This is a genomic window from Bradyrhizobium sp. AUGA SZCCT0158 (genome assembly GCF_018130065.1).
Lineage (GTDB): Bacteria > Pseudomonadota > Alphaproteobacteria > Rhizobiales > Xanthobacteraceae > Bradyrhizobium.
On record NZ_JAFCME010000012.1, the window covers coordinates 1 to 57,671 of the forward strand.

Annotated in this window: 45 protein-coding genes (1 of these 45 running past the window's edge); 23 read left to right on the top strand and 22 right to left on the bottom strand. The window is 62.4% G+C overall.

What is annotated here, in order from left to right; genetic code table 11:
* Positions 1-431 precede the first annotated feature (431 nt).
* From JQ574_RS18460 to JQ574_RS18470, 3 genes are all read left to right on the top strand, one after another.
* Positions 432-1,202 (top strand): SDR family NAD(P)-dependent oxidoreductase, encoded by a 771-nt coding sequence (locus JQ574_RS18460; protein WP_212205273.1) that lies wholly within the window; start codon positions 432-434, stop codon positions 1,200-1,202.
* Positions 1,203-1,578: 376 nt separating this feature from the next.
* Complete coding sequence (locus tag JQ574_RS18465) at positions 1,579-3,108, top strand: ABC-F family ATP-binding cassette domain-containing protein (RefSeq protein ID WP_212383764.1); 1,530 nt, start codon at positions 1,579-1,581, stop codon at positions 3,106-3,108.
* Positions 3,109-3,218: 110 nt separating this feature from the next.
* Entirely contained in the window at positions 3,219-3,401 is a 183-nt protein-coding gene (locus tag JQ574_RS18470) for a hypothetical protein (protein ID WP_212205263.1), read from the top strand.
* A 259-nt stretch (positions 3,402-3,660) separates the two neighbouring features.
* On the opposite strand, the gene JQ574_RS35720 is transcribed toward JQ574_RS18470, so the two are convergent.
* The 4 genes from JQ574_RS35720 to JQ574_RS18490 all read right to left on the bottom strand — a co-directional run bounded on the left by JQ574_RS35720 (position 3,661) and on the right by JQ574_RS18490 (position 10,909).
* The gene (locus JQ574_RS35720) at positions 3,661-4,665 is read right to left on the bottom strand and encodes a helix-turn-helix transcriptional regulator (protein ID WP_212383765.1); all 1,005 of its coding nucleotides are present in this window, start codon (positions 4,663-4,665) and stop codon (positions 3,661-3,663) included.
* Between the two features lie 352 nt (positions 4,666-5,017).
* A complete protein-coding gene (locus tag JQ574_RS18480; protein WP_212205259.1) occupies positions 5,018-8,473 on the bottom strand; it encodes an error-prone DNA polymerase in 3,456 nt (1,151 codons plus the stop codon).
* Positions 8,470-10,224 carry a Y-family DNA polymerase gene (locus tag JQ574_RS18485; protein ID WP_409363371.1) on the bottom strand — a complete coding sequence of 585 codons (1,755 nt, stop codon included), beginning with the start codon at positions 10,222-10,224 and terminating at the stop codon, positions 8,470-8,472. The genes JQ574_RS18480 and JQ574_RS18485 overlap by 4 nt, the downstream gene beginning before the upstream one ends.
* The gene (locus JQ574_RS18490; protein ID WP_212205255.1) at positions 10,115-10,909 is read right to left on the bottom strand and encodes an ImuA family protein; all 795 of its coding nucleotides are present in this window, start codon (positions 10,907-10,909) and stop codon (positions 10,115-10,117) included. The genes JQ574_RS18485 and JQ574_RS18490 overlap by 110 nt, the downstream gene beginning before the upstream one ends.
* Positions 10,910-11,072: 163 nt before the next feature.
* On the opposite strand from JQ574_RS18490, the gene JQ574_RS18495 reads away from it, so the two are divergent.
* The 4 genes from JQ574_RS18495 to JQ574_RS18510 all read left to right on the top strand — a co-directional run bounded on the left by JQ574_RS18495 (position 11,073) and on the right by JQ574_RS18510 (position 16,503).
* Complete coding sequence (locus JQ574_RS18495) at positions 11,073-12,323, top strand: putative DNA modification/repair radical SAM protein (protein WP_212205910.1); 1,251 nt, start codon at positions 11,073-11,075, stop codon at positions 12,321-12,323.
* 115 nt (positions 12,324-12,438) lie between these two features.
* On the top strand, positions 12,439-13,875 hold the full coding sequence (locus JQ574_RS18500) for a UdgX family uracil-DNA binding protein (RefSeq protein WP_212295171.1): 1,437 nt from the start codon (positions 12,439-12,441) through the stop codon (positions 13,873-13,875).
* 244 nt (positions 13,876-14,119) lie between these two features.
* A complete protein-coding gene (locus JQ574_RS18505; protein ID WP_212205251.1) occupies positions 14,120-14,761 on the top strand; it encodes a GNAT family N-acetyltransferase in 642 nt (213 codons plus the stop codon).
* Between the two features lie 119 nt (positions 14,762-14,880).
* The gene (locus JQ574_RS18510) at positions 14,881-16,503 is read left to right on the top strand and encodes an inorganic phosphate transporter (RefSeq protein WP_212383766.1); all 1,623 of its coding nucleotides are present in this window, start codon (positions 14,881-14,883) and stop codon (positions 16,501-16,503) included.
* A gap of 734 nt (positions 16,504-17,237) precedes the next feature.
* Here JQ574_RS18510 and JQ574_RS18515 read toward each other — a convergent pair.
* Together JQ574_RS18515 and JQ574_RS18520 are read right to left on the bottom strand one after the other, a co-directional pair.
* Positions 17,238-18,410, bottom strand: coding sequence for a M20 aminoacylase family protein (locus JQ574_RS18515; RefSeq protein WP_212205249.1), 1,173 nt, complete (start codon positions 18,408-18,410; stop codon positions 17,238-17,240).
* A 224-nt stretch (positions 18,411-18,634) separates the two neighbouring features.
* Positions 18,635-19,807: a M20 aminoacylase family protein gene (locus JQ574_RS18520; protein ID WP_212205247.1), complete on the bottom strand. Its 1,173-nt coding sequence runs from the start codon at positions 19,805-19,807 to the stop codon at positions 18,635-18,637.
* Positions 19,808-20,034: 227 nt separating this feature from the next.
* Here JQ574_RS18520 and JQ574_RS18525 point away from each other — a divergent pair, with 227 nt between their 5' ends.
* The 10 genes from JQ574_RS18525 to JQ574_RS18570 all read left to right on the top strand — a co-directional run bounded on the left by JQ574_RS18525 (position 20,035) and on the right by JQ574_RS18570 (position 31,420).
* Positions 20,035-21,183, top strand: a complete 1,149-nt coding sequence (locus JQ574_RS18525; RefSeq protein ID WP_212205245.1) for a transporter substrate-binding domain-containing protein — start codon at positions 20,035-20,037, stop codon at positions 21,181-21,183.
* Positions 21,184-21,195: 12 nt separating this feature from the next.
* Positions 21,196-21,804 carry an ANTAR domain-containing protein gene (locus tag JQ574_RS18530; RefSeq protein ID WP_212273603.1) on the top strand — a complete coding sequence of 203 codons (609 nt, stop codon included), beginning with the start codon at positions 21,196-21,198 and terminating at the stop codon, positions 21,802-21,804.
* Positions 21,805-22,078: 274 nt separating this feature from the next.
* Entirely contained in the window at positions 22,079-23,326 is a 1,248-nt protein-coding gene (locus JQ574_RS18535; protein ID WP_212205235.1) for a transporter substrate-binding domain-containing protein, read from the top strand.
* 112 nt (positions 23,327-23,438) lie between these two features.
* Positions 23,439-24,332 carry an urea ABC transporter permease subunit UrtB gene (gene urtB / locus JQ574_RS18540; RefSeq protein ID WP_212205233.1) on the top strand — a complete coding sequence of 298 codons (894 nt, stop codon included), beginning with the start codon at positions 23,439-23,441 and terminating at the stop codon, positions 24,330-24,332.
* 4 nt (positions 24,333-24,336) lie between these two features.
* Positions 24,337-25,494, top strand: coding sequence for an urea ABC transporter permease subunit UrtC (urtC, locus tag JQ574_RS18545; protein ID WP_212205231.1), 1,158 nt, complete (start codon positions 24,337-24,339; stop codon positions 25,492-25,494).
* A gap of 5 nt (positions 25,495-25,499) precedes the next feature.
* Positions 25,500-26,249, top strand: a complete 750-nt coding sequence (urtD, locus tag JQ574_RS18550; protein WP_212273604.1) for an urea ABC transporter ATP-binding protein UrtD — start codon at positions 25,500-25,502, stop codon at positions 26,247-26,249.
* Positions 26,249-26,944 carry an urea ABC transporter ATP-binding subunit UrtE gene (urtE, locus tag JQ574_RS18555; RefSeq protein ID WP_212205227.1) on the top strand — a complete coding sequence of 232 codons (696 nt, stop codon included), beginning with the start codon at positions 26,249-26,251 and terminating at the stop codon, positions 26,942-26,944. The genes urtD and urtE overlap by 1 nt, the downstream gene beginning before the upstream one ends.
* A gap of 49 nt (positions 26,945-26,993) precedes the next feature.
* Positions 26,994-28,733 (top strand): nitrilase-related carbon-nitrogen hydrolase, encoded by a 1,740-nt coding sequence (locus tag JQ574_RS18560; RefSeq protein ID WP_212273605.1) that lies wholly within the window; start codon positions 26,994-26,996, stop codon positions 28,731-28,733.
* A 165-nt stretch (positions 28,734-28,898) separates the two neighbouring features.
* Entirely contained in the window at positions 28,899-30,521 is a 1,623-nt protein-coding gene (locus JQ574_RS18565; protein WP_212205217.1) for a GMC family oxidoreductase, read from the top strand.
* Positions 30,518-31,420 (top strand): alpha/beta fold hydrolase, encoded by a 903-nt coding sequence (locus tag JQ574_RS18570; protein ID WP_212205215.1) that lies wholly within the window; start codon positions 30,518-30,520, stop codon positions 31,418-31,420. Before JQ574_RS18565 ends, JQ574_RS18570 begins: the two co-directional genes overlap by 4 nt.
* 31 nt (positions 31,421-31,451) lie before the next feature.
* On the opposite strand, the gene JQ574_RS18575 is transcribed toward JQ574_RS18570, so the two are convergent.
* Positions 31,452-31,856 (bottom strand): GFA family protein, encoded by a 405-nt coding sequence (locus JQ574_RS18575; protein WP_212205213.1) that lies wholly within the window; start codon positions 31,854-31,856, stop codon positions 31,452-31,454.
* Between the two features lie 144 nt (positions 31,857-32,000).
* A complete protein-coding gene (gene hpnO, locus JQ574_RS18580) occupies positions 32,001-33,392 on the bottom strand; it encodes an aspartate aminotransferase family protein (RefSeq protein WP_212205211.1) in 1,392 nt (463 codons plus the stop codon).
* Between the two features lie 100 nt (positions 33,393-33,492).
* Here hpnO and JQ574_RS18585 point away from each other — a divergent pair, with 100 nt between their 5' ends.
* The gene (locus JQ574_RS18585; protein WP_212205203.1) at positions 33,493-34,188 is read left to right on the top strand and encodes a DUF2147 domain-containing protein; all 696 of its coding nucleotides are present in this window, start codon (positions 33,493-33,495) and stop codon (positions 34,186-34,188) included.
* Here JQ574_RS18585 and JQ574_RS18590 read toward each other — a convergent pair.
* Positions 34,156-36,744, bottom strand: coding sequence for an MMPL family transporter (locus tag JQ574_RS18590; protein ID WP_212205201.1), 2,589 nt, complete (start codon positions 36,742-36,744; stop codon positions 34,156-34,158). The genes JQ574_RS18585 and JQ574_RS18590 overlap by 33 nt on opposite strands.
* A 436-nt stretch (positions 36,745-37,180) precedes the next feature.
* Here JQ574_RS18590 and ispH point away from each other — a divergent pair, with 436 nt between their 5' ends.
* Positions 37,181-38,107 carry a 4-hydroxy-3-methylbut-2-enyl diphosphate reductase gene (gene ispH, locus JQ574_RS18595; RefSeq protein ID WP_212033344.1) on the top strand — a complete coding sequence of 309 codons (927 nt, stop codon included), beginning with the start codon at positions 37,181-37,183 and terminating at the stop codon, positions 38,105-38,107.
* Between the two features lie 46 nt (positions 38,108-38,153).
* Positions 38,154-39,314, top strand: a complete 1,161-nt coding sequence (hpnH, locus tag JQ574_RS18600; protein ID WP_192737364.1) for an adenosyl-hopene transferase HpnH — start codon at positions 38,154-38,156, stop codon at positions 39,312-39,314.
* Between the two features lie 125 nt (positions 39,315-39,439).
* On the opposite strand, the gene JQ574_RS18605 is transcribed toward hpnH, so the two are convergent.
* The 6 genes from JQ574_RS18605 to JQ574_RS18630 form a co-directional block, all read right to left on the bottom strand.
* Complete coding sequence (locus tag JQ574_RS18605) at positions 39,440-40,132, bottom strand: phosphorylase (protein ID WP_312015929.1); 693 nt, start codon at positions 40,130-40,132, stop codon at positions 39,440-39,442.
* A gap of 68 nt (positions 40,133-40,200) precedes the next feature.
* Positions 40,201-42,198, bottom strand: coding sequence for a squalene--hopene cyclase (shc, locus tag JQ574_RS18610; protein WP_212205190.1), 1,998 nt, complete (start codon positions 42,196-42,198; stop codon positions 40,201-40,203).
* A 69-nt stretch (positions 42,199-42,267) separates the two neighbouring features.
* A complete protein-coding gene (gene hpnE, locus JQ574_RS18615) occupies positions 42,268-43,515 on the bottom strand; it encodes a hydroxysqualene dehydroxylase HpnE (RefSeq protein WP_212205188.1) in 1,248 nt (415 codons plus the stop codon).
* Positions 43,515-44,354, bottom strand: coding sequence for a presqualene diphosphate synthase HpnD (hpnD, locus tag JQ574_RS18620; protein ID WP_212205185.1), 840 nt, complete (start codon positions 44,352-44,354; stop codon positions 43,515-43,517). Before hpnD ends, hpnE begins: the two co-directional genes overlap by 1 nt.
* On the bottom strand, positions 44,351-45,229 hold the full coding sequence (gene hpnC / locus JQ574_RS18625) for a squalene synthase HpnC (protein WP_212205174.1): 879 nt from the start codon (positions 45,227-45,229) through the stop codon (positions 44,351-44,353). The genes hpnD and hpnC overlap by 4 nt, the downstream gene beginning before the upstream one ends.
* A 190-nt stretch (positions 45,230-45,419) precedes the next feature.
* Entirely contained in the window at positions 45,420-45,656 is a 237-nt protein-coding gene (locus tag JQ574_RS18630; protein ID WP_212205172.1) for a hypothetical protein, read from the bottom strand.
* 419 nt (positions 45,657-46,075) lie between these two features.
* Here JQ574_RS18630 and JQ574_RS18635 point away from each other — a divergent pair, with 419 nt between their 5' ends.
* Positions 46,076-46,579 (top strand): hypothetical protein, encoded by a 504-nt coding sequence (locus JQ574_RS18635; protein WP_192737358.1) that lies wholly within the window; start codon positions 46,076-46,078, stop codon positions 46,577-46,579.
* Between the two features lie 93 nt (positions 46,580-46,672).
* On the opposite strand, the gene JQ574_RS18640 is transcribed toward JQ574_RS18635, so the two are convergent.
* From JQ574_RS18640 to JQ574_RS18660, 5 genes are all read right to left on the bottom strand, one after another.
* The gene (locus tag JQ574_RS18640) at positions 46,673-49,054 is read right to left on the bottom strand and encodes an RND family transporter (RefSeq protein ID WP_212205170.1); all 2,382 of its coding nucleotides are present in this window, start codon (positions 49,052-49,054) and stop codon (positions 46,673-46,675) included.
* Positions 49,055-49,262: 208 nt separating this feature from the next.
* Positions 49,263-50,063 (bottom strand): ethanolamine ammonia-lyase subunit EutC, encoded by an 801-nt coding sequence (gene eutC, locus JQ574_RS18645; protein ID WP_212383767.1) that lies wholly within the window; start codon positions 50,061-50,063, stop codon positions 49,263-49,265.
* Between the two features lie 7 nt (positions 50,064-50,070).
* Positions 50,071-51,660, bottom strand: coding sequence for a B12-binding domain-containing radical SAM protein (locus tag JQ574_RS18650; RefSeq protein ID WP_212205159.1), 1,590 nt, complete (start codon positions 51,658-51,660; stop codon positions 50,071-50,073).
* Between the two features lie 148 nt (positions 51,661-51,808).
* Positions 51,809-53,191 carry an ethanolamine ammonia-lyase subunit EutB gene (locus JQ574_RS18655; protein ID WP_212205157.1) on the bottom strand — a complete coding sequence of 461 codons (1,383 nt, stop codon included), beginning with the start codon at positions 53,189-53,191 and terminating at the stop codon, positions 51,809-51,811.
* Between the two features lie 52 nt (positions 53,192-53,243).
* A complete protein-coding gene (locus tag JQ574_RS18660; RefSeq protein WP_312014674.1) occupies positions 53,244-53,789 on the bottom strand; it encodes a hypothetical protein in 546 nt (181 codons plus the stop codon).
* A 561-nt stretch (positions 53,790-54,350) separates the two neighbouring features.
* On the opposite strand from JQ574_RS18660, the gene JQ574_RS18665 reads away from it, so the two are divergent.
* Complete coding sequence (locus JQ574_RS18665; protein ID WP_212205155.1) at positions 54,351-56,096, top strand: methyl-accepting chemotaxis protein; 1,746 nt, start codon at positions 54,351-54,353, stop codon at positions 56,094-56,096.
* A 185-nt stretch (positions 56,097-56,281) separates the two neighbouring features.
* Entirely contained in the window at positions 56,282-56,797 is a 516-nt protein-coding gene (locus JQ574_RS18670) for a hypothetical protein (RefSeq protein WP_212205154.1), read from the top strand.
* 76 nt (positions 56,798-56,873) lie between these two features.
* Here JQ574_RS18670 and JQ574_RS18675 read toward each other — a convergent pair whose 3' ends face one another.
* Both JQ574_RS18675 and JQ574_RS35905 read right to left on the bottom strand, forming a co-directional pair.
* Complete coding sequence (locus tag JQ574_RS18675; RefSeq protein WP_212205152.1) at positions 56,874-57,320, bottom strand: VOC family protein; 447 nt, start codon at positions 57,318-57,320, stop codon at positions 56,874-56,876.
* A gap of 248 nt (positions 57,321-57,568) precedes the next feature.
* Positions 57,569-57,671: the end of a DUF2185 domain-containing protein gene (locus tag JQ574_RS35905; protein ID WP_409363370.1), read on the bottom strand. The gene runs 149 nt beyond the window's last position; the window shows 103 of its 252 coding nt (coding positions 150-252); its start codon lies off the right edge, out of view; it ends in the stop codon at positions 57,569-57,571.

The window sequence follows — 57,671 nt, forward strand, 5'->3', positions numbered from 1 at the left end:
ATCCACGCCGTCGTCTCGGCGCAAACCAGCGTCCACCGCAACCCGCCCAACGTCCGTGACGACGGCCGACGCCCTTCTGAGTAGGACGGGATGGGCAAACATATGCACCTGATTTTCCTTCTGGTAAACAGAAATATCTTTTATTTTGGGGCTTGACATGGATTCTGGAAACCGGAAGTGATTTGCCCGTCGGGTCGTTTTGCCGCACTTAACCGTCATTGCGAGCGCAGCGAAGCAATCCATTCCTCGGCTGGGCGCGCCATGGATTGCTTCGCTACGCTCGCAATGACGAGGAGAGAACGACATCCAAATCAAGCTTCGACGACCCCGGGAAGACCTGGACGCTGTGAGACATTGCGTCTTGCGCGAGGATCGCGTTGCCTGCACGGAGGTTCTGCTACAGTGTCGATCGCCAACAAAGGAAAAACAAAATGGATCTGGGCTTGAAGGGACGAAACGCCGTCATCCTCGGCGGCACGCGCGGCATTGGGCGGGCGATCGCCGATACGTTGGCGGGCGAAGGCGGCAATGTCGCGGTTTGCGCGCGTAACGCCGATCAGGTCGCAAGCGCCGTCGCGGAACTGAAAGCGCGGGGCGTCAAGGCCACCGGCGCTTCCGTCGATATCACCGACGCGGCGGCGCTGAAATCATGGATCGGCGGCGCAGCTTCCGAACTCGGCGGCATCGACATGCTGTTCTCCAACGCCGGCGCCATGGCGCAAGGCGGCGATGTCGCATCCTGGGAGCAGAATTTCCGGCTCGACGTGCTGGGCGCCGTCAATGCGTTCGAAGCCGCGCGGCCGTTCCTCGAAGCGAGTGGCGAGAAGAGCGGCGACGCCGCCTTTGTGATCATTTCGTCGGTCTCGGCGGCACAGGCCGACAACGCCAGCTCCTACGGTCCGATCAAGGCGGCGCTGGTGCACATGGCCAAGGGCCTGGCGCGGCAATACGCGTCGAAGAAAATCCGCGTCAACGTGGTGTCGCCCGGCACGGTCTATTTCAAGGGCGGCGTCTGGAACATGATCGAGCAGAACATGCCGAAGCGCTATCAGGACGCGCTGACGCGCAACCCGACCGGCCGCATGGCGACGCCGCAGGAAATCGCCAATGCCGCCGTGTTCCTGGCGAGCCCGGCGTCGTCATTCACGACGGGGTCGAACCTCCTCGTCGATGGCGCGATCTCGAACCGGGTGAATTTCTGATACGTTACCGATCGCCAGTTGCCGGGATTGACTCGACAACTGACTCGGCGAGACTTTGGCTTGCTCTACTTTAGCTTGCTCTCCTGTGCGGAGCGCGTTATTTTGACGTCACTCAACCCTGAAAGGAGGGCCGCGCGATGATGACGTTCTTCCGGCACTATCGCCAGCGTGGCCCGGTCAACGCCCTGCAAATGCGTTTGCAGGGCTGACCAGAGACTTCTGAACTTCTTCCTGGTCTGCCCTTCGTGGCCATGCGGCGTTGCGCGTTCCTGACGCTCGCGCCTGCATTCTCATTCATCGCCGCGCTTTGACACCGACATCCGACGATGGCTGCGTGCCCGGATATCGTGATCGCCGGCAGGACCAGAGAACGATCATGACGCTTATTACCATCCGCAATCTCGGCGTGACGCTGAGCGCGCCGCTGTTTTCCCGGCTGAACCTCGTCGTCAATCCCGGCGACCGGATCGGGCTTGTCGCCGCCAACGGTCGCGGAAAATCCACCCTGCTGCGCTGTATGGCAGGCACCATGGAAGCGAGCGAGGGCGAGATCACCCGGTCGCGCGGGCTGACGGTCGGCTGTGTCGAGCAGTACGTGCCGGAAGCCCTGATGGAGACGCCCCTCTATGCCGCCGTGCTCGAGGCGCTCTCCGCCGAACAACGGCTCAGCGAACGCTGGCGGGTCGACGTTGCCCTGGAATCGCTCGACGTGCCCGAGGCGCTGCGGCAGAGGCCACTGAAACAGTTGAGCGGCGGCTGGCAGCGGCTTGCCATGCTCGCGCGCGTGCTGATGACGGAGGCCGACGTGCTGCTGCTCGACGAGCCGACCAACCATCTCGACCTCACCCGGATCAGTCAGCTTGAAAACTGGCTGAACGCGCTGCCGCGCGAGATGCCCGTCGTCATATCCAGCCACGACCGCGCCTTTCTCGATGCGACCACGAACCGGACGCTGTTCCTGCGGCCGGAGCAGTCGCAGCTGTTTTCATTGCCCTATACGCGGGCACGCGCCGCACTCCGTGAAGTGGACGCTTCCGACGAGCGGCGCTATCAGCATGACCTCAAGACCGCCCAACAGCTGCGCCAGCAAGCTGCGAAGCTGAGCAACATCGGCATCAATTCCGGCAGCGACCTGCTGTTGTCGAAAACCAGACAGCTGAAGCAGCGGGCCGGGAAACTGGAAGATGCCGCAAAGCCCGGGCATCTCGAACGATCCGCCGGCACCATCAGGCTTGCCAATCGCGGAACCCACGCCAAGGTGATGGTGACGCTGGACGACGCCACGGTCGAGACGCCGGATGGCAGGCTGCTGTTTCGGACCGGCAAGCAGTTCATCTGCAAGGGAGACCGGATCGTGCTGCTCGGGTTGAACGGGGCAGGCAAGACCCGGTTCGTCGCCATGCTGCGCGCGGCAATCGAAAATCGAGACGCGGTGCACGCCGGCATCAAGGCCACGCAATCGCTGGTTCTCGGCTATTGCGATCAGGCGCTTGCCGGTCTTGCTGATGCCGACACTCCGGCACACACGATCATCCGCCGCTTCGATGTCGGCGATCAGCGCGCGCGCACCTTGCTCGCGGGTGCCGGCCTCTCGATCGAGATGCAGGGCCGTCCGATCGGCCAGCTTTCCGGCGGACAGAAGGCGCGGCTGGGCATCCTGTTGCTGCGGCTTGCCCAGCCAAACTTCTATCTGCTCGATGAACCCACCAATCATCTTGACATCGAGGGGCAGGAAGCACTGGAGGCTGAACTGATGGTTCATCAGGCAAGCTGCCTGCTGGTGTCACATGACCGCAACTTCGTGCGGACGGTGGGCAATCGTTTCTGGCTGATCGACAAGAAGAAGCTGGTCGAACTGGAGGAACCGGAGGGGCTGTTTGCAAGCGGTCAGTTAGCGCCGCCATGACAGCCCGTTTGCTGTGTGACACGTGTCACGGTGGCGGCCCGGCAGGCGTCGTATCCCTGTCATCAGGGACGGCGGGAATGGTCTCGCTGCAGGGAAAACGGGAGACGGCAATGACCAAGTTCAGGAATTCGGATCGCAACGACCAGTTGGCCCTGATCGACGACGCGCAGCTCGAGATCGTGGTGGGCGGCGCGATGGACTCGAGGCTAGCGAAGATGCTTGCGGAGCGCGCCGTTGGCGGATGGATCATGCAGGACATCTGGAGCCGGCCGACGCTCGGCACCTATCACTAGCACTTCTCAATTTGCGCACGATTTTGGTCCTGGCGGCGACGAGCCGCCATGTTCCACCGGTCACGAATGAGGCCGCCTCGCCTAGCGGCCTTTTTCACGCGCGCTTCCGGCACAGGCCCTCGAACTTGTCCGCCTTGTCGCCGAGTTCGCGAAGCGGGACCTGCTGGCGCGAAGGCCCCACCACCCTCACCAGCGACTTCGCCTGCCGCAGCGCCGGGAACAGCGGATCGCTGCCCGCGGGCGGCGTCTGGTCAACGCCTTATCGCAGGCGGCTGACCAGCGCAATCAACTCGCCTTGCCGGTGGGTATCGGTCTTGCGGAAGATTGCCTTCAGATGTGAGCGCGCGGTTTCATGCGCTACTCCCATTTCCTGCGCGACTTCTTCCAGCGACTTGCCGCCGGCCAGACACAGGGTGATGCGCGCTTCCGATGGCGTCAGGCGGAAGGCCTGGCGCAGCATCGTCAACTGTTCGGCCTCGCCTTCGTCGAAGCCGGAGAGGATGAGAATGGCGCGGGCCCCGAGAAACGGACTGCGCGCCGCGCCATCGACCGGCAGCACACGGACGACGATCGGCGGCTTGCCGGCGCGGCGGACCACGATGGGCGCGACGCCGAGCGCATCGACGTCGGAGGCCGTTCGCAGCCGGTCGAGGAAATTATTGAACGCCGCCTGCGCCCGCCTGTCGCCGAGAACGAGGCGCTGCCCGATGATCCTGATATCGCCACCAAGCGCGGCTTCTGCCGGCGGATTGATGTCGACGACCGATCCGAACCGGTCGAGCGCGATCGCGGCGCGCTTGATGAAGGCCAGTGCATTGGTGATGCCGGACAGCACGCCCCTTCCGACAGCAGTGGAAAGCGTGGCGGTCTCCGTCAATCGTTGGGACAGGCCGGCAAGCGCCGCCTTTTCGGATTCGTCAAAAGCGCCCTCGCCGATCGTGCGTTGGATGGAAAAACCCCACAATGCGGAGCCTGCAAAAAATCCGATAACCGCAAACCAGCGCAGCCCGAAATTGTTCGCATGCGCATACAGGGGATCGCGAAGCATTTCCGGTTCAGAGCTGAAGATGTCCTGGTCGCTGACGATCTGACGGCCCGCGAGCAACAACGGCACGTCGGGCGTCCTGACGTCGCTTTGAAGCAGGCATGCCGCCGCTGAGTTGCTGGCGCTGCAGATGTCCTGCATCAAGGCCGGCCACATCGCAGGATCGATCACTGCATCGCCGAGCCGGTTGCTGATCGACTGCAGCCGGCCAACGTCCACCTTCGTCCTCAGCCTATGCCACTTCAGCCACGCGCTTCGAAACCGGCGTGCAAGACGAGTTCATGACAACGATTCTGCGCTGCAGGTTCCGACAAGGAACCCTCCAACGCCACCCCCATTTGGGTGAGACCGGCAGGTAACGTTACCAGCGCTTTCGCAGCAGGCCGGCCAATTTTGACTCGAAGCATCGCATCGCGTCGGCTAAATTAAAGGTCACCGGGGGCTAGAGGATTCTTAAACAATCAATTTTGTTCTTCCCGGGCGGCCGCTGGATTCACATCCAGCGGCCATTTCATTTTTGCGGCATGCCGTTTTAAGGCGTGCCGTTTTAAGCGTGTCATGGCTCCGCACCTCAATGAAAATCCCGAGACGGCGGCAGGATGCGGACGTTGCGCGGATGGCGGATCTTTTGCGCCGGTGTATCGGGGTGGTCGCGGCGGTCGTCGTTGAGCGGTTCGATCAGCGCAGGGCCCGCCGGCACCGGATGCTTGCGGCTGAGCGCATCGTTGGCCAGACCAATCAGATCGTGTGAGCGGTCGAACAGCCGCTGCGCGACCAGATGCGTCACGTGTTCCGGACTGCTCTGGATGTAGCCCTCGACCAGGATCAGGCGCGCGCCCATCACTTCCTTGCGGTACTTTTCCATCACCGCCGGCCACACCACGATGTTGGCGATCCCGGTTTCATCCTCCAGCGTCATGAAGACGACGCCCTTGGCGCTGCCCGGACGCTGCCGCACCAGCACCACGCCGGCGCAGCGGGCATGACGCCGGTCGTTGCGATGCGCGATATGTTCGCAAGGCACGATGCGCTCCTTTGAAAACTTTGCGCGCAAGAATTCCATCGGATGGCCCTTCAGCGACAGCCGGATGGTCTGATAGTCGGCAACCACCTGCTCCGGCAGCAGCATGTCAGGCAGCGGTTTGGCGTTTTCGTCCGGCTGCTCGCGCGCCACTGCGGCCTCGAACAGCGGCAGCGGCACGTCGTCCGGCAGCCGGCGCACCGCCCACAACGCGGCGCGGCGATCGAGCCCGAGCGAACGGAACGCATCGGCATCTGCCAGCAGGATCAGCGCGCGTTTTGGAAGTGCGGTGTCGCGGGCGAATTCCTCCAGCGAGGTGAAGGCGCGCCGCGTGCGGGCGGCGATGATGCGGTCGGCCCAGTCTTCGGTCCCACCGTCATTCCGGGGCGCGTGTAGCGCGAGCCCGGAATCCATCTTGCTCCGCGAATGCTGCCCGATGGATTCCGGGCCTGCGCCTAACGGCGCATCCCGGAATGACAGCTGAGAAGCCCTCAACCCTTCCTCATCCGGATCGGCCCATTTGAATCCATCGATCTGGCGGAACCCGAGCCGCACGGCGCAATATTTTCCTTCGCCCTCTTCCAGCGTGTTCTGCGCAAAGCTGTGCGACACGTCGATCCCGCGCACCTCGACGCCGTTCTTGCGGGCATCGCCGACGATCTGCGCAGGCGCATAAAAACCCATCGGCTGCGAGTTCAAGAGCCCGCAGCAGAACGCATCGGGATGGTAATGCTTGAGCCATGACGAGACATAGACAAGCTGCGCAAAACTCGCGGCATGGCTTTCCGGAAAACCGTAAGAGCCAAAACCCTTGATCTGGTTGAAGCAATTATTGGCGAACTCGGGATCGTAGCCGCGGCGGATCATGTTGCCGACCATCTTGGCTTCGAATTTGCCGATGGTTCCGAGATTGCGGAACGTTGCCATGGCGCGGCGCAATCCGTTGGCTTCCTCGGAGGTAAATTCCGCCGCCTCGATCGCGATACGCATCGCCTGTTCCTGGAACAAGGGAACGCCAAGCGTCTTGTGCAGCACGTTGCGCAACTCATCCTTGTTGCCGCCCTTTGGATAGGGATATTCGATATCCTCAGGCCGCATTTTTCGGCGCTTGAGATAGGGATGCACCATGTCGCCCTGGATCGGGCCGGGCCGCACGATCGCCACCTCGATGACGAGGTCGTAGAAGGTCCGCGGTTTTAAACGCGGCAGCATGTTCATCTGGGCGCGGCTCTCGACCTGGAACACGCCGAGCGATTCACCCCGCTGCAGCATTTGATAAACTGCGTCGTCGTCCTCCGATTTGATATCGGCCAGCTCGTATCGCTCACCCTTGTGATCGGCGATCAGATCAAAGCATTTGCGGATGCAGGTCAGCATGCCCAGCGCCAGCACGTCGACCTTCATCATGTGCAGCGCGTCGACGTCGTCCTTGTCCCATTCGATGAAGGTGCGGTCGTCCATCGCGGCGTTACCGATCGGCACATAGGTATCGAGCCGGTCCTGCGTCAGCACATAGCCGCCGACATGCTGCGACAGATGCCTTGGGAATTCGATCAATTCGGTCGCAAGCGCCACCGCAAGCTCGATCATCGTATTCGCAGGGTCCAGCCCGGCCTGCCGGACCTGCATCTCGTTGAGGCCCTTGCCCCAGCTGCCCCACACCGTATCGGCCAGCGCGGCGGTGACGTCCTCCGTCAGCCCCAGCGCCTTGCCGACATCGCGGATCGCGCTGCGCGGCCGGTAATGGATCACGGTGGCAATGATCGCGGCGCGGTGGCGGCCGTAGCGCCGGTAGACATATTGCATCACCTCTTCGCGCCGCGAATGTTCGAAGTCGACGTCGATGTCGGGCGGCTCCAGCCGTTCCTTGGAAATGAACCGCTCGAACAACAAATCGACCTTGGTCGGATCGACCGAGGTGATGCCGAGCACATAGCAGACCGCCGAATTCGCCGCCGATCCCCTGCCCTGACACAGGATGTTCTGGCTGCGCGCATAATGGACGATGTCGTGCACGGTGAGAAAATAATGCGCGTAGTTGAGCTCGGCGATCAGCGCCAGCTCCTTGCGCAAGGTGGCGCGAAGCGTGTCGTCGATCTCGCCGCCGAAATAACTGATAACACCCTGCCATGTCAGATCTTCCAGATGCTGCTGCGCGGTTTTCCCGGGCGGCACCGGCTCGTCCGGATATTGGTACTTGAGCTGGTCGAGCGAGAAATTGATACGGCCGGCAAAGCGGATGGTCTCGGCGATCGCGTCCGGCAGATCGCGAAACAGCCGCGCCATTTCCTGCGGCGGCTTGAGATAGCGTTCGGCATTGGCCTCGAGCCGCTTGCCGACGGCCTCGATCGTCGTCTTTTCGCGGATGCAGGTCAGCACGTCCTGCAGCGGGCGGCGGGCGGCATCGTGGTACAGCACCTCGTTGGTCGCCAGCAGCGGCACCTTTGATGTCAGCGATACCAGATGCAGCCGCGCCAGCCGGCGGCGGTCGTCGCCGCGGTACAGGAGGCTTGCGGCCAGCCACACGCCATCGGCGCGGCTACCCTTCAGGCGGTCCAGGATTTTCAAGGCGCCGGCCGAGTCGAAGCGATGCGGCAACGTCAGCACCAGGAGCTGGCCCTCGGAAAATTCCAGGAGGTCATCCAGTTTCAGATGACACTCGCCCTTGGCGATCCGCTCAGTATCGCCGCCGCGTTTGCCGCGGGTAAGCAACTGGCACAGCCGGCCATAGGCGGCACGGTCGCGCGGATAGACTAGAATATCCGGCGTGCCGTCCACGAAGACGATGCGCGAACCGATCAGAAGCTTTGGCTTGTGCAGCACTTCCGGGTTGTCGAGCTCCTTCCAGGCGCGCACCACACCGGCCAGCGTGTTGTGATCGGCGATGCCGATCACGGGAATACCAAGCCGGCTCGCCTCATGCACATAGGCGCGCGGATCGGACCCGCCGCGCAGGAACGAAAAGTTCGTGGTGATGCCGATTTCGGCATAGGCAGGGTTTTTCATGCGAACAGCCCGTGCACGAACCATTTGGGAGATACGGGTTCACCCTCCTCGTCGCTTCTGAGTTCGCCTTCATAGAGCCCATCGCGAAAAATCCAGAACCGCAATCCCTCCGCGTCCTCGATCCGGAAATAATCCCGCGTCAGCGCCTCGCCATTCTGCTTCCACCATTCCATCGCGATGCGTTCGGGGCCTTCCACCCGCACCACCGCATGGGTGACGCGCCGCCAGGTGAATTGATGCGGCGGCCCGTCGGGCACCGATGCAAACGGCACGTTGATGGGCTCAGGTCTCTCGAACAGCCGCAGCGGCCGCAGCGGCGGCTCATTCTCGATCCGCTCGGGCCAGGCGGCCTCTGTCGCCGCCGCCAGATGATGCTGCGCCGATACCGCCAATACCGCGCGCTCGGGGATATGGGTGTCCTGCGGCAGGTGTACGACCACGCGCTTGCCCCCGATCCGCGCGGCGATGCGGTCGATCAGGGCGGCGAGTTCGTCATTGTCGTGGACATTGGCGTCGAGATCGCGCTGCTGCTGCACCACGATTTCGGTGCGGCTGGCGGAGAGGCGTATCAGGTCAAAGCCGAAACCGGGATCGAGCGGATCGTTCAAGGCATCTAACCGCTCGCGAAACAGCCGGTCGATCACCACAGGCTTCGTCACCGGACGTCCGGTATCGACCGTAATGTTGCGCACTGCGCCGTCGGTGCGGAAGAAACTCGCTTCCAGCCGCCGCGCGCCCTTGCCCTGCTTGTCCATCGCTGACACCAGCATGCCCGCGAGCGCCGACAGGTTCATCGCGATCACGGTGTCGGTGGCAACAGGCTCGGGAAAGCGTTTTTCGACGATGTAATCCGGCAAGGGTTTTCGCGGGCTGATCGGCGCATCGCCCTGCCCCAGCGCGTGTTCGAGCAAAGTCGTGAAGCCGGCGCCAAACCGCGCCGTGATCTCGTGGCGCCCGCGCGCGGCGACATCGCCGATGGTTTTCAGCCCGGCGCGGCGCAGGCCGCTGGTGATCGCGACATCGGCGCCGAGCGCCGAGACCGGCAGCGGGCCGACGGCGTCAGCCTCCTCGCCATCGGCAATGATTTTCCCTGACGCATGGCGCGTCAGCGTTCGCGCGCAGATCGAGGTGCCGGCGATAGCAGCGCTGACGACAAAACCCCTGCGGGTCAGCGCGCCGCACAGGGTCTGCAGCAGCGCTCGCTCGCCGCCGAACAGATGGGCGCAGCCGGTGATGTCGAGATAGAGCCCGTGCGGGGGATCGAGCGCCACCAGCGGCGTGAAGCGATCGCACCAGTCGGCGATATCGCCCAGCGTCCTGGCGTCCGCAACCGGATCGGCATCGAACACCGTCAATTCCGGACAGATCGCGCGGGCATTGGCAAGCGGCAGGCCGATCTCGAGGCCGGAACGCGCCGCAAGATCATCGAGCGCATAGATCTGCAGCGCGTTGTTTTGCTTGGCGACGACGACGTGAGGAGCACCGAAACTATCCGGTGGCTCAGTCGTGTTCCCTCCCCCCTTGCGGGGGAGGGTTAGGGAGAGGGATGGCGGCGACGGCGGTGCTTGTGGCTTACCCCTCTCCCCTGCCCTCCCCCGCAAGGGGGGAGGGAGCGCACCAGTCGTGTTGCAAGAGTCGTGCTCACGCGCTTCGTCTGAACACGCTTTGCGCTGCCGCTTGATGCGGTCGATGGGCAGGCGTGGCAGCCACAGGCTGAGGATTCGCCGCCGGTTCGCTGAAAAGGCACTCATCACATTTCCATTCCATGATCCAACGCCCGACCGGGCCATGACGGTTACGAACGAGCTCGGCGTCGAACACCGGCGCGCCCCACGCATGCCAGGGTGCTGATGGCGGCGAATGCGCCGCGCGCACGATCCATCTTGTCTCCGCGGTCGAGGGCTGCGGCACAGCCGCCAGCCGCAGCAGCAATGCGGTGACGCCGGAAGCCTGCGCGGCCAAAGTCAGTTTGCGGCTGGCGACGAGATCGAGCTGGCGCGGCTCGCCCCAGACTTCCAGCACCACGGCGCCGAGCGCATCGCAGGCCAGCGCGTCGGCGGCGGTCCGTAGCGCCGCGTCGGCATCGGCGGCGCGCACGGTGACCAGCAGCCGCGGATCAAGGCCGAGTTCGGCGAGCCCGCTCATCGACAGCGCGCCGGATTCAATTTCCGAAAAATCCTGCCGCACCCAGACCAGCGGCCGGCGCGATGTCAGCCGTCCCGCAAGGCCCGCGATAAATCCCGTCGCCGCCGCGCCCTGATGTCCTTCGGCAAAGACTTCATGCACCGTGGCGCGGGCAAGGCCGCCGCACAGCGTCGCATCGGCCTCGGCATGGCCGAGTGCCACTTTATGAAGCGCGTGCGTATCCGCGCCCGCCTCGATGCGTTCGATGCGGCCGCGCAAACGCGCAAGCGTGTTTAGGCGTGCGCCGGTCATGCGCCGTTCCCTTAAAGAAATCGTGGCCATCGCTGGTTTTGAAATGAACCCGCTGCTGGCTCATTTGTTCATGATATGTTCTAATATAAAGCTAACAGGACCCAAGGAGTCAATCGGGAATACTACCCAGGCGATTCATGAGTGGAATCAAAGGGATTCAATGATGGACGTGCAACGCAAGCTGGAAATCCTGGCTGATGCCGCCAAATACGACGCCTCCTGCGCCTCCAGCGGCACCGAGAAGCGGGATTCCAGCGACGGCAAGGGCCTCGGCTCGACCTCGCCCGGCATGGGGATCTGCCATTCCTACGCGCCGGATGGACGCTGCATCTCGCTGCTCAAAGTCCTGCTCACCAATGCCTGCAACTACGATTGCCTTTATTGCGTCAACCGCACCTCTTCGAACGTGCCGCGCGCGCGCTTCACCGTCGATGAAGTCGTGAAGCTGACGATCGACTTCTATCGACGCAATTACATCGAGGGCCTGTTTCTCTCCTCCGGCATCATCCGCAGTGCCGACTACACCATGGAGCAAGTGGTGTCCGTCGCGCGAAAACTGCGCGAGGAGCATCTCTTCCGCGGCTACATCCATCTGAAAACCATTCCGGAAGCCGATGATGCGCTGATCACCGAGGCCGGCAAATATGCCGACCGGCTCAGCATCAACATCGAAGTGCCCGAGGAAGCCAGCCTTGCCAAACTCGCGCCGGAAAAGGACGTGCGCGCGATCCGCCGCACCATGGGCCGGCTGCGGCTCAAGCTCGATGAGGCGCAAGAAAATAACAGCAGCAACGACAAGACCATAACAAAGGCAAAGCCGCCGCGCTTCGCGCCGGCCGGGCAGAGCACGCAGATGATCATCGGCGCGGATGCGGCCGACGACAAAACCATTCTCCATACCAGCGCCAATCTCTATGGCTCCTACAAACTCAAGCGCGTCTATTATTCCGCCTTCAGCCCGATCCCGGATGCCAGCCGCGCGTTGCCGCTGGCGGCTCCGCCGCTGGTCAGGGAGCACCGGCTTTATCAGGCCGACTGGTTGATGCGGTTCTATGGTTTCGACGTCGGCGAGATCGTTGATGAAAGCGCCGGCATGCTGCCGCTCGATATCGATCCGAAACTTGCCTGGGCATTGCGGCACCGCGAGCGCTTTCCGCTCGATGTAAACCGCGCCAGCCGCGAGGACCTGCTGCGGGTGCCCGGCTTCGGCCGCAAGGCCGTCGACCGCATCATCGCCACGCGCCGCGTCACTTCCATCCGTGCGGCCGATCTCGCCCGGCTGCACATCCCGAAGAACAAGGCGCTGCCATTCATCGTTCTCAGTGATCACCGCCCGCAGCCTCATCTGCTCGACGGAGCGAAGCTGGCGGAGCGCTTCAGGCCGAAGGCGACGCAATTGGGGTTTGGATTCTAAACACACCGTCATGGCCGGGCTTGTCCCGGCCATCCACGTCTTTTCCTCCGCACCAAGGGAAGACGTGGATGCCCGGGGACAAGCCCGGGCATGACGAAGGAGACAGGCGGCATTTATGCACACCATCACCCTCGAGCACGAAACCGATTTTGACGGCTGGCGCAAAGCAGCGCGAACACTGGTGCTGAATGACGTAAGCCCGGCCGACGTGACATGGCGTGTGCAAGGCGACGCGCCTGGATTGTTTGAATCGACCACCCCACTCCCCGACCCGCCAAATGCGACTTTCAACGTCCCGGCCAAATTCGTCGAGCTGGCGAAAGCCGCGATCCTTCATCGCAACAGCGAACGCTTTGCCATCCTCTATCGCCTGCTGTGGCGGCTGCGCGGCAACCACGACCTGCTTGTCGTCGCGACCGATCTGGATGTAGCACGCGTTAGCGCGATGGCGAAGGCCGTACATCGCGACGAGCACAAGATGCACGCCTTCGTCCGCTTCCGCGAAATCGGCCGCGAACAGAAATCGCATTTCGTCGCCTGGTTCGAGCCGGAGCATCATATCGTCGAACTGGCAGCGCCGTTCTTCGCCCGCCGCTTTGCCGACATGCCGTGGTCGATCCTGACGCCTGACGTCTGCGCGCATTGGGACGGCCATGCCGTCTCGATCACGCCGGGGGTAGCCAAGGCCGAGGCGCCGACCGAAGATCGGCTCGAGGAAACCTGGCGGCGTTACTACGCCAGCATCTTCAATCCCGCCCGGCTGAAGGTGAAGGCCATGCAGGCCGAAATGCCGAAGCGATATTGGCGGAACCTGCCGGAGGCCTCGTTGATTAAGCCTCTAATCGCAAATGCCGAACGTACCGCCAGCGCCATGATCGCGCATGCTGCGACCGAACCGCATAAATCGCAGAAGCGGCAGGAACCGCCGATGAAACGCAAACAGGCTGCCGACGACATCGAAACCCTGCGGGAAGAAGCCGCCGATTGCCGCGCCTGCCCGCTCTGGAAGGACGCCACACAAACCGTGTTCGGCGAAGGCCCACAAGCCGCCCAGGTCATGCTGGTCGGCGAACAGCCCGGCGACAAGGAAGATCTCGCGGGCAAGCCGTTCGTCGGCCCGGCCGGCCAGATGCTGGACCGGGCGCTGGATGAGGCCGGCATCGACCGTTCAAAGGTCTACGTCACCAATGCCGTGAAGCATTTCAAGTTTGTGCCGCGCGGAAAAATCCGCCTGCACCAGAAACCGAACACACCCGAGATCAAGGCTTGCCGGCAATGGTACGAACGCGAACGCGCCGCCATCAAACCGGCCTTGGTGGTGGCGATGGGCGCTACCGCGGCGCAGAGCGTGTTCGGCAAAATCACGCCGATCAACAAAAGCCGCGGACGCCTGATTGATCTCGAAGACGGCACGACGGCGCTTGTCACCGTGCACCCGTCCTATTTGCTGCGGCTGCCGGACGCCGACGCCAAGGCGCGGGAATATCAGCGCTTCGTGGCCGATCTCAAAATCGCGGCAGCCTTGCTGCGAAAATCGGCGCACGCTGCCTGAATTTTCCCGCATCCCAAAGCGTTTTCCAGCGAAGTGGATTTCGGCTCGCGTCAAGAAAACGCGTCAAACCAAGAATCTATAGCCAGTTCCGATTCAATCGGAACTGGCTATAGGGGAACCGCAAAATCCCGTTACCGCCCCCTCGAAAACTGACAAATAAATGTACAACCTTCAATTGATCGATGATACTATCTCATTCTCTTGGGGAGGGGTTGGGGCGTCCTGTTCACGCCATGACGTTCCCATGGGGTCGGCGCGCTGTGCGGTTTCCTCTAGCCCCGGTGCCGTGCAGCGCGCGACCTGTCTTTGCCATCATCTTGGCCATCATCTCTTGCGGCGATCGACCCTGCTCGCAGCTTCTCGCCTTGAGCATTGCCCGGCAGGCGCGGCAACGCCAAACTGCCGGCAGATTCAAGCCGCGCGTAAATCCGACATCCCCGCCATCATGCGCATCGAACGCGTGGAAGGCTATGTGCGCCTGGTCGGCCGATGGGACGCCGAACAGCACGCCGCTGAAATCGAAAACCCGTCGTCCCGATATCTGGCGGCGCACGATGAAACGGACATTGCCGGATTTGCCATTTTACAGGGCATCGGAAGCGCCAACCAATGCGTGCGGCTCAGGCGCATCGCGGTTGGAACTCCCGGGCGCGGCCTCGGATCGGGCCTGCTGCGATCGGTCCTGCAAATCTGTTTCGAGGATGTGGCAGCGCATCGCGTCGAACTCGTTGTATTCGTTGAGAATGAACGGGCCTACCGGACGTACCTCAAAACCGGGTTTAGCGAGGAAGGCGTGGTTCGCGATTTGCACCGGGACCCCGACGGAACGTTCCGGTCGATGCGCCTGATGTCCATACTGAGAAGGGAATGGGCAACGCGCCTGTGACACGCGCATCAGCGAAACGCTGCATCGCGCCAAGCCATCCGCACTGCGACATCCTGTCATCTAAGCTTCAACTCCATCGGTCAAAGATTAACCGCCGTTAGTATTTCAGGGGGTTTGCCATGACCGATATGACGCTCAATTCATCGATCGGGGCACCGATCCAGCCGGCTTCGAGGCCCAATCTCGACAAGGGTTTCAATCCGCTCACGATGATCCTGTTTTTCGGCATTCTCGCTGCCGGGTTCTTGTTCGTGGTCTACAGCATCTATGTCGACGTCGAAGCCACCGGCGCCAAGGTGACGACCTACCTGCCCTACATCCTGCTGCTGATCGCGCTCTTGATCGCGCTCGGTTTCGAGTTCGTCAACGGCTTCCACGATACCGCCAATGCGGTCGCGACCGTGATCTACACCCACTCGCTGCCGGCCGAATTTGCCGTGATGTGGTCGGGCTTCTTCAACTTCCTCGGCGTGCTGCTGTCCTCGGGCGCGGTCGCGTTCGGTATTGTCTCGCTGCTGCCCGTCGAACTGATCCTGCAGGTCGGAAGCAGCGCCGGCTTTGCGATGGTGTTCGCGCTCTTGATCGCCGCGATCGTGTGGAACCTCGGCACCTGGTGGCTGGGCCTGCCGGCTTCCTCTTCGCATACCCTGATCGGTTCGATCATCGGCGTCGGCATCGCCAACGCTGTCATGCGCGGCCGCGACGGCACCTCGGGCGTCGACTGGACCAAGGCCACCGAAATCGGTTACGCGCTGCTGCTGTCGCCGCTGTTCGGTTTCTGCATGGCCGCCATCCTGCTCCTGGTCCTGAAGTTCATCGTGCGCAACCCCGCGCTCTATTCGGCACCCGAAGGCAACAAGCCGCCGCCGCTGTGGATCCGCAGCATCCTGATCGCCACCTGTACCGGCGTCAGCTTCGCGCATGGCTCGAACGACGGCCAGAAGGGCATGGGCCTGATCATGCTGATCCTGATCGGCACCGTGCCGACCGCCTACGCGCTGAACCGCGCGCTGCCGGAATCGCAGATCGTCCAGTTCCAGAAGACCTCCGAGGCGGCCTCGAAGGTGATCGCCGCCAGGGGCGCCGGCCACAGCATCATCGGCGATCCCCGCCCGGCGGTGACGCAATATGTCGCCGCACGCAAGATCAGCGAAGGCACTTACCCGTCGCTGGCCGCGCTGGTGAAGGATGTCGGCGACCAGGTGCAGAAATACGGCTCGCTCAACAAGGTGCCGGCTGAAGCCGTCGGCAACACCCGTAACGACATGTACCTGACCTCGGAAGCGATCCGCTTTTTGATGAAGGACAAGGAAAACGACCTCAAGAAGGAAGAGGTCGCCACCCTCAACGCCTACAAGGCCTCGCTCGACAGCGCCACCAAGTTCATCCCGACCTGGGTCAAGATCGCGGTCGCGATCGCGCTCGGCCTCGGCACCATGATCGGCTGGAAGCGCATCGTCATCACCGTCGGCGAAAAGATCGGCAAGACCCACCTGACCTACGCGCAGGGCGCCTCCGCCGAACTCGTTGCCGCCGGCACCATCGGCGCCGCCGACATCTTCGGCCTGCCGGTCTCGACCACCCACGTGCTGTCGTCGGGTGTCGCCGGAACAATGGCGGCTAACGGTTCCGGCCTGCAGCTAGCCACCATCCGCAACCTACTGATGGCCTGGGTGCTGACGCTGCCGGCCGCGATCATGCTGTCGGCCAGCCTCTACGTGCTGTTCTCGTATATTTTCTGACGACACGAGAGACGTCAGCGGCCTGTTTTTCCGCTGCAACGCAATAGAAAAGCCCGCGCCTCCGGCGCGGGCTTTTTTTGCGTGCTGCAAAATCCAGGTCAGTTTGAAGAATGGCGCCTATTACTCCGCTTGGGAGTCAGTGTATTCACCATCTGGGCCAAATTGCTTTAGCCAATCGTTCCGACTCGGCAGATCGACGATCTTGGGCAAGTAAGACCGCTCCTCATATTGATCCTTGGGCAGGATCATGGAGCTCCTTTCGTAGCGCACCATGACGAGCTTCTCATCGTAGAGAAACATCCCTCTGGGGTAGTTCGTCATACCGGGAGCCTTTTGAAGTATCCTTCAATTATGCGCTCCGGAGGATTGGTTTTCCAGCCCTACGGGCTGCCACAGCATGGCCGGGGGTTTCGGCCTGCGAATTCCAGCAGCGCCGAAACTCAAACGATCAAGTGCAGAACCGTCGGTCCCTAGAAAGCCCAATTTCCCGAAGGGGCTGGCGGGCAATCCGGCGCCGGACCAATCCACTCCAGCCGCTAAACCAACGCGTAAGGAAATTCGGGCATGATCGGTTCAAGCTGAACCGAAGCTCGCGATTTCATACCGCGTCATGTTTCACGCGAACCAGTATCTCCTTCGTCTCCCCTCAATCATTTCGCCAAAAAACAAAACGCCTGCATGGACATGCAGGCGTTCTCTCAAGTTCTTGCGAAACATCATCAAGCCGTTGGCCGTCACGCCGGCATCGCGTTCTCCACCAGCTTGATCCAGTACGACGTGCCGTGGACGATCGCCTCGTCGTTGAAATTGTATTCGGGGTGATGCAGGCCCGCGGTATCGCCATTGCCGCAGAAGATGAACGCGCCCGGCCGCGCTTCCAGCATGTAGGAAAAGTCCTCCGCGCCCATCAGCGGCGGGGTCTCATGCACATTGGCCTCGCCCGCGATCTCCCTCGCGATCCGCGTGGCGAACTCGGTTTGCGAAGCATGGTTCACCGTCACGGGATAACCACGCTTGTAGGTGAGGTCGATCTTGGCGCCGGTGATCTGCGCCACGCCAGCAACCACTTCGTGCACGCGCTTTTCGACCAATGCACGAACTTCCGGAGTCAACGTCCTGATCGTGCCACGTAATTCGGCGGTTTGCGGAATCACGTTGCGGGCGTGGCCAGCCTGGAACTCGCAGACCGAAATCACCGCCGACTCCAGCGGATCGATGCTGCGCGACACGATCGACTGCAGCGCGGTGACCACCTGTGCGCCAACCAGCACGGAATCGATGCAGATGTGCGGGCGTGCCGCGTGGCCGCCAAGGCCGGTGATCTTGATGTCGAGCTCATCGGTCGCCGCCATGATCGGACCGGTGCGAATGGCGAAGCTGCCGACCGGAATGCCCGGACCATTGTGCATGCCAAAGACCTGCTCGATGCCGAAACGGTCCATCAGGCCGTCCTTGATCATCGCGTCGGCGCCCGCGCCCCCCTCTTCGGCGGGCTGGAAGATCACGACCGCATCGCCGGCGAAATTGCGGGTCTCGGCGAGATAGCGGGCGGCCCCTAACAGCATCGCGGTGTGGCCGTCATGGCCGCAGGCATGCATCTTGCCGGGATTCCTGGAAGCGTAAGGCAGGTTGGTCGCCTCCTCGATCGGCAGCGCGTCCATGTCGGCGCGCAGCCCGATCACCTTGATATCGCCCTTGCCGGCTGGCTTCTTGCCCTTGATGACGCCGACCACGCCGGTACGGCCGAGGCCGGTCGTGACCTCGTCGCAGCCGAATTCGCGCAACCGGTCCGCCACGAATGCCGCAGTGCGGTGCACGTCATACAGCAATTCGGGGTGTTGATGGATATCGCGGCGCCAGGCCTGAATATCGGGTTGAAGGTCGGCGACACGATTGACAATGGGCATTGCAAATTCTCTGCTTCCGGGTTGAAGGCTCGCCTGTCTAGCATGCAAGACGAGCTCCACCCACCCCTCTGCCGCAGAGGCCCTATCCATCCGGAGCGCTTGCCAAGGGGGTCCGGTCGGGGCCGGGCTTGCCGACCACAACGCTGTTCGTGCCGGCAGTCTTCAGGCATGGCCGCCATTGTTGCGGTGCAGCTCGGAAACAGGAGCACCAGAGGGAGCGGGCCTCACGCCGCCAGCGTGTTCTCGACCAGCTTGATCCAGTATGACGTGCCGAATACGAGGGCCTCGTCGTTGAAATTGTATTCGGGGTGATGCAGCCCCGCGCTGTCGCCGTTGCCGCAGAAGATCAGCGCACCTGGCCGCTGTTCCAGCATGAAGGCGAAATCCTCGCCGGCCATCAGCGGCGGCATCTCGTTCACGTTGGCGTCGCCGGCAATTTCCCGGGCGGCCCGGACGGCGACGTCGGTCTGCGGGACATGATTGACCGTCACCGGGTAGCCGCGGTTGTAGGTCAGGTCGATCTTCGCCCCCGTGACCTGCGCTACGCCTGCGACGACCTCGCGCACGCGCTTTTCCACCAGTTTCCGCACTTCAGCGTTCAGGGTACGAACGGTGCCTGCCAGTTCAGCGGTTTGCGGGATCACGTTGCGGGCATGGCCGGCGTGAAATTCGCAAATCGAAATCACGGCCGATTCCAGGGGATCGACGCTGCGCGACACGATCGACTGCAGCGCATTGATCAGTTGCGCGCCGACCAGCACGGAATCGATGCATTTGTGCGGACGCGCGGCGTGCCCGCCGTGGCCCTCGATCCGGATGGCAACGGCGTCACCTCCGGCCATGATCGGACCGGGGCGAATGGCGAAGCTGCCGACCGGAATGCCCGGCCCGTTGTGCATGCCGTAGACCTGCTCGATGCCGAAACGGTCCATCAGCCCGTCCTCGATCATCGCGACGGCCCCCGCGCCGCCCTCTTCCGCCGGCTGGAAGATCACGACAGCATCGCCGGCGAAATTGCGTGTCTCGGCGAGATAGCGCGCCGCCCCGAGCAGCATGGCGGTGTGGCCGTCATGGCCGCAGGCGTGCATCAGGCCCGGATTCTTCGAAGCATAAGGCAGGTTGGTCGCTTCCTCGATCGGCAGCGCATCCATGTCGGCGCGCAGCCCGATCACCTTCACCTCACCCTTGCCGGCGGGCCTGTTGCCCTTGATGACGCCGACCACGCCGGTGCGGCCGAGACCGGTGACCACCTCGTCGCAACCGAATTCCCGCAAACGGTCCGCCACCAGCGCCGCCGTGCGGTGCACCTCGTACAACAGCTCCGGGTGTTGATGGATATCGCGACGCCAGGCCTGGATATCGGGTTGCAGATCGGCGACGCGGTTGACAATGGGCATGGAACTGATCGTTTTCTGGTTGAACGCTTGTGGCTCTGTAGCATGCAAGAGGCGAACCACCCAAACATCCCCTCGGCAAACTGGCGTTGCCAGCCCGACCTGAACTCGCTAAGCTCCTCGCGACGGCATGACTGGCCGTCGTAACGGCAGGTTTGGCCGTACCTCATGAGCAGGGTAGCTCTCGACCGGCAACGGGCGGGAGCTTTTTGTTTTTTGGACGGATGGCAATGGACGCAGGCAGCTGGCGAGTAGGCGTTTTGTTTTCCGAAACCGGCGTCACCGCTGCGATCGAGAGAACGCAACGCGCGGCGACCCTGCTGGCAATCCAGCAGATCAATGCCGCCGGCGGCGTGCGCGGCAAGCCGATCGAGCCGATCTGCTACGACCCCGGCTCGATCCCGCAGCAATACCGCGAGCTGGCCGTCAGGCTGTGCGATGAAGATCATGTCCGCATGATCTTCGGCTGCCATATGTCCAGCACGCGCAAGGCGGCGCTCCCCGTCATTGAAGCGCGAGGCGCCCTGCTGTTCTATCCCACGCTGTATGAAGGCTTCGAATATTCGCGCAATTGCATTTACACCGGGGCCTCTCCCAACCAGAACTCGGTCCAGCTTGTCGACTATCTCACCAACAATTACGGCCGCCGGGTCTTCCTGGTCGGCTCGAACTACGTTTACCCTTACGAATCAAATCGCATCATTGCCGATCTGTTTCTTCAGGCCGGCGGCGAGGTCCTTGACGAGCTTTACGTGCCGCTGGAATTAACGCCGCTTCATATCGAAAAGATCATCCAGCGCGTCAAAGCCAGCCAGCCGGATGTCATCTATTCGACCATCGTCGGCGCGGGCATCATTCCGTGCTTCAACGCGCTGGTTCAGTCCGGCCTCGACATGTCCAAAACGCCGGTCGCAAGCCTGTCAACCAGCGAGGCCGATCTCGTCCAGATGGCGCCGGAGGTGATCCGCGGGCATATCACCGCCGCGCCGTTCTTCTCGACGCTCGGCAGTGCGCAGGCGCAGGCATTCGTCCGGGCTTGCCGCGAGGCCTGCGGACCGGATACGCCGGTGACTGCGCCGGCGGAAGCCGCGTATTTTCAGGTCTTCCTTTATGCCGCCGCGCTGGAACGGGCGGGCAGCGATCGCTACAGCGAACTGCTGCCGGCGCTCTATGAGGTGGAATTCGAGGCCCCGCAAGGAAATGTGAAGATCGAACGGCGCAACAACCATACGCATCTGTGGCCCCGCGTTGCCAAGGTCAATGCGCGTGGCGAATACGAAATCGTGCACGAACCCACGGCCCGGGTTCAGCCCGACCCCTTCATGCTGGAGCATCGGCTGGGTTCATCCGAACCCGTGCCGCAGCCCGTGCGAATGTAGGGAGCCGTTCAAGTGTCCGTCGCGCTGTTGAAAGATCTGCGGGACCTCAACGTTCTCGTCATTCACCCTTTGGACACTGAGGGAGAGTTTCTGGTCGATCATCTGCGGCGGATCGGATGCACGGTGAATTGCCGCTGGCCCGTCCCCATCGAACTGCCTGCGCATACGGATGTGCTGTTTCTTTCAATCGACGACGAGACGCGCCCCGAAACCGAACGGCTGCTCAAATCCATCGCGCAGCCGGCGCCGACCATCCTGGCGATCGTCTCATACGAAAATCCATCGACGCTGCAGATCGTTCTCGAAAGCGGCGCACTGGCCGTCATCGAACGGCCGCTGAAACCGTTCGGGCTGCTGACAAACCTGGCGATCGCGCGAAATCTCTGGCTGCAGCAACAGGCGCTCAGCAAGCAAGCGCGCAAGTACAAGCGCCGGCTGCTTGGCGATCAAAGAATGGCAAAGGCAAAAGCGATCCTGATGTCGAGCAGCAGGCTCAGCGAGGCTGAGGCCTATCACGAGATACGAAATCGAGCGATGGCGAGCCGCGTGCCAGTAGACGAGGTTGCCAATCTGATCATCAGGTCGGAAGATATTTTACGCAGCAGAGCGCAAGCAGATTAGGCTTGCAAATGATTGCGAGAGCAGATTAGCATATTGACGTTGATAGTGCCCCTCATGGGCGCCGTCAGGACGTCCCCTCACAACGAGGCCACGTCTTGACGTAGCGGCGGAATGTTCTCCGAACCGCAGGTGGCAGAGTTGCCCGCAGACCGTTGACCCGGTCCTGCGGGTTTTTTGTTGCCGGCTGACAGAGACGTCAGCGTCTTCCCAAACCAGTCATCACGCTGAGTCTTTTCAGCAGTGCCCGAAGCTTTGCACAAACCAGGGGAACAAGATGTCCTTCAACAGACGTGACTTTTTAAAGACGGCGGCGATCACTTCGGCAGCGATCGCATCGCCTTCCGTCATCCGGCAGGCCTTTGCAGCCGACCCGATCAAGGTCGGCGCGCTCTACTCACAGACCGGCGGCCTGTCGATCGTCGAGAAGCTGCTGGCGAGCGCGGTGCAGATGGCCGTATCCGAGATCAATGCGGCAGGTGGCGTGCTCGGCCGGAAGGTCGAAGTCATCGTCGAGGACGGCGCGTCCGACCCAAAAACCTTCAACGAAAAAGCTTCCAAGCTCGTCATTCAGGATCGCGTGGCAACCGTGTTCGGATGCCACACCTCGGCCAGCCGCAAGGCGGTGCTGCCGATCTTCGAACGGCGCAACGCCATGCTGGTCTACCAGACCCACTACGAGGGGTTCGAGTGTTCGCGCAATGTCGTCTATTCCGGCGCGGTCCCGAACCAGCAGCTCGGGAAGTATATTCCGTGGATCGCCAAGACGCTCGGCAAGAAGAAATTCTTCATCGTCGGATCGGACTACGTCTATCCGCGCGAGATGGCGAAAGTCAGCAAGAAGCTGATCGAGGCCGCCGGCGCGCAATGGACCGGCGACGAGTATCTCGAACTCGGCCATTCCGAATGGGCGAGCATGGTCAAGAAGATCAAGGATTCGGGCGCGGACGTCGTGCTTTCCAACGTGGTCGGCGATTCCATCATCGCGTTCTACCGGGAGTTCAAGAATCAAGGGCTCTCGCAGGCGACGATCCCGATCTGCGCGACGGTCACTTCCGAAATCGAGATCGCGGCGATGGGCCCCGAATACGCCGCCGGCAGCTACACGTCGTTCCCCTATTTCATGTCGATCGACACGCCGGCCAACAAGAAGTTCATCGACGACTTCAGAAAGTTCACCAAGGATCCGAAAGCGGTGACCTACCACTCGCTGGAGGCGGCCTATTTCCAGGTTTTCCTCTGGAAGCAGGCGATCGAGAAGTCGGGACAGGTTACCGCGGACGGCATTCGCGATGGCATCCGCGGCCAGACCTACGACGCGCCGGGCGGCAAGGTCAAAATCGACGCCGACAATCTGCATTGCTGGCTGACGCCGCGGGTCGGCCAGTGGCAGCCGGACGGCCAAAGCAAGGTGGTCGACGCCTGGCCGGAGCCGATCAAGCCGCTCGCCTATTCGGCTTATGGCGAGACTGAAAGCGATCTGTTCTGCACGGCGAAGGGGCTGGAAACCGCCAAGCTGAAATAGCAAGCCCGGCCACATCGAAAGACATTCCAGCCGGGGCGCACCTCCCACCCCAACGCGCCCTGGCTGGAAGATGTTCGGTGCACGGTCCGGCTCCCTCGAAAGTAGACACGACATGATAGACACGATGTTTATCGGCCTCAGCCTGAGCTCGATCCTGCTGCTGGTGGCGCTCGGACTTGCGATCACCTATGGCGCGATGGGCGTCATCAACATGGCTCATGGCGAGATGGTGATGCTCGGCGCCTACACCGCCGTACTGTCGCGCATCTGGCTGGACGCCAACATCGTGATGGCCATTCCGATCGCCTTCGTCGTCACCGCGATCGTCGGCCTGGTCATCGAGCGCGTCATCGTCCGCCGGCTCTATGGCAGGCTCCTGGATACGTTGCTGGCGACATGGGGCGTCGCCATCCTGATCCAGCAGGCGATCAGGCTTGAATTCGGCCTGTCGTTCTTCGGCATTCACGTCGAGGGCCTGGGGCCCGGCCTTCAGAACGTGCCGGTGCCGGCAGCCCTGCAGGGCACGTTTCATTTGGCTGGAGTGGAAATCAATACCTATCGCGCCTTCATCATCGTCGTCACCGCCGCCCTTGCGGCCGTAACCTGGCTTCTGTTGCAGCGGACCTCAATCGGAATGCAGGTCCGCGCCATCATCCGGAACCCGAAAATGGCGGCGGCCTGCGGCGTCGATGTCGCACGCGTCAATGCGCTCACCTTCGCCTTTGGCTCGGGCCTCGCCGGAATAGCCGGCGTCATGATGTCGGGTTTCAAGACGGTATTCCCCGACATGGGCACGCCCATGGTGGTCGATGGCTTCCTGGTTGTCGTGGTCGGCGGCGTTGGAAGTCTCTTGGGATCGGTGCTGTCAGCCGGACTGCTCGGCGAGATCAACAGCGTGGTGGCCGCGCTCAAGAACGACACCATCGCCCGCGCCGTGATATTCGGCGTGGTCATTCTCATCATTGTCGTGAAGCCCAAGGGCCTTTTCTCGTTCAGGGGCCGCTAGAGTCATGGCATCGAGGCAAAGATACGATTTCCTGCTCTATGGGATCTTCGTCGCCGCCATTCTGGTGGCGCCGCTGATGCTGGACGAGTTCTGGCTGAACCGGATCGCAAAATACCTCGTGTTCGGCATGCTCGGCGTCGCCGTCGCGCTGTCATGGGGTTACGCCGGCATCCTCAATCTGGGTCAGGGACTGTTTTTCGGCGCCGGCGCCTACATGCTGGCGATGTCGCTGAAGCTTGCCAGCCCGACCAGCCTGCAACAGGGATCCGACAAGCCGGTCCCCGACTTCATGCTCTGGAACGCCGAGCCCGGCGCGCTGACGCAACTGTGCTGCATCAACAAGGGCTCTTTCATCTGGCTTCCGTTTCAAAGCCAGTGGTTTGGCGTGGCCATGGGCATCGTGTTGCCGGTGGCGATTGCCACCATCACCGGAATGATCGTGTTCCGTAACAGAATTTCCGGCGTCTTCGTTTCGATCATCACCCTGGCGCTGGTGTTGCTGATACGCCTGCTCGTCATCGATGCGCAGCCGCTGACCAACGGCTTCAACGGACTGACCGACCTCGCCTGGCTGACGATCGGGGCGTTTCAGTTCGACCCCTACAGCCGTGCGACGTACTATCTGGTCGCCATCGCGCTGTCGCTGGTTCTCGTCGGTGCGCGTTTGCTGGTCAGCACACGCGCCGGCCTGATCCTGCAGGCGACGCGGGATGACGAGACCCGCGCGCGCTATCTCGGGCTGGACGTTCCGAGCTACCAGATCTTCTTTTTCGTGGTGTCGGCGGCGATCTGCGGCTTCGCGGGAATGCTCTATGTGATGGTGTCGGAGTTCGCCTCCCCGACCTTCATGGACCTGTCGTTCTCGATCACGATGGTGGTGTGGGCTGCGGTGGGCGGACGATCCTCGATCCTCGGGGCCTGCGTTGGCGCCATCCTCATCAACATGATCGAGGCCAAGGTCAGCGAGACCAAGGCGTTGGTGGAGGTCTGGAAGGCGGTGGTCGGGCTGATCTTCGTCCTCGTGGTGCTATACCTGCCGCGGGGCCTTGGCGGATTTGCGCACGATCTTCTCGACCGCTGGCGGGCACGTAACGCGGAGGTCGTCCCCGATGAAGGGCTGGTGGTGGCGGAGAGCCGCGACGCCGTTGCAGAGCGCGGGTGAGTGCCATGGCAGCCACCGCGCTCACGATCAACGGGCTTGAAGTCAGCTTTGGCAGCGTCAAAGCCGTCAACAACGTCACCATGACGATTGCCGAGGGAGAATTGCGCGTCTTGCTCGGCGCCAACGGCGCCGGCAAGACGACGCTGATGGACCTGATTTCCGGCCGCACGCACAGCACCAGCGGACACATTCACCTTCACGACACCGAGATCACGAACTGGCAGGAGCACCGGATTGCCCGGGCCGGGATCGGCAGGAAATTCCAGATTCCCAGCGTGTTCCGCGAACTCACCGTCCGTCAGAATTTCGAGGTCGCCTCTTGCCGCAATCCCTCGGTGTTCGCGAACCTCGGATTCGGTTTTTCCAGGCATGCCCTCGCAAGGATCGAAGAGGTGCTCGCCATCGTCGATCTCCGGGACAAGGCCGACGTGACGGCCGCTTATCTGAGCCATGGTCAAACCCAATGGCTCGAGCTCGGCCTGCTGATGCTTCAGGACCCGAAAGTCATCCTGCTCGACGAGCCGACGGCGGGCATGACGGCGGCCGAAACCCGGAAGACCGCAACCATCATCAACAGCATGCGTGGCCGGCACACCCTGCTCGTCGTCGAACACGACATGGCGTTCGTGCGCGAGATTGCGGAACGCATCACCGTGCTGCATCTCGGCGAGGTGCTGGCGGAAGGGGACATTGCATCGATTGAAACGGACCAGGCCGTCAGGCGGGCGTATTTGGGATCGCGGAGTATTTCCTGATGCTGAGCCTGTCGAACCTTCACAGCTTCTACGGGCGCAGCCACGTTCTGCATGACGTCACGCTCAGCTTCGACAAGGGGCGGATCACCACGGTGCTCGGCCGCAACGGCGTTGGCAAAACGACGCTGCTGAAAACCCTGATGGGCATGACGGACAAGACCGCGGGAAAGATCGAGCTGGACGGAACGAACATCACCCATGAGCCGACCTTCCGCCGCGCCCGCGCCGGCCTCGCCTATGTGCCGCAGGGCCGCGAAATCATTCCGGACTTCACCATTCGTGAAAATATCCTGCTCGGAACCTTCGCCAGGACCAACGGCAGACGCGTCATTCCCGCGCTGGTCGGCGAGTTGTTTCCGTATCTGCTGCAGAACATGGACCGGCTAGGCGGCGTGCTGTCCGGCGGACAGCAGCAGCAACTGGCCATCGCCCGGGCGCTGGCCTCGGAACCGGATGTGCTTCTGCTTGATGAACCCAATGAAGGAATCCAGCCGTCGATCGTCGAGGAAATCGAGCAGACGATTATTCGCCTCAATCGCGAGATCGGCCTCACCATCGTGCTGGTCGAGCAAAACATCGAATTCGTTCGCCGGGCGTCGCACCAGTTCGCGATGATGGAAAAGGGACGCGTGGTGGCGGAGGGTCCGGTATCGCAGCTCACCGAAGAGCTTGTGCACCTGAGAATGGCGATTTGAATCCTGGAAGTTTCGGTATCCGCCGTGGCGGCGTGACAGAGGTAAGGCAATGGCATCAGAGCGTTTCAAGGCGGCGTCTATCCAGTTCGAGCCGACGATGTTTGAAAAGCAGCGCAACATCCGGCGCTTGCTGGAGATGACGAGCGAAGCCGCGGCGGCAGGCGCGCGCCTGATCGTCACCCCCGAAATGGGAACCACCGGCTATTGCTGGTATGACCGGGCGGAAGTGAAGCCTTTCGTGGAAACCGTACCCGGCCCGACCACCGACGTATTTCATTCGCTGGCAAAGCAATTCGGCTGCTACATCGTCGTCGGCATGCCCGAGGTCGATGCCTCCACGGACCTCTACTACAACACAGCAGTTCTGATCGGTCCGTCAGGCGTTGTCGGCAAGCACCGCAAGTCGCATCCGTATATTTCCGAACCGAAATGGGCCGCGTCGGGAGACATCGCGCACATCGTGTTCGACACCGAGATCGGACGCATTGCGCTGCTGGTCTGCATGGACCTGCATTTCTTCGAGACCGCGCGGCTGGAAGCGCTGGCTGGAGCCGATGTGATCTGCCACATCAGCAACTGGTTACAGGAACGGGCGCCGGCGCCTTACTGGATCAACCGCGCGTTCGAAAACGGCTGCTATGTCATCGAGAGCAACCGCTGGGGCCTCGAACGCACGGTGCAATTCAGCGGCGGAAGCTGCATCATCGAACCGGACGGCAATGTTCAGGCGGTGCTGGATAGCGGCGACGGTATCGTGCACGGCGAGATTGATCTCACCAGGGCGCGCAAGCGGCAGGTTTTGTCAGAAGCGATCTTCGAGGACCGCCGTCCCGAACTTTATGCCAACCTAATGACCAACAGCTTCACCTGGAATCCGCGCGACTTCTTCAAGCTCTACGGCTACCAGCCGCTGCCTCCCGGGCAATTATCGCGCGCCGCTGTCGTCCAATTTACGCCGACCGACGACGTCGAGCAGAATCTTGCGCGCATCGAAGCTTTGGCCAGGGAGGCCGTCGCTCAGGAAAAGCCTGACCTCATTGTATTCCCCGAATTGTCGATGACCGGGATCGGCGCACCCGGTCACCGCGCGCTTGACATCAAGGATCAGGCGGTCACGCGTCTGGTTCGCCTCGCGGCACGGTTGCGGGTGCACATCATCGCCGGTTTCGCGGAGCGAGCCGCTGAAGGATTGTTCAACACCGCCGTTCTGGCCGGCCCCGAAGGGCTGGTCGGCAGCTACCGGAAGATTCACCTGAATGCGCGCGACAAGGCCTGGGCCAGCGCCGGCTCGGACTGGAAGGTGTTCGACCTTCCGATCGGAAGGGTCGGCTTGCTGATCGGGCACGATGCTCTTTTCCCCGAGGCGGTGCGTTCGCTCTCGCTGCTCGGCTGCGACCTCGTCGCTTGCCCGGCCGCCATTGCCGGCCAATTTACCGGAGCGCACGAGGGGACCAGCATACGCCACAACTACCCGATCCCGACCGGCGCCGATCCCCACCATTGGCACGCCTTTCGCGTGCGCGGCGGCGAAAGCAACGTCTATTTTGCATTTGCGAACGTCTACGACCCCGATCGCGGTTACCTGGGAAAAAGCGCGGTATTCGGCCCGGATGCGTTTGCATTTCCACGCCAGGAGTCTGCCATCCTCGACGATGAGGGATTTGCAGCGGCAAGCGTCGATACGACGAACCTCGATACGCCCTACCCGACGAACATCGTTCGCCGAAAGGATCTCGTGATGATGCGCCTGCCGCACCATTACCCCGCTTTGGTGAAATGGCATCAATAGAGCGGCGGAAATCGCCCGCTGCCGAAACGAAAGGGTTCGCTTTTGCCCGGATTCGTTTATTGATCGTCCGCGACGGTACCGCCGTTCACTGGACGTGACGCGCGGCCAATCCTGCAGATCGAATTCGACCCGGGCGTTGCGTGCGTTGCGGGTCGCGCGGTAACAATGATGAAGCGGCTTGAAGGTGATTTCGACTATATCGTCGTCGGCGCGGGCACGGCCGGCTGCATCATGGCCAACCGGCTGTCGGCCGATCCCGGCAATCGCGTGCTGATCCTGGAGGCCGGCGGCAACGACAACTGGATCTGGTTTCACATCCCGGTCGGTTACCTCTTCGCGATCGGCAATCCCCGCTCCGACTGGATGTTCAAGACTGAACCGGAGCCCGGCCTCAACGGCCGCGCGCTGGCCTATCCGCGCGGCAAGGTGATCGGCGGCTCGTCGGCGATCAACGCCATGATCTCGATGCGGGGCCAGGCCGCCGATTACGATCACTGGCGTCAGCTCGGCCTCACCGGCTGGGGCTATGACGACGTGCTGCCGCACTTCCTGCGGCTGGAGGATCATTTCCTCGGCAAGAGCGAACATCATGGCGCGGGCGGCGGCTGGCGCATCGAAGCGCCGCGGCTGTCCTGGGCAGTGCTGGATGCGGTCGGCGACGCCGCCGAACAGATGGGCATCCGCCGCATCCCCGATTTCAACACCGGTGACAATGAAGGCATCAGCTATTTCCACGTCAACCAGAAGCGCGGCCGCCGCTGGTCTTCGGCGCGGGGCTTTCTGAAACCCGTCTTGAACCGCCAGAATCTGCGGCTGGAAAAGAACGTGCTGGTCGACCGGCTGATTGTCGAGAACGGCCGCGCCGTCGGCGTGCGCTTCTATCGGGGCAACGAGCTCGTCGAAGCCCGCACCAAAGGCGAAGTCATTCTCTGCGCCGGCGCCATCGGATCGACGCAGGTGTTGCACCGTTCCGGCATTGGCCCCGCCGACTGGCTGTCGCCGCTTGGCATCGACGTCACGCTCGATCGTCAGGGCGTCGGCCGCAACCTGCAGGACCATCTGCAGCAGCGCGCGATCTACAAGGTCGAGGGCGTCCGTACCCTGAACGAGACCTATTACAATCTGTTCCGGCGCGGCCTGATGGGGCTCGATTACGCGTTCCGTCGCCGCGGTCCGTTGACCATGGCGCCGTCGCAGCTCGGCATTTTCACGCGCTCCGATCCGCATCGCGAGCGCGCCAACATCCAGTTCCACGTGCAGCCGCTGTCGCTCGATAAATTCGGCGATCCACTGCACCGCTTCCCCGCCATCACAGTCAGCGCCTGCAATCTGCGGCCGACCTCGCGCGGCACCGTGCGCATCCGCACCGCAGAAGCCGACAAGGCGCCCGCGATCGCGCCGAACTATCTGTCGACCGATGAAGACCGTCAGGTCGCCGCGGATGCCATCCGCACCACGCGCCGGCTGATGAAGCAGCAGGCGCTGGCGCGATTTCGCCCTCAGGAATATCTGCCCGGTCCTTCAGTGGGCGACGACGATGCGTCGCTGGCAAAGGCCGCCGGCGATATCGGCACCACGATCTTCCATCCCGTCGGCACCGCGAAAATGGGCACAGCGTCTGATGCCAGCTCCGTCGTCGACGCGCGCCTGCGCTTTCACGGCATCGCCGCCTTGCGCGTCGCCGACGCCTCGGTGATGCCGACGATCACGTCAGGCAATACGAATACGCCGACGGCGATGATCGCGGAAAAGGGCGCCACCATGATTTTGGAGGATGCGCGCGCTTGACGAGTTCGCAGCGGATTTCGATCGGAGACGACGAGACACGCATCGCGCTGGCGCGATGGGGCACACAGGATTCAGGCAAGCCGCCTGCGCTTCTATTGCACGGCACCGGTTTCGTCGCCGAGGTCTGGGACGACGTCGCCCGCGAACTCGCGCAGAACTACACCGTCTATGCGCTTGACCGCCGCGGCCATGGCGACAGCCACAAGCCTGCGGCCAACCGCTATCACTTCCAGGACTTTGCCGAGGATGTGTGCCGGGTCGTCGAGGCGCTCGACCTCACCGATATCTACGGCATCGGACACAGCGCCGGCGCGACCGATCTGCTCTTGGCGGCGAAACTGATGCCTGCGCGCTTTGCACGGCTGTTCGTGATGGAGCCGACGGTGATGGATCCGCGGGCGGCTCGACCGGATGGCTTGAGCGATTTCGGCAAAAGCGCCGTGCACGGCGCGCTGCGTCGGCAAGCCGAGTTCGAAAGCGCCGACGCCGCATTCGCGCGTTACCGTGCCGCGCCTGCCTTTGCAAAATGGACGGAGAATTCGCTGCGGGCCTACATCCAGTACGGCTTCGCACAGCAAGACAATGGCCGGGTCCGGCTGCTTTGCACGCCTGAAATTGAATCAGCCGTGCTGCTTCCGATCATGGAAGCGATGGAGCAGGTTTACGCGGGCGATGCGCGCGGCAATCCGTTCGCGTGGCTGTCCGAGATCGAATGCCCGGTGCGCGTGGCCGTCACCGAGCAGTCCTGGTCCTTCTATCGGGAGATGGCGTCACGCGCGCTCGCGCTGCTTCCCGCCGCAAGCCAATGGACGTTCGACGGCGCCGGTCACAGCGTGGCGCAGGAAGCGCCCGAACTCGTGCTCCGGGCATTGTCGGCCTTCGAAGGACAAGACGGGTAGCGGGCGACCGCAACCTGTCGCTTGTCCGCCTCTAGGCCTGCGGAGGATATCGTTCGAACGATGGCAGTTCGTGCGCCTTCTCCATCCAGCCGATACGCTCGGCGACCTGGATGTGCGCCATGACAGGAACGGCATCCGGATCGTCATAGGTGCCGCTTTGCACGTCGATGATCCCGGGCAGCAGGTTCGCATTGACGTAGAACAGCCCGGTGCCGCAATTGGCGCAAAAATGCCGCCGGCCGTATTCGGAAGACGCGTAGACCTTGGGTTCACCCTGCGTCACCTTGACCGCGTCTTCGGCGTACATTGCCCAGCCGACCATCGGCGCGCCGGCGTGCCGCCGGCAATCCGCGCAATGGCACAACGCATGCACGATCAGGTCGCCTTCCACCTGATAGCGGATCGCGCCGCAATGACAGCCGCCGGTAATGCGCATCGATCGTCTCCTGGTGATTTGCCGCGATGAGAATACTATGGCGCGGATCGGCCGAAACTGCGGCATAAACGCATGCGCGCGGCGCGGAATTGAGAAGCAATCTTCCGCTTGCTCGATGACAATGATGTGTGTTGCGCGTTGGTGCTACGCCGACTTCCGCACGGCGTTGTCGACCAGAGTCTTGCCGAGCGACCAGATCGCGCCGGGCACCTTGTGGCTGGCGGCGATCACGTTGTCGAACGCCTTTTCGATCCAGCTGCAGTCTTCTTCAGTAATGACAAGAGGTGGCAGCAGCTTGATGGTGTGGCTGCCATGGCCGGAGACCTGGGTCAGGATTTTGTGATCCTTGAACAACGGCACCGTGATGAGCTGGCAGAACAGGCCCTTGTTGGCGGTCTCGAGCACGTTCCAGGAAGCTTTCAGCCGCAGCGATTTCGGCGGACCGAACTCGATACCGATCATCAGTCCCTTGCCGCGCACTTCCTTCAGCAATTCGTAGCCGGGCACCATGCGCGTCAGCGCGAGCCGAAGTTCGGCGCCACGCTTGGCGGCCTGCTCGACCAGCTTTTCCGCCTTCATCACTTCGAGCGTGGCGATACCGGCCGCCATCGCCAGATCGTTCTTTGCAAAGGTCGAGCCGTGCACGACCGCGCGGTCCATTTGATTGAAGATCTTGTCGAAGATGCTCTTGCGCGTCAGCAGCGCGCCGACCGGCACATGACCGCCGGACAGCGCTTTTGCCAGCAGCACCATGTCGGGTTCGACGTTCCAGTGCTCGACCGCCAAAAACTTGCCTGTGCGACCGATCCCGGTCTGGATTTCATCGGCAATGAACAGCGTGCCGTACTTGCGGCACAGCGCAAGCGCGCCCGGCAGAAACTCGTCGGTGGGCAGGTTGACACCCTTGCCCTGAATCGGCTCGACGATGAAGGCGGCGACCTGACGCGACGACAGCGCCTGTTCGAGGGCGGCGAGATCGTTGAACGGAACTTGGGTGCATCCCGGCAACAGCGGTTCGAAGCCGCTGCGGAAATTCGAATCATCCATCAGCGACAAGGCGCCGTAAGACAATCCGTGAAAGGAATGGGAACAGGAGACAATGCCGGGCCGCCCGGTGGCGCCACGGGCGAATTTGATCGCCGCCTCGACGGTTTCGGCGCCGGAATTGGCGAAAAACACCTTGTCCAGATATGGAACATGTTCGAACAGACGTTCGGCCAGCACCCCGGCCAGCGTCGAGACGTCGAGCTGCACCAGATTCGGAAAATCGGCGTCGAGCACGCTTTTCAGCGCATGGCGCAACGCCGGATGGTTGCGGCCAATCGCAAAAACGCCAAATCCGCTCAGTAGATCGAGATAGCGGGCCCCGTCACGATCGAACAGGTATTGACCTTGACCCTTCTGAAAGCCGACATCATAGCCAATGGTCTTGAGCACGCGGACGAGCTGCTCGTTCAAATGGCGCGAATGCATGGAACTGCGCTGCGCCTGGCGCTCCACAAACATCTCGGAAACGTCTAGATTTGAACTTAGCATTCGCTACATACGTCGGTTGATGGCCATTTCGTCAACTGAAAACGCCCAATGCGGCGTTTTGACCCCTCTCGGACAATCTACATAAGCATAGGTTCGAACCATGTTGCACTGCCCAAGAACTGTCGCGCGCAGAATAGTTTTTTCCGGATTCTTTTTTGCCACAGGTGTTACTTCCGCACTGGCCGCCGACCCCACAGGCGATTGGAAAGTGGCCGACGGCGTCGCCAACATTCGCGTAGCACAATGTAACGGCAACATGTGGGGTGCCGTCGCCTGGGAGAAGACGCCGGGTGGCCGCGATGCGAATAATCCGGATGCCTCAAAGCAGAGCCGACCGACACTCGGCATGCCGATCCTGATCAACATGAAGAAGAAACCCGGCGTCGATGCGTGGGAAGGCCAAGTCTACAACGCCAAGGACGGACAGTCTTACAGCTCGACCATCAAGCCTGTCGGAACCGACCAGCTCGAGATTCAGGGCTGCGTGCTCGGCTTCCTGTGCGGCGGCGAGACCTGGACCCGCGTCGGGCCGCCGATTCCCTCAAGCCCCAGCAACAGCATGGCCAAAGGCGGCGCGCCGAAAAATCCGGCAGGCGCACCGAAGGCTGGCGCCTCGGCGACGGCGCCGGGTCTGACGCCCGCGCCCGGCTCGCCGGCGGCAACCGCCGCGCCGAAGACCACCGGTGCCGTGAACCCGGCGCCGGGTCAAAAGTCCGTTGCCGGCCAGAAGCAGGCGGCCGCCGATACCGTCGGCGATATCTGCCTACTCCCCGATATCGCGCGGTTTTCCCATTAGCGCAGGCTGAAACAGCAGCACCGCCGCCAGCGTGGTGATGAGCGACAGCGCCAGCAATTTACCCATGCTGGCGGTGCCGGGATGACTGGATAGCCACAGGCTTCCGAAAGCCGTGGCGGTCGTCAGCGCGCTGAAGAAGATCGCGCGCGTCAGGCTGGTCTGCAGCAGGTTGGTTCTGCCCGAGCGCCATGCCGTCACGTAATAGATCTTGAAGGCGACGCCGATGCCGAGCATCAGCGGCCACGCGACGATGTTGGCGAAGTTGAGCGGCAGCCCGATCAGCACGCAGATCTCCATCGTCACCGCGCCGGCCACCAGCAGCGGCACCAGCGTCAGCAGCACGTCGGTGACCCGCCGCAGCGCCAGCCAGAGCAGCACGCTGATCACGATCAGCGCCCAGATGCCGGCGTGGATGAATGCCTTGACGACGGTATCGCCGGATTTGAGAATCGAGACCGGTCCGCCGATCGCAGTCGGCTCGGCGGCGAGAACCGCATCGGCAAACTTGCGCAGGACTTCATTGTCGTTCGGATCACCCTTCGGCAGCGCCTCGACGCGCATCAGGCCGTCCTTGGTCTTCCAGCTGCTCACGAGTTCGGGCGGCAACGTCTTCAACGTGACCGGCTGGGCCTGCATCGTGTTCTTGAGTTGGTCGAAGGTTATCTTGAGCGGGATGACGAAAACACTCTGCGCCTTGTCGCGGACCGCTTGCGTTGATTCGGCCAGCTTCGCCAGCGCATCGGCCAGCCGCCGTGCCGCGACCGCGCCCGGGCCTTTGCCGTCGCCGGCGGTCTTGCGCAGGTTGTCGACCGAGCTCTTGAGCGCCTCGACGTTCTCGGCATCGGTCGGCGCCGCATCGACGGAATCCGGATTGAGCGCGGGGCCCACCACCTTGGCGGCCTGCGCGATCAGCTTCAGTTTGGCCGGCTGATCCTCCGGCACGAAACTGTCGAGCGACATCACGCGAAGCACTTCCGGTACCTTCTCCAGCTTCGCCTCGATCTTCTTGGCGTCGGCGTCGGAATTCGTCATCACGTTGATGGCGTTGGCGCCGGTGTTCGGATCCTTGCGCAGGTCGAGGAAGGTCGCGATCGACTCCACCTGCGAGTTGCGCAGATTGATCGGGTTGAAGTCGAACTTCATGAAATAGAGCAGCGGCAGACCGGCCAGCGAGACCAAAATCGTGCCGACGATGATGACGACGCGATGCCGCTCGAGAAAGTCGTCGACCGGCGCCAGGAAGGCATAGCCGACCGGCTCGCTTTCACCGGGAGGATTGAGCAGCGTCAGCAGCGCCGGCAACGTCGTGATGCTGGTGAGGAACGCCACCAGCATGCCGGCGCCGGCGATCTTGCCGAGTTCGGAAATGCCCTTGTAGTCGGTCGGCAGGAAGCACAGGAAACCGGCGGCGGTCGCCATCGCCGCGAGCGACAGCGGGACGGCCGAGCGGCGGGCCGCGCTCTCCAGCGCGAGCACCAGATCATCGTTCTTGAAGCGCTCCGAACGGTAGCGGACGCTGAACTGGATGCCGAAATCCACGCCGAGGCCGACGAACAGCACGGCGAACGCGACCGACAGCAGATTGAGCGAACCCACCATCATCAGGCCGACCGCGGTGGTGATGGCAAGGCCGACGAACAGGTTCACGAACACGGCGAAGATGATCTTGCCTGAATGCAGCGCCATCCAGAGGATCACGAGCACGATCACGACGGTGCCGATGCCGTTGACGATCGCGCCATCCTGGACGGTGGCGTATTCCTCATTGGCGATCGGAACCGGTCCGGTCAGGCGCACGCGCGCGCCATACTCGCCCGCGAAATTCAGCTCCTTGGCCGCCTGCCGGATCGCGTCCGTGGCGTCCTTGCCGGGCTCGAGCGCGTTGTAATCGAGCTTCGGCTTGAACTCGATGAAGGCGCGCTTGTCGGAATCGCCGAGCGGCTTGTCGCTGACGAGTTCGCGCCACGAGAACGTCGCCGTTCCCTTGCTCAGGATGTTCTCGACGGTCTGCGAGATCAGGTTGAAGGGCCGTTCCGTGTTGTCGAGCTTGACCTGGCCGCGCTTGATGCCGGCAAGGCCGGTTTCCAGCGCGCCGGTCAAACCGCGGATCGACGGATCGCCGGCCATGATTTCGATAAGCGGGGCGGCGGCCTCGAGCTGGCCGGCGACCTTGCCGACCTCCTCCACGGGCAGGAACAACAGCCCGTTCTTCTCGAAGAACTCGCCGGACCCGAGCGGCTGAACCGATTCGAAATTCTTGGCATCGCCCGCAAGCTTGTCGGCCAGCGCCTTGGCGGCGGCACTGGTGAGTTCGGGGGTCGGGGCCTCGACGACGGCCAAAATCAGCTTTTCGCGATCGAACGCCTTCTCAAACTGGTTGTCGCGCTTGCGCCAGTCCAGGTCGGGCGAAATCAGCGTGTTGATGTCGGTATTGATGGAGAAGTTGCGAGCCGCATAGAAGCCCGCGCCAATCGCGAGGAGCAGCGAGACGACGACGATGAGGGTGGCAAACCGCGTGCACGTTCTAACAATTGAGACAACCAGGCTGGTCAGCACATCATTTCTTTCTAAGTCTTAATAGGGAGCTTGCCGAAAACGTCCGCTGTCTAGCGGAGTTCCCGGGGGCGATCTACATCGGGCGATCTATTGTTGTGGTTACTGTCAGAGAGGCCCGCTCAGAGAAGGCAAAACGGGCCGAAATGGCATTGAGAAACCCCATATAGACGCCCGGTGCGGGCAAGAAAGTGACGAAACGGTGAGGTATGGCACTTAATTCAGGTATTATGATACTTCGGTCGACCCCAAGCCGAACACGGCCTTTTGCCTTCCGGCTTTTCTAGACGCTAATTTTTTGACACAAAGCCCTGTGCTTCCATGTGCTTGGGTGGATTACCCCCGGAACGGTGGTGCGGTTATTGCGGTTTGTTCGGCCGGGACTGGCTGGACGAAGTCGTTTGAATGAATTTGGTGCAACTTGGGTAATGAGCGTCCCATGGAAGTATATCTTGCGCAGCCCCGCGGATTTTGCGCGGGCGTCGTGCGTGCCATCGAGATCGTCGAGCGCGCGCTGCAGAAATACGGTCCGCCGGTCTATGTCCGTCACGAGATCGTGCATAACAAATACGTGGTCGAAAGCCTGAAGAACAAGGGCGCGATCTTCGTCGAGGACCTGTCGGAAGTTCCCCCGCTCGCGGTTACCGTGTTCAGCGCCCATGGCGTGGCCCGCAGCGTCGAGGAAGAGGCTGCGGCCCGCGGCCTGCCCGTCCTCAATGCCACCTGCCCCCTCGTCACCAAAGTCCACAATCAGGGCAAACGGTATATGTCGAAGGGCCGGGCCCTGATTCTGATCGGCCATGCCGGCCACCCCGAGGTCGAGGGAACCATGGGTCAGGTTCCCGGGACGGTCCTTTTGGTCCAGAACGTCGACGACGTGGCCTCCCTGACGCTCCCGGTCGACACCCCGGTGGCCTATATTACCCAGACCACCCTCAGCGTTGACGACACAAAAGACATAATTGCGGCCCTCCAGGCCCGTTTTACAGATATTCAAGGCCCCGACATCCGGGATATCTGCTATGCGACACAGAACCGCCAATCTGCGGTAAGGGACCTGAGCAAGCTGGTGGACGTCATTTTGGTGGTGGGGGCCGCCAATAGTTCCAACTCAAACAGGCTTCGCGAAATCGGCACCGAGGTCGGGGTCGCGAGTTATCTCATTGCCGATGGCAGCGAGTTGAACCCTGATTGGCTGAAGGATGCGAAAGCCGTCGGCATTACGGCGGGCGCCTCGGCGCCCGAAGTTTTGGTCGACGACGTGATCGAGGCTTTGAGGCGTATCGGACCCGTCACGGTGTCGGTGCTTCCTGGGAGGGAAGAAAATATCGAGTTCCGGCTTCCAGCCGAACTGACTGCGGGCTGATCCATTCACGAGTTATGACGACTAAGGTCCAGAAAGAAATCCTGTAATGGCAATACCATTCTTCAAGGAGTTGCGTATCGGCGGCTATCTGATCAAGCAGAAGCTGCTTGGCCGGAAGCGCTATCCGCTGGTGCTGATGCTCGAACCGTTGTTCCGCTGCAACCTCGCCTGCGTCGGCTGCGGCAAGATCGACTATCCCGATGCGATCCTCAATCGCCGCATGTCGGCGCAGGAGTGCTGGGACGCGGCCGATGAATGCGGCGCACCGATGGTGGCGATCCCCGGCGGCGAACCGCTGATCCACAAGGAGATCGGCGAAATCGTGCGCGGCCTCGTGGCGCGCAAGAAGTTCGTCTCGCTCTGCACCAACGCGCTGCTGCTGGAAAAGAAGCTCGATCTGTTCGAGCCCTCGCCCTATTTGTTCTTCTCGGTGCATCTGGACGGCCTGAAGGACCACCACGACAAGGCGGTGTCGCAGAAGGGCGTGTTCGACCGCGCGGTTTCGGCGATCAAGGCTGCGAAGGCGCGCGGCTTCACCGTCAACGTCAACGCCACGATCTTCGACGGGCACGCGGCGGAAGAGATCGCCAAGTTCCTCGACTTCACCACCGAACTCGGTGTCGGTGTCTCGATGTCGCCGGGCTACGCCTATGAGCGCGCGCCGGACCAGGAGCACTTCCTCAACCGCACCAAGACCAAGAAGCTGTTCCGCGACGTCTTTGCCCTCGGCAAGGGCAAGAAGTGGAACTTCATGCATTCCGGCCTGTTCCTCGACTTCCTGGCCGGCAACCAGAGCTACGAATGCACCCCGTGGGGCATGCCGGCGCGCAACATTTTCGGCTGGCAGAAGCCCTGCTACCTGCTCGGCGAGGGCTACACCAAGACCTTCAAGGAATTGATGGAGACCACCGACTGGGAGACCTACGGCACCGGCAAGTACGAGAAGTGCGCCGACTGCATGGCGCATTGCGGCTATGAGCCGACCGCCGCCAATGCCGCGCTGGTCAATCCGTTGAAGGCGATGTGGGTAGCGCTGCGCGGCGTCCGGACATCAGGTCCGATGGCGCCGGAGATCAACCTCGATAAACAGCGTCCGGCGCAGTACATCTTCTCATCGGAAGTGCAGAAGCGCCTGTCGGAGATCCGCAAGGACGAGGCGGCTGCCGCCGCCGCCAAGCAGCAGCAGAAGGCCTCCACGGCCGCTTGAAGCCTGCCGAGAGTGCAACGCGGCTTGTCCGCGTTGCGTGAGTGCTGAGAATCAAAAGAGCAAAAAACAAAATGCCGTCGCGTTGCGACGGCATTTTTCGTTGCGGCGGATTATTTCAGCGGTCGTCAGGCGTTGGCCGCGGCCAGCCCCTCGCCGCCGGAGATGAAGCCGCGGCAGCCGCGCAGCGAACGCAGCGCACGATTGAAATCGATGCCCGTGGACACCAGCGCGCGCAGCGTTCTCGGATTGCGCGCGACGCCGCGCAGTATCTTGCGCAGGTCGATATCGCCGTTCGGCTTGATCGCGCTCTTGGCCAAAGCCGGCAGCGCGCGGCTGGCAGGATCGGAGATGACGCGCAGTGCCGCGAACGGAATGCCTGCCTTGGCCGCATAGGCCGCCGCGATATGGCTTTCCATGTCGACCGCCGCAGCCCCCGTCTCCGAATGCAGCGCGGCCTTGCAGGCGGTCGCCGCAATGACCTGCTCCACTCCGGCCAGACCGCCGCGAATCACGCGCCGCCGCCGCAGCGCGGCGCTGGCAATCACTTCCTCGTTGAGCGCCAGACCGGCCAGAAAACGTGTATCGCCGGCCAGAACCTCGGTCGCGACCACGACATCGCCCGACTTCAGCGACGGATCGAGCCCGCCGGCGACGCCGAAAGAGATGACGCCCCTGAATGTCGATGAATCCAGTGTTGCGAGCAGCGCGCGCAATTGCTGCGGATCGCTACTGCTGCAGATCACGATCATGCCTGGACCGGCCGCAATGCGGGCCTCTTGTACCAAGCCTGTAACGATCAAAACCGGCCGCGGATCAATTTGATTGAGATCACCCGAATTGAGATCACTCGAATGGTCCACGATCGCGGCGGCCCCCGCCCCCCAAGTCACATCCCGACCCCTACCACCCTGCTGTTGGTGCTTCTCAAATTCCGATACCGCGCCATCGCCCAGAGCGGAAAGAACTTCGAGTAGCCATGATAACGCAAATAAAACACCCGCGGAAACCCCGTAGCCGTGTAGCGCGGCTCATCCCACAGCCCTTTTTCGGTCTGTGTGGTTTTTAGGTACTCCACACCGCGCGCAACTGCCGGGTTCCCGACTTCACCCACTGCCATCAATCCAAGCAAGGCCCATGCCGTTTGCGAGGAGGTCGATGGTGCGGCCTCGAATCCCCTGTAGTCCAGCCGGTAGCTGACCGCATCTTCGCCCCAGCCGCCGTCCTGATTCTGAATCGATAGCAGCCAATCGACCGCCTTGCGAATCATTGGGTCCTGATGGTCGACACCTGCGACATTTAGCGCACAGAGCACCGACCAGGTGCCGTAGATGTAATTCAGCCCCCAGCGGCCGTACCACGAGCCTTCGGCAAGTTGGGTGCGGCGCAGATAGTCGATGCCGTCGGCAACAGCCTTGCTGGTTGCGGCGGTTTCGCCGAGTTGCGCCAGCATCGAGACGCAGCGCGCGGTGACATCCTCGGTCGGCGGATCGAGCAGCGCGCCGTGGTCGGAGAACGGGATGTTGTTGAGATAATATTCGAGATTGTTGACGTCGAAGGCAGCCCAGCCGCCATCGCGGCTCTGCATGCCCTCGATCCACTCGCGGCCGCGCGCGATCGCGGTATCATACTCGTTGCTTCCGGACTGCCGACGCGTGCGGTCCATGGCCATGACGACAACAGCGGTGTCGTCGAGATCGGGATAATGCGCATTGTTGTACTGGAACGCCCAGCCACCCGGCCGCACATCGGGCGCCTTCACCGCCCAATCGCCCTTGAGGTCGAGCACCTGCAGCGGCTTCAGCCAGTCGAGACCCTGCTTCATTTTTGCGAGCGTTTCTTCGCCGCCGGCCTCAGCCAGTGCGTGGCAGGTGAGCGCCGTGTCCCACACCGGCGACACGCACGGCTGGCAATAGGCCTCGTGCTCGCCGATCACCAGGAGCTTGTCGATGCCTTTGCGGGTGATCGCGCGCGGCGGAAAATCCGGTCCCTTGCCGAGCGCCTCGTACATCATGACGATGTTGGCCATCGGCGGATAGATCGCGCCCATGCCGTCTTCGCCGTTCAACCGCTCGTCGATAAAGGCAAGTGCCGCATCGATCGCGCGGGCACGAAACTTCTTCGGAAACATCGGTTCGACGACCCGCAGGACGGCGTCGAGGCTGCGAAACAGCAGGAACCAGCCCGTGCTTTGATGCGGCGCCTTCGCCGTCATGCCGACCGACTTCGGATCCTGCAGGAACAATTCGTCGATCCCGACACCTTTCGGATTCTTCGCCAGCGGCTTCAGCGCCGCCATCACCATCAGCGGCACGATCGTGGTGCGCGCCCAGTAGGAGATCTTGTTGATATGGAACGGCGACCACATCGGCAGCAGCATGATCTCGATCGGCAGCACCGGTACCGCGCGCCATGTCACCACGCCGTAGAAAGCCAGCAGGAAGCGAGTGAACACGTTGACTTTGGCGGCCCCGCCGCGCGAACGGATCGCCTCGCGCGCCCGCACCATGTGCGGCGCATCGACGGAATCGCCGATCATCTTCAGCGCGAAGTAGGACTTCACGCTGGCGCTCATGTCGAACGCACCGTCCTGCACCAGCGGCCAGCCGCCATGATTGCCTTGCGTGCGCCTGATATAGTTGGCGATCTTGGCTTCGAGTTCGCTATCGACGGGCTCGGCGAGATAGTGGCGCAGCAGCACATATTCCGACGGGATCGTGCTGTCGGCTTCCAGCTCGAATATCCAGTGCCCGTCGGATTGCCGATAGCCGAGCAGCGCCTGCGTCGCCGAGGAGATCGATTTCTCCAGGGCGACGGGATCGACTGCCGCGATGGGGTCGGCTGCCGCGACGGGATCGGCAACAACGCTGTGATCGACGGAAGACATTTCGTCAGACATCCCTCTGTTCGCGATCGCGCACCGTAAAGCCGGTCACGCGCTCTTCCAGTCAGGCCATCATGTTCTGGCCAGAACCAGATCGGCCGCGCGGTCACCCGACCGCACCGATCCCTCGATGGTTGCCGGCAACCCCGTATCAGTCCAGTCGCCGGCGAGAAACAGGTTTTTGCAAGCGGTGACCGGGCCCGGCCGCAGCGCGTTCTGCTCCGGCGTCGCCTCGAATGTAGCACGGCGTTCGCGCACTATCTGCCAGGGGGGCAGTTCGCCCTGCACGCCACCTGCCTTGCAGACGTCGCGCCAGATCGCCTGCGCGAGTTCTTCACGGGGCATATCGACCAAACGGTCGCCATTGCTGATGGTGACCGACAGGCGCTGCGGGAATGCAAACAGCCATTCCACCAATCCACCGACGACGCCAAGGATCGGCGGCGCATCCCTTGGCGGATCGAAGCGGAAATGCGCATTGACGATGGCGCGAAATTTCGTCGGCGTCTTGAGACCCGGCAGCAACGACGCGGCGGGACGCGGCGGAACGGCGAGCACCACGACATCGTCAGGCGCCAGCGCAATCGCGTCGTCGCCGAACTTCAGTGCGCCGACATGGCTGCCGTTCATCGCGAATTCGCGCAGCTCATGCCCGAGCTGAACGCTGGCGCCCTTGTCCTGCAGCAGCTTGATCGCAGGTTCGATCAGCACCGAACTTAAGCCCTCGCGGGCGATCAGCGGCCGGCAGGCCTGGCCGCCGGCGAGCAGCGTTTCACGGACGATCGCGCCGGCGAGCCCCGCCGAACCCTCCGGCGGATCGACGTTGAGCGCGGCCAACAGCAATGGCTGCACCAGCCGCTGGTACAGCGTGCCCTCGCAGGGGATCGACTTGCCGACCAGTTTGTCCGCCCCTGCCCAGATCAGAGGCATCAGCGCGAGATAATCGCGCAAGGACGTGTCGGGCACCCGGCGCGCCTCGTCGAACACCCACAGCGGCAGCCGGCCATCACCGAGATCGAGCTGCCAGCGCTGGCCGGTCGAGACGTCGCAGAAAGGAAACTGCGCGCGCTTCGGTCCGACCAGTCCCGCCTCGGTGCCGATCGAGCGCGCATAGGCCAGCGCATGGCTGTTGCCCGACAACAGCAGGTGATTGCCATTGTCGATCATCAAGTTGGTGGCGGCGTCGAAATAGGAACGGCAACGGCCGCCGGTCGTTTGCGTGGCCTCGTGGACGCACACCCTGTAATTGGCGTTCGCCAGGCGGACGGCGGCGGAGAGGCCGGAAATGCCGGCGCCGATGATGTGAGCGGTTTTTTGCATCAGATGATCGCGTAACGGAGAAGGATGCCGATCTTGGCCATCTTGGTGACGCGGACCGGCGCGCGCGGCGCGGCAAAGCCGCGCTCCAGCAACAGCTCGAGGATGGCGCGGTAATATTTCGACATGATCCGGGGCGCACGCACCTTGCGCCGCGAATTGCGCTTCATGATCTCGTCGGCTTTCTCGAAATACGCCTTGGCCCGTTCCGCCAGCGGCTGGCAGACTTTCGGCAATGCGCGTTCGACGATCACCCTCTGCGGGTCGTTGCTTGTGATCCCGGCATGCAGCAGGGCTTCACGCGGCAGATACAGACGGCCGAGGGTGGCGTCTTCATCGATGTCGCGCAGGATGTTGGTCAATTGCAGCGCGCGGCCAAGATGATGCGCGAGCTCGACGCCGTCATTCTCCGGAAGGCCGAACACCCGTACCGACAAACGCCCGACGGCGCTCGCGACGCGGTCGCAATAAAGGTCGAGCGTTGCGAAATCCGGCGCACGGATGTCCTGCGGCACGTCCATTTCCATGCCGTCGACGACGGCCAGAAAATCCTCGCGCTTGAGACCGAAGGTCCGCACCGGGGCGACGTAGTCCTGCAGACGTGCCGGCGGACGGCCCCGATAGAGCGCGTCGATGTCATCACGCCATTGCTGGAGGCCGGCGAGCCGTTCGCTCCGCGGTTCGTGGGAATCGGCGATGTCGTCGACCTGCCGGCAGAAACTGTAGATCAGGAACATCGCCTCGCGCTGGTCGCGCGGCAGGATGCGCATCGCGGCATAGAACGAACTGCCGGACGCGGTGGTGCCGTAACTCGCGTTGGCCGCCGCCGTCTCTGATGTCATGCGCCGGCCGCCGGTTTCGACACGGGCCGCCGGCCCACCGCGCGGCGCGCGATCTCGCCGGCGACACCGCCGAGGCTTTGCGCCAGCAATTCGAGCGGACTGAGATGCACGCGCTCAGCGAGGGGATCGCGCACCTTCAGCAGGCCTACGATCTTGTCGGCAAAGGCCTGGATCACCGAGATCTCGAGGCCGAGGCGGAAATCCTTCACTTCGGCCGCCAGCGACTTGCTTTCGTTGAGCACGGTCTCGGTCCGCACCGCGAGCGCCTGCAGGCACTTCAGCAAAGCGGGCGGCGACTTCGCCTCGCCCAGCATCTCGACCGTAGCACCGGCGGCTGCGAGCGCGTCGCGCGGCAGGTAGACGCGGTTGAGGTCGCGAAAATCCTTGGCGCAGTCCTGCAGATGGTTGTTGATCTGCAGGCCGGCGCACAGCGCATCGGAGGCAGCCCAGGTCGAGGTGCTCTCGCCGTGGACGTCGAGCATGAAGCGTCCGACCGGCATCGCCGAGTAGCGGCAATAATGGATCACGTCGTCCCAGTTCTCGTAACGCAGCTTGGTGACGTCCATCCGGAACGCAATCAGCACGTCGAGCGCGTGGCGCGGTGGCATCTCGCGCGCGGCGAGCGCACGGCGCAGGCTGACCGCCTCCTTCTGGGTGTCGCCCCTGCCGAGCAACTCCGCTTCAAGGAGGTCGAGCAGCCTCAGCTTCTCGTCCGGCGGCAGCGTCGCGTGATCGGCGATGTCGTCGGCCGTCCTGACGAAATTGTAGAAGCTGAGAATCAGCGCCCGGTGACGCGGATGAATGATCCACGACGCGACCGGAAAGTTCTCGTCACGGTGGGTTTTTCCGGATCGCAGTTCGCTCGCGCTGGTCATCAAAAGCTGGCTACATTGGTCCAAATGGCGGCACGCGCCGATATCAGGCGCATGCGACGGATCGCGAGCCCCATATAGGGGAATACGCCGCCAAAACCAATGCCATCTGGGGCATCAAGCCCATGCCGCCGCTCCCGGCAAATACGCCGGAAACGGGCCTTGTACGACGGTTAACCGATCCGGACGGGGGTTATTGCCCGTGGCTTTTCAGCACCTGGTCGCAGGCCGCCGTGATCTTCGGACGATTTTGCTGCAGGCAGGCCAGGATGGTGAAATCGCCCTGATCGATCACGGCGCGGCAAAAGCGCTGCACGTCACGGGCGCAAGCCTTTTGCTCTTCCGGCGTTCCACTGCGCTGTTGCTGGGCGAAGGCATCCGATGACACCGCTATCGACAATAAAGAGAGAGCCAGGAAAAGTTTACGCATCGTATTCCTTCATTTCGGCAGCAAGAAATCCTGTTCCCGAATCGTGTTTCGGCATCGCCGGGACGGATTTGTTTGAAGACGCCGCGTAGCGCAGCAATGAGCCGACGACAAGCGCTGGTAAATGCGGCCAAATTTGCGGCGCTGGTGCCTATCGATTAACCAATTGATATATCACGTTTATTCACGGCATAACTTTCTTCTTGATTGGCTGTTGCGGACAGGCCCTCGCGAAGCTAGATGCTGCCAACGAAGCTCAACGGATATTTTTTGATTCCGTGCGTGAAAATGCCGCCTTTCGGGGCGCTATCGCCGCAAGTGGCATTTTGTCATTTGAACCTAACATATCGCGGGAACACTAAATCTTCGATGTGGGCGAGACGTGTCTTTGAAAGAGCGTCTATTTTGATGGGAAAATCACAATGAAAATGTTTGGTTCCAGTCTGTTTGGTCAGGCTCTCACGGCCGTTGGCGTTGGCGCCGCGCTGATGTTGTCAGTCTCCGCAGGCTACACGCAGGCGGGAGGCCCGTTTGCCGGTTTTGACGGAAATTGGGCCGGCGCAGGCACGGTCGCGCTGTCCAACGGCACCACCGAAAACATCCGTTGCAAGGCCGACTACAAGGTCAACGCCAACGGGCTCGGCCTGAAGCAGAACCTGAACTGCGCCAGCGACAGCTACAAATTCGTTCTCTCCAGCGACGTCACCAGCCAGGGTGACCGCATCTCCGGCAACTGGAGTGAGAAGAGCCGCAACATCTTCGGCAATCTGCAGGGCACCGCGGGCGGCGGACAGATCGACGTGTTCGTCGAGGCGTCCGGATTTGCGGCCAATTTGAACTTGCGGACCAACGGCACCAAGCAGATCGTGCAGATCAGTTCCAAGGGCGAAATCCGCGGCGTCAACATCACGCTGACGAAGACCTGATCGAGCGGTCTCTTAGGTAAAAGAGCCAGGTTCTGCTGATCAGAACCTGGCTCTTTTTCGTGTAGACGGCTTTTTGCAAAAGCGGCCGATCGGCTACTTTGCCGGCTTGGCGTGAGCGCCGGTGCCGCGGATCCTGTCCGACAGGTTGATCAGGAACATCGACGTCGGCCGCAGGATGAAGAGATCCGCGACCAGTGCTGCGACCATCGAGAACGCGCTGAGCCAGCCGAACAGGCGCAGCGACGGCAGGTCGGAAAACACCGTCACGACGAGGCCGCAGGCCAGCACCACCGTGGTCAGGATCAGCGCCGGGCCGACCAGCACGGTGGCGCGTTCCACCGCCAGTTCCGGACTGATGCCGGGCTTCGACTCCAGCCGCAGCCGGTTCAGGAAGTGGATCGTCGCACTGAGACCGAGGCCGAACGACACCGTCAGCGCCACCACGCTGGCGAATTGCAGTCCCTCCCCGAGCAGCCACAGCACGGTGCCCGATGCCACCACCGGGAAAATCCCCGGCAGGATGCAGGAGAACATCACCACCACCGAGCGGAACGCGAGGCCAATGAAGATCGCGACCAGCAGGAATTCGATGGTGAGGCCGTGGTTGAGCTTCTGGATCATGTTGGCGCTGTTGCGCGCGGCGATGGCCGACAGACCGGTCACCGCGATCTCATAGCCCGGATGCTCGGCGCGCACCTTGTTGAGCGCCGCGTCGAGCTTGTCGACCACGGGAAGAATCTCGCTGGAATCGAGATCGGGAACGCGGCCCGACACCACTACGGCGTCCTGATCGGCCGAGATGAAGCGCCGCACCAGATGTTCAGGAATCACGCTGACATATTCCTTGAGCGTCGCGACATCGCTGCTGCCGGCCTTTTCGGCCAGCCAGCGGCGCAGCGTTTCCAGCGACCAGACGTTGCCGACGCCGGCCGCCGTTTCCACCATGGAATGGACATCGGCGATCGTCTTCAGGGTGTCCGCCGAATAGAGCGAGGCGCCTTTAGGGAATTCGATCAGCACGTCGATCGGGTTCGCGCCGGTGAGCTTGGCATCGAGACGGCTCGACGCCGCCACCGCCTGGCGTTTGTCAGGCACCTGGTCGGCAAGACGATAACGCGGCTCCAGCGTGGCGTAGATGTAGCCGAGGCCGGCGACCAGGATCACCGCGAGCAGGCTGAACAAGCCGGGGCGGCCGACCATGCGCACGGCGATCCAGTAACAGAAATTGCGCAGCGCCTGAACGCCGGCGTCGGCACCCTGGAATTTCACCGCCATGATCTTTTCGTTGCGCACCAGAAGCACGCCGAACGCGGGCACCAGCGACAGCACCGCGATCAGCGCGATGATGGTGGCGGCGAGCCCGGCCTCGCCGAACTTGCGGATCAGCTCGGAGTCGGAGAATTGCAGGGCGATGAACGAGATGCCCGCGGTGCCATGGGTGAGCACGCAGGCCGGCCCCACCACCAGCACGGCGTTCTTGAAGGCGGTGTATTTGTCCTGTCCCGCGATCAGCCGGTCGCGCGCGGCGAAGGTCAACTGCATCGAATCGGAGAAGCTGATCACCATGATGAGCGGCGTCATCACGTTGAGGAACATGTTGAGATTGAATCCGGCCCAGCCGAGACCGCCGAGCGCGAGCAGGATCGCGATGATCGGCGGGAACGCCGCGATGATCATGAACGATATCTTGCGGAAGAAGATGATCGCGATGATGCAGCCGGCCAGGATGCCGAGGATGTTGTAGGTCAGCCCGTCGCGCTTGACCGCGTTGCGGATCTCGAGCTGCATGACCGGAACCCCGGACAGCTGCGCGTTGAGCCCGCTGCCGGCGAGATCGTCGGCCATGATCTTGCGGATATCGGCGATCACCCTGGAGAGGTCTTTGCTGGCGACGATCGATGGTTCGAGCGACAGCACCATCAGCGCCAGCGTGCCGTCCTCGGACAGCAGCTTGCCGCGAATGATCTCGTTGGTCTTCACGGTCTCGACGAATTTGTCGTAGGCCGCGCCTTCCGGCAGTTCAGAGGGGAACAGCGCCGCCGGCAGCTTGCCGCGCTCCGGCGCCTGACGCGCCGAAAACAGCGAGACCAGGCCGCGCACGCCATCGACCAGTTGCAGGTCGGTGACCATGTCACGGATCTTCTCGAGATTGGGCCGCGCCATCAGCGCCTTGCCTTCGACCACCACCAGCACGTCGAACTCGGTCGCCGGGAAGCGCTTGGTGACGGCTTCGTACTGCTTGTAGTCCTTGGAATCGGAGCGGAACAGCTGGCTCAGCGAATCGTCGATCTTGATGCGCTGGATGCCGAAGATCGCCGCGATCATCAGGGCGGCCAGGATGAGGCAGGACAGGATGGGCGCCTTGACCGCGATCAGCCCCATGCGCTCGAGACCGAAGGCGATGCTCTGCCCGGGCGGCGGCGGCTCCTCGATCTCCTCGACATGGACCCGACTTTCGGTGTTCTTTTCGAGCATACCCTGTCCAGTTCTCACGTCGGCTTGAATTGTAGTTTGGGTTGCGGGCGCGGATGCGGCTCAGTCAGCCCCATATCTGATTGGCGCTGATTGGCGCTAGCCCTTGAAATCACGCGGTAAATTAACCGCCGCCGTTTTACAGGCCCGGACCGCATACGGCAAGCGCGCGGCGGGGGTCAAATCGCCGTGCAGATCACGAAAACCACCGCTAAGTCTCTGATTTGTCACACTCGAACCAACCAGCGCCGATCCGCGCCGGTGCCGCGCCACCGCTTTCATCTTTTAGTGCGACGCCCGTGACTTGCCGGGCCAGCCCCTCGCGCACCAGCCAGGCGATCTTGAAAGCGGCTTCATCGTAGCCCAGCCCCGCGCCGTGGATGTTAGAGACGCAGTTGCGATCAGCGTCGGTGAGGCCGATGCGCGGCGCAAAGGTCAGATAGGCGCCGAGGCTGTCCGGCGCCGACAGGCCCGGCCGCTCGCCGATCAGCATCAGGACCATCCGTGCGCCGAACATGGCGCCGATCTCGTCCCCCAGCGCCACGCGCGCGCCGGAGGCGACCGCGGTACCGCCGGGCTGGACCTCGGCTTCCTGCAATCGCGGAACCAGATGGCGAACCAGTTCGACCGCATGGACATTGACCGCCGCGGGCGACAGGCCGTCGCCGACCACGATGGCCAGCTGGCACGGGCCACCGCTTCGATCGGCCAGCGCGCGTTGCGAGGCCGGATCGAGCATGCGTCCGAGATCGGGGCGGCGCAGATAATCGCGCCGGTTGCGCGCCTGGCTGGACAGGAGAACCGGCGCCAGTCCAAGGCTGGCCAATTCCTCGACGAGACGCGACGTGTCGAAGGCGCCATGAACCGCATCGCGGGCCCGTGCGTGGTCGAGGGTGAAAGCAAGCAGCGCATCGGTCGGCATGCTGGCGCCAGCCCGGCCAAGCCCGACGCGCGCCGGCGTGAGCTCCCGCAGATCGCTCAACGAACGGCACGCTAGCACCGGCGTTTTCATATCGGTGTTACTCGGCAGGAACCGAGGCCTCGCGCAGCCGGATCGAATAGTTCGATGCGCTCTGCTGACCGCCGGAGGCTGCACGCGCGAACAGGATCAGATGATGCGCGATCATCGCCGAACCGATCAGGCCCTCGATGTCGCCCTGCCGCAGCCGCCGCAGCGCGAACTTCCAGAACGCCTTCCGGTAGTCGCCGAGCACCCCGACTTTCCAGAAGATGTTGCGCAGCATGATCAGGCCGCGCCGGATATTGGCCCAGCTCTTCATCTCCGGGCTGACAGGCCTTTTGAGCCGGTTGGCGTAGGTGTATTCGCATTGATACTGATAGCGCGCGAACAGCCGCGCGGGTTCATAGGCGAATTCCATGCATTTGCGCCATGAACTGACCACCTGATCGTAGGGCAGCAGGAAATCGACATTGGAGTCGCGGCTGTCGTCTTCCTCGAGCAGCCGGCCTTCCTTTTGCAGGCGATCCCACAGCGGTGTCTTCGGCAGCGCCTGCAGCAGATTGATCGTCAGCAGCGGAATCCGGGATTCATCGACAAAGGCCAGCAACGCGTCGGCGGTCTCGGGCTTGTCGGTATCGAGACCCATGATGATGCCGGAGACGACCTCCATGCCATAGGAATTGATGGTGTGGATGCCTTCCAGGATCGGGACCATCATGTTGTGGTCCTTGTGCATCGCCTTCAGCGCGTCGGGATCGGGAGTCTCGATGCCGCAGAACACGGTGACGAAGAAGGCCTCGTGCATCAGCTTGAGGATCTCGGGCCGCTTGGCGATGTTCAGCGTCGCCTCGCACGCGAGCCGCGTGATGTAGCCGGTTCGCTTCTGCCATTCGACAAGATGCGGCAGCAGGTCGAGCGCCGCCTTGCGGTTGCCGATGAAATTGTCATCGACGAAATACACCGTGTCGGTCATTCCACATTCGCGCAGCCTGTCGAGTTCGGCGACGATCTGCTGCGGCGTCTTGATGCGTGGATTGCGCCCATAGAGGCCGGGGATGTCGCAGAACTCGCACTGATAGGGACAGCCGCTCGAATACTGGATACTGCCGAGGAGATATTTTCTGATCTCGGCGAGTTCATACGCCGGAATCGGAAACTCCGTCATCGCGAGGCGGTCGGCAGTCTTCAGCACCACCTGCTGCTCAGGCCGTGACGGGTCGCGCGCCAGCCGCGCGATCAAATCATTGGTCGCGTCGCCGAGTTCGCCGACATGGAGGTAATCGAACGAGGGATAGTAATCCGGGCAGGCGCTCACCGACGGCCCGCCGATCGCGACCGCGAGGTCGAAGGCATGGGCACGGCGGCAGATGTCGTTCATCTGCTGGCGCTGGATGTGCATGCCGCTGACGAACACTGCTTCCGCCCACTCGAAATCTTCTTGGGTGGCGGGGCGGAGGTTTTCGTCGACGAAACGGACCGGCCAGTTGGCCGGCAAATAGGCCGCGATCAGCAGCAACCCCTGCGGTGGCATGAAAGCCTGCACGCCATCGGTCAGAGGATAGGCGTATTCGAACGTGCCAAAAGATGACGTGTATCGGGGGAAGACACACAGGATGCGCCGTGCCGTCTCAATGCCTTCAGCTCTCATCAAACTTCCTCAGCCAAAGCCCTATCGCAAATTTAAGCACGTCATTGAAGGGTGGGCCAGAAATTCTTCAAGATTGTGGCGGCCCCTTATAACGCGCTGGCGGCCCGAAGGTTGCGTGGCAGCTAGTCACCGGGCGCGCCCGGACGGTTCAAGCGATCAGCCGTGACGCAAATTCGGGTAGCAGGCCCGCGTCGCCCGCAAGGCGGAAATCGGGGCCGGCAAGCCCGCTGCGCAGCAGCCAGTCGTCGAATTCGGGCGCCCGCTTCAGTCCGAACAGGTCCCGGACATAGAGCGCGTCGTGGAATGAGGTGGACTGATAGTTCAGCATCACGTCATCCGCGCCCGGCACCCCCATGATGAAGGTAACGCCGGCGGCCGCCAGCAGCGTCAAGAGATTGTCCATGTCGTCCTGATCCGCCTCGGCGTGGTTGGTGTAGCAAACGTCGACGCCGAGCGGCAGGCCGAGCAGCTTGCCGCAGAAATGGTCCTCCAGCCCGGCGCGGATGATCTCCTTGCCGTCATACAGGTATTCCGGGCCGATAAAGCCGACCACGCTGTTGACCAGCAAGGGATCGAAGGCGCGGGCCACAGCATAGGCCCGCGCTTCCAGGGTCTGCTGATCGACATTGTGATGGGCGCCCGCCGACAGCGCCGAGCCCTGCCCGGTCTCGAAATACATCACATTGTCGCCGACGGTGCAGCGGCCTAGCGATAACCCGGCCTGCTGCGCTTCCCGCAACAGCGCCAGATCGACGCCAAAGCTGCGGTTGGCGGCCTCGGTCCCTGCAATCGACTGGAATACGAGATCGACGGGCGCGCCCTGCCCGATCAGCCCGAGTGTGGTGGTGACATGGGTAAGCACGCAGCCCTGGGTCGGGATCTGCAGCCGCGCGATCACGCCGTCGAGCAGGCGCACGAGCTCGCCGATCACGGCCGGATCGTCGCTCGCCGGGTTGATGCCGATACAGGCATCGCCCGATCCGAGCAGGATGCCGTCGAGGATCGAGGCGGTAATGCCCCTGGCGTCGTCAAAGGGATGGTTGGGCTGCAGGCGGACGCTCATCCGGCCCTTCAGGCCGATGGTGTTGCGAAACGCCGTCGTGACGGCGCATTTTTTCGCGACCAGTATGAGATCCTGGTTGCGCATCAATTTGGACACGGCCGCCGCCATTTCCGGCGTGATCCCGCGCGATATCTGCTGCAGCACCGCGGAGGTCGCAGCGTCCGAGAGCAGCCAGTCGCGAAAACCGCCGACCGTCAGCGACGAGATGACGGCAAAGCCCGACGCATCGTGGCTATCGACGATCAGCCGGGTGACCTCGTCGTCCTCGTAAGGCACCACCGTCTCGCTCAGGAACTGCTTGAGCGGGACATTCGCGAGCGCCATCCGCGCCGCAATCATCTGCTGGGCGCTACCAGCCGCGACGCCGGCCAGGCGATCGCCGGAACGCGACGGCGTCGCCTTGGCAAGCAGATCGCGCAAATCGTCAAAGACGTAAGAGGTGGCATCGATGGCTTGGCGATAGACCATGCTGATTTCCTGGCCCCTGCTCTCGCTCCACGGTCGTGGCCGCCGCCCGGTGCTAGTTCAGTGTACCGTAATAGCGGCCGAAAAAGCTAATCTCATAGGCGATCGCGTCGAACACGAACAGCTTGTGAAATCTCGGATTGCGCGTGATCGCGGCCACCGCGCACAGCGCCACGAATGCGCCGATCCGCGGGAGATATTCAGGTCCCAGGAAACGTAGATGTTGCTCGCCCTTTATCAAGGTATCGACCACATCGAGCGCTTCCGTCAGGGCAATCAAGCCAAAGAACCAGCGGCGGCGGTCGAGAAAATAGTCCTGATAGCCCTGATAATCATCGAGATCCTGAGGAAAAAGCAGCGCGCTCAGGAAATAGTACATCGACGTGTACACGCAAACGAAGGCATAGAGGCCAAACGTCCATTGCTGCACGAGGCTCAGCCGAAACTCCCACCACCAGAACGTGACCACGTTCAGGAGTGCCCAGGCCACCCAGCCCAGATGAACAGACCAGACCGGGTAGCGGCCGGGATGCTGGATCAAGGTCGCGAGGCCACTGATCAAGCGGGTGACGCTGAGCCCGAGAATGATGGCGAGCAGCACGCGAACGTGGAGATAGAGATCGACATTGCCCGTCAGGGCAGCAGTTTAAGCCCTCGTCCTCACTCGCAATCGAACCACCTGGTGCAGCAGGCCTCCTGCGCACACGGTGGTTCCAGACGATGGCTTCTGGGTTTGCGCGTTCACCCGCCTGGGCAAGACGAGCCAGACCGTTTCGTCGCTGTGTAGCTTGATTCGCGCCCCCGGTGTTTGCGGGTCCCCCTGCGTGAGAACGCTTCTGCTCGTTTGCGGCAGGTTGGCGCGCCCTCACATCCGTCAGGCGGCTTGCCGCTATGGATGAGCGAGAGCCGCGAGTGGGCTGGCGGCAACACGGGATCACATCGAATCGCACCTCGTCCGTGAGCAACGCTTGGTAAGAAATACACGCTCCGGTCGCAGTGCCGCACCTGACAGACCACCGCGATAACCATTTGAACTTCTTATGTAATAAATTCCAAAAGTTGCAGCCATGCGAACCTCGCGCGTTAAGACATTCTCCATGAAAACGCTGCACAATTTATAGACGGCCGACGGTGCTCTCACCGGCCTTTGTGGAGTGCCGTTATGGCTGAAATTGTGAAATCCCCCACCTCTGTCCGCAGCATCGCGTCCCGCCTTTCGCTCGCGACCAAGCTGTATTCGATCTTTGCGTTGTTTGCGGTCCTCGTCGCCGCCATTACCGCGTTGTCCGACTACAATACCCGCCAGAACGCCGCGCTCACCGAGGCCGTGGCAACGGCGAGCCGCGCCGCGCAGAATGTCGAGCGCGTCAACTCACTGGTCTATGCCGTGGTGATGGAATCGCGCGGCGTCTACATGTCGACGGAGCCCGCCGTCGTGAAGAAGTACGGCGATGGCTTGCTCAAATTCAACGAAAGCATTCTCGAAGTCGTCCGGAACTGGCAGGCGCTGGTACAGGCCGACGATGCCGAGCAGTTCGCCACCTTCAAGAAGCGCATCGAACAATTCGTCGACTTCCGCAAGGAACTGGTTCGGCGCGGCGTGGAAATTGGCGCTGCCGCTGGCCGCGAATGGGGCGACAATGACGCCAACCGCCAGGTGCGCTCGGCCCTGAACAAGGATCTCGAAGCGCTTTCCAGGGTCTACGCCGAGCGCAGCAAGAAGCTGGCGCAGCGGGCCGACGCCAACCATACGCTGGCCTTTGTCCTGACCGGTCTCGGCGTGCTGGCGATCATCGTGGTCGTGATCGGCGTGCTGATCATTTCCCGCTCGGTCGCGCGTCCGCTGTCTGTCATCACCGACACCATCAAGCGCGTCGCCGAGGGCGCCGAAGGCGTCGAGGTGCCGCACGCCAATCGCCTCGACGAGATCGGCGCGCTGGCGCGCGCCATCAAGATTTTCCAGGAGGCGATGGATCGCAACCGCAATTTGAATTCGCAGGTGGTCGAGGATTCCAGGGCCCGCGAACAACGCACCAGGCAGATCGAAGCCTCGGTGGACTCGTTCCGTGAAGCGATCGGCGGCGTATTGCGCGCCGTCACCGACAACGCGACGTCGATGCGCGGCACGGCTGAAACCATCGCCAGCGTAGCGTCGGATGCCAGCGGACGCGCGGTTGCGGCGTCAGGCGCCACCGAGCAGGCTTCCAGCAACGTTTCCGCGGTCGCCAGCGCCGCCGAAGAACTGTCCGCTTCCGTTGAAGAGATCGGCCGTCAGGTTCGCCAGTCTGCCAGCGCGGTCGAACAGGCCGGTCTGCGCACGGAGAAATCCGTCACCGAGATCGAAGGGCTTGCCGCCGCAACGCAGCGCATCGACGGCGTGCTCAACCTGATCCAGGCGATCGCCGAGCAGACCAATCTGCTGGCGCTGAACGCAACGATCGAGGCCGCGCGCGCCGGTGACGCCGGCCGCGGCTTCGCCGTCGTCGCCCATGAGGTCAAGGCGCTGGCCGAGCAGACCGCCAAGGCGACCGCCGAGATCGGCCAGAACGTCGGCCTGATCCAGACCTCGACCAGGAATTCGGTCGATGCCGTCCGCGAAATCGGCAACGCGGTGCGCGAGATCAACGATGTGACGTCGGCGATTGCCGGCGCCATCGAGCAGCAGGATTTGGCGACCCGCGAAATCTCGCAGAACGCGCAACTGGCCGCGCAAGGCAACGGCACGCTGGTGGTCAATATCGGCTCGCTCAGCGACGCCATGGGCAAGACCAGCACGGCCGCGGCGTCCGTCCTCACCGCCTCCAGCGACCTGACGGCGACGGCAGAAACGCTCTCGCGCGAGGTCGAAACGTTCTTCCGCAATCTGCGCGCCGACCCGGTCGACGATTTCAGGCGCACCGGCACCTAAGGCGGGACGAAGTTATCCTGAAGCGATATCGGATCCCCAAATCGGCGGATATCTGATCCGCCAGGCCGGCAACGCCAAGGGGTATCAACCCGTCAACCATCCTTTTCACGTGTGCGCGTTAACCATTTGTTAACCATACGCTTGCGATTGTCCCGTCACGGCCCAGCGCATTGGAGGAGAACACCATGGCCCGGGAGAGCAGAGCCACCATCAGGCAGCCAAACGCAATCCGTCGCCCTCACATCTACAGCCTCGTCGTACCGCGGACGGAGGACCAGGGTGACTCGGACTTCAGCTTCGAACTCGAAGAGGCCCTGTCAGCCCCGGCAGTCCCGTCACCCGCGGCCCTGCCGAAAGACGCCGATTCTCCAGACCATCTTCAAGCCCTTGAGCTGATCAGTGGCGCCGCCCAGGCCATGCAGATGGTGGAAAGCCACTCGCACAAAATCCAGGCCAAGGCGTTCGAACTGTTGCAGCATTCACGTTCGAAGCGAATTGAGGCTTCACAACAGATTGCCAGCCTCCAGGAAAGATTGATTGCAAGTGAGGCGAACGTAGAACAACTCACGAAACGACTGGCCGAAGCCGAAGCGCGCGCGAATACGGCCGAGCACTGGCTGCGTCGCTTCCACGACGCCATCAACACGGCCTTCGCAGACAAGCGCGCTTGCCAGCCAGACAAGGTGTCCTCAGCTGCCTAGAGCATGATCGGTTCTGATCGAATCAGAACCGAAGCTCCAGTTTTTTGGTTTGACGCATTTTCTACCGCAGATAAGTCTAGGCTGAGCCGTCCCACTGTACCAACTCTACGGTGATGCCCTCGGGACCCTCGAAGAGCCGCAGCTTTCGGCTGATGTAGTCCATCTCGTCACTCAGCACGGTTACGCCGTTGGCCACGAGGTGCGCGGTGGCCGCCTCAATGTCATCGACGCGGAACGCGAGATGATTGAAGCCCAGTTTTCGCAAATTCGTCGGGTGCGCACCCGGATCGGTCCCCGGGGGCGGGTCAAACTCAAGCAGCTGGATCTCGAAATGAGGGTCCGCTCCTTCAAGCACAAGGGTGATGTGCTGCGCTTTCATGGCCGGCATGCCCATGTACCGGGCGGGAAGGCCACCGTCGATCGTCGCAACGTGCCCCTTTGTGAAGCCAAGCAGCGCGAAGAACCCGATCGCCCGGTCGGCGTCTGCCACTGCGATCGTGATATGATCCGGATTGAGTATCATCTGATCACTCCCTGTCATCAACGCCGCGCACTCGGCCGCGCCGGCTTGCCTCCGCCGGATGAGCTGCCGGCAACTGGCACTCCCGCCCGGTTGCAAGGCTACCAGTTCGCTCCATCGCACGGTAGGCGGCCCCGCGGCGAAGCCTGCTTCGGGGCACAAGCTGCATCACCGCCGAGGATGGCAACGTCTGCTATGGGCCAGAAGCCTCTTACTCCGCAATCCGATAATCAACGATTTGAACGAAGTGATCATTGGCATTCGTCCGAAAGCTCAACCTTCCGCCGCGTCGAGACAGGCATGATGTCGGGATCGTATTTCGCTATCGTACTGATGTCATAAATCCCATGATTA

Excerpts from the sequence above, each read along its gene's own strand:
- ispH (WP_212033344.1), top strand. The coding sequence starts at position 37,181 with ATGGAAGTATATCTTGCGCAGCCCCGCGGATTTTGCGCGGGCGTCGTG.
- JQ574_RS18465 (WP_212383764.1), top strand. The coding sequence starts at position 1,579 with ATGACGCTTATTACCATCCGCAATCTCGGCGTGACGCTGAGCGCGCCG.
- JQ574_RS18460 (WP_212205273.1), top strand. The coding sequence starts at position 432 with ATGGATCTGGGCTTGAAGGGACGAAACGCCGTCATCCTCGGCGGCACG.
- urtE (WP_212205227.1), top strand. The coding sequence starts at position 26,249 with ATGCTGAGCCTGTCGAACCTTCACAGCTTCTACGGGCGCAGCCACGTT.
- urtB (WP_212205233.1), top strand. The coding sequence starts at position 23,439 with ATGATAGACACGATGTTTATCGGCCTCAGCCTGAGCTCGATCCTGCTG.
- JQ574_RS18565 (WP_212205217.1), top strand. The coding sequence starts at position 28,899 with ATGATGAAGCGGCTTGAAGGTGATTTCGACTATATCGTCGTCGGCGCG.
- hpnE (WP_212205188.1), bottom strand. The coding sequence starts at position 43,515 with ATGCAAAAAACCGCTCACATCATCGGCGCCGGCATTTCCGGCCTCTCC.
- JQ574_RS18640 (WP_212205170.1), bottom strand. The coding sequence starts at position 49,054 with ATGCTCGAAAAGAACACCGAAAGTCGGGTCCATGTCGAGGAGATCGAG.
- JQ574_RS18630 (WP_212205172.1), bottom strand. The coding sequence starts at position 45,656 with ATGCGTAAACTTTTCCTGGCTCTCTCTTTATTGTCGATAGCGGTGTCA.
- JQ574_RS18520 (WP_212205247.1), bottom strand. The coding sequence starts at position 19,807 with ATGCCCATTGTCAACCGCGTCGCCGATCTGCAACCCGATATCCAGGCC.
- JQ574_RS18515 (WP_212205249.1), bottom strand. The coding sequence starts at position 18,410 with ATGCCCATTGTCAATCGTGTCGCCGACCTTCAACCCGATATTCAGGCC.
- urtD (WP_212273604.1), top strand. The coding sequence starts at position 25,500 with ATGGCAGCCACCGCGCTCACGATCAACGGGCTTGAAGTCAGCTTTGGC.
- JQ574_RS18650 (WP_212205159.1), bottom strand. The coding sequence starts at position 51,660 with ATGAGAGCTGAAGGCATTGAGACGGCACGGCGCATCCTGTGTGTCTTC.
- JQ574_RS18525 (WP_212205245.1), top strand. The coding sequence starts at position 20,035 with ATGGACGCAGGCAGCTGGCGAGTAGGCGTTTTGTTTTCCGAAACCGGC.
- JQ574_RS18480 (WP_212205259.1), bottom strand. The coding sequence starts at position 8,473 with ATGAAAAACCCTGCCTATGCCGAAATCGGCATCACCACGAACTTTTCG.
- JQ574_RS18585 (WP_212205203.1), top strand. The coding sequence starts at position 33,493 with ATGTTGCACTGCCCAAGAACTGTCGCGCGCAGAATAGTTTTTTCCGGA.
- JQ574_RS18635 (WP_192737358.1), top strand. The coding sequence starts at position 46,076 with ATGAAAATGTTTGGTTCCAGTCTGTTTGGTCAGGCTCTCACGGCCGTT.
- eutC (WP_212383767.1), bottom strand. The coding sequence starts at position 50,063 with ATGAAAACGCCGGTGCTAGCGTGCCGTTCGTTGAGCGATCTGCGGGAG.
- JQ574_RS18495 (WP_212205910.1), top strand. The coding sequence starts at position 11,073 with ATGGACGTGCAACGCAAGCTGGAAATCCTGGCTGATGCCGCCAAATAC.
- urtC (WP_212205231.1), top strand. The coding sequence starts at position 24,337 with ATGGCATCGAGGCAAAGATACGATTTCCTGCTCTATGGGATCTTCGTC.
- JQ574_RS18535 (WP_212205235.1), top strand. The coding sequence starts at position 22,079 with ATGTCCTTCAACAGACGTGACTTTTTAAAGACGGCGGCGATCACTTCG.
- JQ574_RS18675 (WP_212205152.1), bottom strand. The coding sequence starts at position 57,320 with ATGATACTCAATCCGGATCATATCACGATCGCAGTGGCAGACGCCGAC.
- JQ574_RS18470 (WP_212205263.1), top strand. The coding sequence starts at position 3,219 with ATGACCAAGTTCAGGAATTCGGATCGCAACGACCAGTTGGCCCTGATC.
- JQ574_RS18500 (WP_212295171.1), top strand. The coding sequence starts at position 12,439 with ATGCACACCATCACCCTCGAGCACGAAACCGATTTTGACGGCTGGCGC.
- shc (WP_212205190.1), bottom strand. The coding sequence starts at position 42,198 with ATGTCTTCCGTCGATCACAGCGTTGTTGCCGATCCCGTCGCGGCAGCC.
- JQ574_RS18490 (WP_212205255.1), bottom strand. The coding sequence starts at position 10,909 with ATGACCGGCGCACGCCTAAACACGCTTGCGCGTTTGCGCGGCCGCATC.
- JQ574_RS18485 (WP_409363371.1), bottom strand. The coding sequence starts at position 10,224 with ATGAGTGCCTTTTCAGCGAACCGGCGGCGAATCCTCAGCCTGTGGCTG.
- hpnD (WP_212205185.1), bottom strand. The coding sequence starts at position 44,354 with ATGACATCAGAGACGGCGGCGGCCAACGCGAGTTACGGCACCACCGCG.
- hpnH (WP_192737364.1), top strand. The coding sequence starts at position 38,154 with ATGGCAATACCATTCTTCAAGGAGTTGCGTATCGGCGGCTATCTGATC.
- hpnO (WP_212205211.1), bottom strand. The coding sequence starts at position 33,392 with ATGCTAAGTTCAAATCTAGACGTTTCCGAGATGTTTGTGGAGCGCCAG.
- JQ574_RS18575 (WP_212205213.1), bottom strand. The coding sequence starts at position 31,856 with ATGCGCATTACCGGCGGCTGTCATTGCGGCGCGATCCGCTATCAGGTG.
- hpnC (WP_212205174.1), bottom strand. The coding sequence starts at position 45,229 with ATGACCAGCGCGAGCGAACTGCGATCCGGAAAAACCCACCGTGACGAG.
- JQ574_RS18510 (WP_212383766.1), top strand. The coding sequence starts at position 14,881 with ATGACCGATATGACGCTCAATTCATCGATCGGGGCACCGATCCAGCCG.
- JQ574_RS18670 (WP_212205154.1), top strand. The coding sequence starts at position 56,282 with ATGGCCCGGGAGAGCAGAGCCACCATCAGGCAGCCAAACGCAATCCGT.
- JQ574_RS18560 (WP_212273605.1), top strand. The coding sequence starts at position 26,994 with ATGGCATCAGAGCGTTTCAAGGCGGCGTCTATCCAGTTCGAGCCGACG.
- JQ574_RS18655 (WP_212205157.1), bottom strand. The coding sequence starts at position 53,191 with ATGGTCTATCGCCAAGCCATCGATGCCACCTCTTACGTCTTTGACGAT.
- JQ574_RS18505 (WP_212205251.1), top strand. The coding sequence starts at position 14,120 with ATGGGGTCGGCGCGCTGTGCGGTTTCCTCTAGCCCCGGTGCCGTGCAG.
- JQ574_RS18665 (WP_212205155.1), top strand. The coding sequence starts at position 54,351 with ATGGCTGAAATTGTGAAATCCCCCACCTCTGTCCGCAGCATCGCGTCC.